Source organism: Arthrobacter sp. BPSS-3, from assembly GCF_044628475.1.
GTDB lineage: Bacteria > Actinomycetota > Actinomycetes > Actinomycetales > Micrococcaceae > Arthrobacter.
Genome location: NZ_JBIMMV010000002.1, coordinates 118926 through 176596, shown reverse-complemented (window position 1 = coordinate 176596; position 57671 = coordinate 118926). Strand labels below are relative to the sequence as shown.

Annotated in this window: 47 protein-coding genes and 2 tRNA genes (2 of these 49 cut by a window edge); 21 read left to right on the top strand and 28 right to left on the bottom strand. The window is 70.1% G+C overall.

What is annotated here, in order from left to right; all coding sequences use genetic code 11:
- The 3 genes from ACFVY3_RS03780 to ACFVY3_RS03770 all read left to right on the top strand — a co-directional run.
- Positions 1–163, top strand: partial view of a response regulator gene (locus ACFVY3_RS03780; protein ID WP_400158807.1) — the end only. Its footprint begins 566 nt before the window's first position; only the last 163 of its 729 coding nucleotides appear in the window; its start codon lies off the left edge, out of view; the stop codon is at positions 161–163.
- Between the two features lie 101 nt (positions 164–264).
- Positions 265–1041 carry an ABC transporter ATP-binding protein gene (locus ACFVY3_RS03775; RefSeq protein WP_400158806.1) on the top strand — a complete coding sequence of 259 codons (777 nt, stop codon included), beginning with the start codon at positions 265–267 and terminating at the stop codon, positions 1039–1041.
- A gap of 2 nt (positions 1042–1043) precedes the next feature.
- Entirely contained in the window at positions 1044–3539 is a 2496-nt protein-coding gene (locus ACFVY3_RS03770; RefSeq protein ID WP_400158805.1) for an FtsX-like permease family protein, read from the top strand.
- Between the two features lie 113 nt (positions 3540–3652).
- Here ACFVY3_RS03770 and metG read toward each other — a convergent pair whose 3' ends face one another.
- From metG to ACFVY3_RS03725, 9 genes are all read right to left on the bottom strand, one after another.
- The gene (gene metG / locus ACFVY3_RS03765) at positions 3653–5212 is read right to left on the bottom strand and encodes a methionine--tRNA ligase (RefSeq protein WP_400158804.1); all 1560 of its coding nucleotides are present in this window, start codon (positions 5210–5212) and stop codon (positions 3653–3655) included.
- Positions 5213–5221: 9 nt separating this feature from the next.
- Positions 5222–5992, bottom strand: coding sequence for an ABC transporter ATP-binding protein (locus tag ACFVY3_RS03760; protein ID WP_377970056.1), 771 nt, complete (start codon positions 5990–5992; stop codon positions 5222–5224).
- Complete coding sequence (locus ACFVY3_RS03755) at positions 5989–8778, bottom strand: FtsX-like permease family protein (protein ID WP_400158803.1); 2790 nt, start codon at positions 8776–8778, stop codon at positions 5989–5991. The genes ACFVY3_RS03760 and ACFVY3_RS03755 overlap by 4 nt, the downstream gene beginning before the upstream one ends.
- A 216-nt stretch (positions 8779–8994) precedes the next feature.
- Positions 8995–10590 (bottom strand): phosphoglycerate dehydrogenase, encoded by a 1596-nt coding sequence (serA, locus tag ACFVY3_RS03750; protein ID WP_400158802.1) that lies wholly within the window; start codon positions 10588–10590, stop codon positions 8995–8997.
- A gap of 138 nt (positions 10591–10728) precedes the next feature.
- Positions 10729–11754 (bottom strand): ketol-acid reductoisomerase, encoded by a 1026-nt coding sequence (gene ilvC / locus ACFVY3_RS03745; protein ID WP_364134890.1) that lies wholly within the window; start codon positions 11752–11754, stop codon positions 10729–10731.
- A 79-nt stretch (positions 11755–11833) separates the two neighbouring features.
- Positions 11834–12346, bottom strand: coding sequence for an acetolactate synthase small subunit (gene ilvN, locus ACFVY3_RS03740; RefSeq protein ID WP_290257479.1), 513 nt, complete (start codon positions 12344–12346; stop codon positions 11834–11836).
- A gap of 2 nt (positions 12347–12348) precedes the next feature.
- Positions 12349–14250 (bottom strand): acetolactate synthase large subunit, encoded by a 1902-nt coding sequence (locus tag ACFVY3_RS03735; RefSeq protein WP_364134887.1) that lies wholly within the window; start codon positions 14248–14250, stop codon positions 12349–12351.
- 338 nt (positions 14251–14588) lie between these two features.
- Positions 14589–16307: a dihydroxy-acid dehydratase gene (gene ilvD, locus ACFVY3_RS03730; RefSeq protein WP_377970047.1), complete on the bottom strand. Its 1719-nt coding sequence runs from the start codon at positions 16305–16307 to the stop codon at positions 14589–14591.
- A 99-nt stretch (positions 16308–16406) separates the two neighbouring features.
- Positions 16407–17375, bottom strand: a complete 969-nt coding sequence (locus ACFVY3_RS03725) for a LysR family transcriptional regulator (protein WP_377970045.1) — start codon at positions 17373–17375, stop codon at positions 16407–16409.
- A gap of 105 nt (positions 17376–17480) precedes the next feature.
- Between ACFVY3_RS03725 and ACFVY3_RS03720 the strand changes: the two genes are divergently transcribed.
- Both ACFVY3_RS03720 and ACFVY3_RS03715 read left to right on the top strand, forming a co-directional pair.
- Complete coding sequence (locus ACFVY3_RS03720; RefSeq protein WP_377970044.1) at positions 17481–18299, top strand: hypothetical protein; 819 nt, start codon at positions 17481–17483, stop codon at positions 18297–18299.
- A gap of 256 nt (positions 18300–18555) precedes the next feature.
- Positions 18556–18628: transfer RNA gene (locus tag ACFVY3_RS03715), tRNA-Lys, on the top strand.
- Positions 18629–18756: 128 nt separating this feature from the next.
- Here the strand turns inward: ACFVY3_RS03715 and ACFVY3_RS03710 are convergent.
- The 3 genes from ACFVY3_RS03710 to ACFVY3_RS03700 all read right to left on the bottom strand — a co-directional run bounded on the left by ACFVY3_RS03710 (position 18757) and on the right by ACFVY3_RS03700 (position 20075).
- On the bottom strand, positions 18757–19326 hold the full coding sequence (locus tag ACFVY3_RS03710) for a hypothetical protein (protein WP_400158801.1): 570 nt from the start codon (positions 19324–19326) through the stop codon (positions 18757–18759).
- A 19-nt stretch (positions 19327–19345) separates the two neighbouring features.
- Positions 19346–19480: a hypothetical protein gene (locus tag ACFVY3_RS03705; RefSeq protein ID WP_290257472.1), complete on the bottom strand. Its 135-nt coding sequence runs from the start codon at positions 19478–19480 to the stop codon at positions 19346–19348.
- 100 nt (positions 19481–19580) lie between these two features.
- On the bottom strand, positions 19581–20075 hold the full coding sequence (locus ACFVY3_RS03700) for a MarR family winged helix-turn-helix transcriptional regulator (RefSeq protein ID WP_290257470.1): 495 nt from the start codon (positions 20073–20075) through the stop codon (positions 19581–19583).
- A gap of 109 nt (positions 20076–20184) precedes the next feature.
- Between ACFVY3_RS03700 and bcp the strand changes: the two genes are divergently transcribed.
- The 6 genes from bcp (at position 20185) to ACFVY3_RS03670 (ending at position 28511) form a co-directional block, all read left to right on the top strand.
- Positions 20185–20658 carry a thioredoxin-dependent thiol peroxidase gene (bcp, locus tag ACFVY3_RS03695; protein WP_400158800.1) on the top strand — a complete coding sequence of 158 codons (474 nt, stop codon included), beginning with the start codon at positions 20185–20187 and terminating at the stop codon, positions 20656–20658.
- 54 nt (positions 20659–20712) lie between these two features.
- Positions 20713–20794, top strand: a tRNA-Leu gene (locus ACFVY3_RS03690).
- Positions 20795–20992: 198 nt separating this feature from the next.
- Positions 20993–21688, top strand: coding sequence for a fasciclin domain-containing protein (locus ACFVY3_RS03685; protein WP_377970038.1), 696 nt, complete (start codon positions 20993–20995; stop codon positions 21686–21688).
- A gap of 263 nt (positions 21689–21951) precedes the next feature.
- The gene (locus tag ACFVY3_RS03680; RefSeq protein WP_400158799.1) at positions 21952–23598 is read left to right on the top strand and encodes an ABC transporter substrate-binding protein; all 1647 of its coding nucleotides are present in this window, start codon (positions 21952–21954) and stop codon (positions 23596–23598) included.
- 78 nt (positions 23599–23676) lie between these two features.
- Positions 23677–25179, top strand: a complete 1503-nt coding sequence (locus tag ACFVY3_RS03675; RefSeq protein WP_364134866.1) for a malate:quinone oxidoreductase — start codon at positions 23677–23679, stop codon at positions 25177–25179.
- A gap of 80 nt (positions 25180–25259) precedes the next feature.
- Positions 25260–28511 carry an efflux RND transporter permease subunit gene (locus ACFVY3_RS03670; RefSeq protein WP_400158798.1) on the top strand — a complete coding sequence of 1084 codons (3252 nt, stop codon included), beginning with the start codon at positions 25260–25262 and terminating at the stop codon, positions 28509–28511.
- Here ACFVY3_RS03670 and ACFVY3_RS03665 read toward each other — a convergent pair whose 3' ends face one another.
- The gene (locus tag ACFVY3_RS03665; protein WP_400158797.1) at positions 28512–29969 is read right to left on the bottom strand and encodes an MFS transporter; all 1458 of its coding nucleotides are present in this window, start codon (positions 29967–29969) and stop codon (positions 28512–28514) included.
- A 197-nt stretch (positions 29970–30166) separates the two neighbouring features.
- Here ACFVY3_RS03665 and ACFVY3_RS03660 point away from each other — a divergent pair, with 197 nt between their 5' ends.
- Both ACFVY3_RS03660 and ACFVY3_RS03655 read left to right on the top strand, forming a co-directional pair.
- Positions 30167–31270 carry an LLM class flavin-dependent oxidoreductase gene (locus ACFVY3_RS03660; protein WP_400158796.1) on the top strand — a complete coding sequence of 368 codons (1104 nt, stop codon included), beginning with the start codon at positions 30167–30169 and terminating at the stop codon, positions 31268–31270.
- Complete coding sequence (locus ACFVY3_RS03655) at positions 31270–31776, top strand: MarR family winged helix-turn-helix transcriptional regulator (protein WP_364135773.1); 507 nt, start codon at positions 31270–31272, stop codon at positions 31774–31776. Before ACFVY3_RS03660 ends, ACFVY3_RS03655 begins: the two co-directional genes overlap by 1 nt.
- On the opposite strand, the gene ACFVY3_RS03650 is transcribed toward ACFVY3_RS03655, so the two are convergent.
- From ACFVY3_RS03650 to ACFVY3_RS03640, 3 genes are all read right to left on the bottom strand, one after another.
- Positions 31773–32579 (bottom strand): transglutaminase family protein, encoded by an 807-nt coding sequence (locus tag ACFVY3_RS03650; protein ID WP_400158795.1) that lies wholly within the window; start codon positions 32577–32579, stop codon positions 31773–31775. The genes ACFVY3_RS03655 and ACFVY3_RS03650 overlap by 4 nt on opposite strands.
- Before the next feature lie 79 nt (positions 32580–32658).
- Positions 32659–33498 carry a hypothetical protein gene (locus ACFVY3_RS03645; protein WP_400158794.1) on the bottom strand — a complete coding sequence of 280 codons (840 nt, stop codon included), beginning with the start codon at positions 33496–33498 and terminating at the stop codon, positions 32659–32661.
- A gap of 30 nt (positions 33499–33528) precedes the next feature.
- Positions 33529–34917, bottom strand: coding sequence for a M20/M25/M40 family metallo-hydrolase (locus tag ACFVY3_RS03640; protein ID WP_400158793.1), 1389 nt, complete (start codon positions 34915–34917; stop codon positions 33529–33531).
- Positions 34918–35099: 182 nt separating this feature from the next.
- Between ACFVY3_RS03640 and ACFVY3_RS03635 the strand changes: the two genes are divergently transcribed.
- Positions 35100–35717 (top strand): DUF1684 domain-containing protein, encoded by a 618-nt coding sequence (locus ACFVY3_RS03635; protein WP_377970776.1) that lies wholly within the window; start codon positions 35100–35102, stop codon positions 35715–35717.
- A gap of 4 nt (positions 35718–35721) precedes the next feature.
- A complete protein-coding gene (locus ACFVY3_RS03630) occupies positions 35722–36207 on the top strand; it encodes a GtrA family protein (protein WP_290257458.1) in 486 nt (161 codons plus the stop codon).
- Positions 36208–36232: 25 nt separating this feature from the next.
- Here the strand turns inward: ACFVY3_RS03630 and ACFVY3_RS03625 are convergent, their stop codons facing one another.
- From ACFVY3_RS03625 to ACFVY3_RS03600, 6 genes are all read right to left on the bottom strand, one after another.
- Positions 36233–37387, bottom strand: coding sequence for a cysteine desulfurase family protein (locus ACFVY3_RS03625; RefSeq protein ID WP_290257457.1), 1155 nt, complete (start codon positions 37385–37387; stop codon positions 36233–36235).
- A complete protein-coding gene (gene nadC, locus ACFVY3_RS03620) occupies positions 37384–38409 on the bottom strand; it encodes a carboxylating nicotinate-nucleotide diphosphorylase (RefSeq protein WP_400158792.1) in 1026 nt (341 codons plus the stop codon). The genes ACFVY3_RS03625 and nadC overlap by 4 nt, the downstream gene beginning before the upstream one ends.
- A complete protein-coding gene (gene nadB, locus ACFVY3_RS03615) occupies positions 38406–40115 on the bottom strand; it encodes an L-aspartate oxidase (RefSeq protein WP_400158791.1) in 1710 nt (569 codons plus the stop codon). The genes nadC and nadB overlap by 4 nt, the downstream gene beginning before the upstream one ends.
- A complete protein-coding gene (nadA, locus tag ACFVY3_RS03610; RefSeq protein WP_400158790.1) occupies positions 40112–41425 on the bottom strand; it encodes a quinolinate synthase NadA in 1314 nt (437 codons plus the stop codon). The genes nadB and nadA overlap by 4 nt, the downstream gene beginning before the upstream one ends.
- Positions 41422–42132 (bottom strand): NrtR DNA-binding winged helix domain-containing protein, encoded by a 711-nt coding sequence (locus ACFVY3_RS03605; protein WP_400159053.1) that lies wholly within the window; start codon positions 42130–42132, stop codon positions 41422–41424. Before ACFVY3_RS03605 ends, nadA begins: the two co-directional genes overlap by 4 nt.
- 147 nt (positions 42133–42279) lie before the next feature.
- On the bottom strand, positions 42280–42753 hold the full coding sequence (locus ACFVY3_RS03600; protein ID WP_290257452.1) for an Lrp/AsnC family transcriptional regulator: 474 nt from the start codon (positions 42751–42753) through the stop codon (positions 42280–42282).
- A 172-nt stretch (positions 42754–42925) separates the two neighbouring features.
- Between ACFVY3_RS03600 and ACFVY3_RS03595 the strand changes: the two genes are divergently transcribed.
- From ACFVY3_RS03595 to ACFVY3_RS03575, 5 genes are all read left to right on the top strand, one after another.
- A complete protein-coding gene (locus ACFVY3_RS03595; protein WP_400158789.1) occupies positions 42926–44305 on the top strand; it encodes an amino acid permease in 1380 nt (459 codons plus the stop codon).
- Positions 44306–44431: 126 nt separating this feature from the next.
- A complete protein-coding gene (locus ACFVY3_RS03590) occupies positions 44432–45481 on the top strand; it encodes a thiamine pyrophosphate-dependent enzyme (protein WP_400158788.1) in 1050 nt (349 codons plus the stop codon).
- The gene (locus tag ACFVY3_RS03585; protein ID WP_364134825.1) at positions 45474–46502 is read left to right on the top strand and encodes an alpha-ketoacid dehydrogenase subunit beta; all 1029 of its coding nucleotides are present in this window, start codon (positions 45474–45476) and stop codon (positions 46500–46502) included. The genes ACFVY3_RS03590 and ACFVY3_RS03585 overlap by 8 nt, the downstream gene beginning before the upstream one ends.
- Complete coding sequence (locus ACFVY3_RS03580; RefSeq protein ID WP_290257447.1) at positions 46495–46824, top strand: biotin/lipoyl-containing protein; 330 nt, start codon at positions 46495–46497, stop codon at positions 46822–46824. The genes ACFVY3_RS03585 and ACFVY3_RS03580 overlap by 8 nt, the downstream gene beginning before the upstream one ends.
- Before the next feature lie 4 nt (positions 46825–46828).
- Positions 46829–47656 (top strand): alpha/beta fold hydrolase, encoded by an 828-nt coding sequence (locus tag ACFVY3_RS03575; protein WP_364134822.1) that lies wholly within the window; start codon positions 46829–46831, stop codon positions 47654–47656.
- 13 nt (positions 47657–47669) lie between these two features.
- Here the strand turns inward: ACFVY3_RS03575 and ACFVY3_RS03570 are convergent, their stop codons facing one another.
- From ACFVY3_RS03570 to ACFVY3_RS03560, 3 genes are all read right to left on the bottom strand, one after another.
- Positions 47670–48185, bottom strand: coding sequence for a hypothetical protein (locus ACFVY3_RS03570; RefSeq protein WP_290257444.1), 516 nt, complete (start codon positions 48183–48185; stop codon positions 47670–47672).
- Positions 48182–49510, bottom strand: a complete 1329-nt coding sequence (locus ACFVY3_RS03565) for a WXG100 family type VII secretion target (RefSeq protein WP_400158787.1) — start codon at positions 49508–49510, stop codon at positions 48182–48184. The genes ACFVY3_RS03570 and ACFVY3_RS03565 overlap by 4 nt, the downstream gene beginning before the upstream one ends.
- A 243-nt stretch (positions 49511–49753) precedes the next feature.
- Positions 49754–51088, bottom strand: a complete 1335-nt coding sequence (locus ACFVY3_RS03560; protein WP_400158786.1) for an MFS transporter — start codon at positions 51086–51088, stop codon at positions 49754–49756.
- A gap of 337 nt (positions 51089–51425) precedes the next feature.
- Here ACFVY3_RS03560 and ACFVY3_RS03555 point away from each other — a divergent pair, with 337 nt between their 5' ends.
- Positions 51426–52139: an IclR family transcriptional regulator gene (locus ACFVY3_RS03555; RefSeq protein WP_290257440.1), complete on the top strand. Its 714-nt coding sequence runs from the start codon at positions 51426–51428 to the stop codon at positions 52137–52139.
- Between the two features lie 4 nt (positions 52140–52143).
- On the opposite strand, the gene ACFVY3_RS03550 is transcribed toward ACFVY3_RS03555, so the two are convergent.
- The 3 genes from ACFVY3_RS03550 to ACFVY3_RS03540 all read right to left on the bottom strand — a co-directional run.
- Positions 52144–53451, bottom strand: a complete 1308-nt coding sequence (locus ACFVY3_RS03550) for an MFS transporter (protein WP_400158785.1) — start codon at positions 53449–53451, stop codon at positions 52144–52146.
- A 135-nt stretch (positions 53452–53586) separates the two neighbouring features.
- Positions 53587–56646 (bottom strand): AAA family ATPase, encoded by a 3060-nt coding sequence (locus ACFVY3_RS03545; RefSeq protein WP_400158784.1) that lies wholly within the window; start codon positions 56644–56646, stop codon positions 53587–53589.
- Positions 56643–57671 carry the 3' portion of an exonuclease SbcCD subunit D gene (locus ACFVY3_RS03540; protein WP_400158783.1) on the bottom strand. It continues 144 nt past the right edge of the window, so 1029 of the gene's 1173 nt are visible here — the last part of the coding sequence; the start codon falls outside the window, past its right edge; it ends in the stop codon at positions 56643–56645. Before ACFVY3_RS03540 ends, ACFVY3_RS03545 begins: the two co-directional genes overlap by 4 nt.

Below are 57671 nucleotides of genomic sequence, written 5' to 3'. Positions count from 1 at the left end.
GGCACAAGGGCGTTCAAATCCGGAGATTGCGGCAGGCCTGTTCGTCTCCGAAGCGACCGTCAAAACCCACGTGGGCCATATCCTGGCCAAACTGGCGGCACGTGACCGGGTCCAGGCGGTGGTGATCGCCTACGAGACCGGTGTGGTCAGCCCCGGCGGCTAGTCCCCGTAGCGGCAATGTCAGACCTGGGTATGAGGCCGATACCGCCAGGACCAACCCGCCGGCCGATCCCCCGGCACTGCACCCCGCCATAGCGTGGAACCATGACAACTTCCGTGCAAGGCCACCCTGCTTCGAGCAGGGAAAACGCCTCTTCCTCCCCCGCCGTCCAGGCACTGTCCCTGACCAAGAACTACGGCCGCGGCGCCACCCGCGTCAGCGCACTGCGTGAGGTCAGCGTCACCTTCGACGCCGGCCGCTTCACCGCGATCATGGGCCCCTCCGGCTCAGGCAAGTCGACCCTGATGCACTGCCTCGCCGGCCTGGACACCGCGGACTCCGGCCAGATCCTGGTGGGTGGGACAGATATCACCGCCCTGAATGACAAGCAGCTCACCACGCTGCGCCGCGACCGGGTTGGATTCGTCTTCCAGTCCTTCAACCTGGTACCCACACTGACGGCCGAACAGAACATCACCCTTCCGCTGGCCTTGGCGAACAAGCCCATCGACAGCGGCTGGTTCGACACAGTGGTGTCCACGCTCGGCCTCAAGGACAGGCTCCGGCACCGGCCGCACGAACTCTCCGGCGGCCAGCAACAGCGGGTCGCCGTGGCCCGGGCACTCCTGACCCGGCCCGACGTGGTCTTCGGGGATGAACCCACGGGAAACCTTGATTCGACATCCGGCGGCGAAGTCCTGGCACTGCTGCGCCGAAGCAGCCGGGAAATGGACCAGACAATCATCATGGTTACGCACGATCCCGTGGCAGCCAGCTACGCCGACCGGGTGGTGCTGATGAGTGACGGAAACCTGGTGGGTGAGATCGCCGAACCCACTGCCGGGTCCGTCCTCTCCGCCCTCGGCAAGTTGGGAGGCTGAGCGTGCTGCGCGTTGCCCTCTCGCAATTCCAGTCCCACAGCCGGCGGTTCATCGCCGTCGGCCTGGCCGTCATGCTCTCGGTGGCCTTCCTGTCCACCACGCTGATGGTCGGCGCCAGCACCAAGGCATCGCTGGGCGCCAGCTTGGGTGAGGCCTACAGTAAGGCGGCACTCATCGCTACCCCGGACAAGGGAACCTTCAGCGACGGGGCCCTGGCCGCAGTCCGCACGGTACCCGGCGTCAGCGACGCCTACGGCCGCCTGCAGGCGTATACGAAGTTCACGGCCGGCGGGCAGGAAGTCTTCGCTCTGGCCCGCAACCTGGCGCCGGAGAGCCTGGAAACAGCCGCCGTTGACGTTGGTGCCCTGCCGTCGCAGGCCGACGGCGTCGCGGTGGACAGTGACACCGCGGGACGGTACGGGCTGCACGTCGGCGACACCCTGGTGCTCGGGGTCCCGGACGGTTCCACCACGTTGGCGATGACCGTCACCGGGATCCTCCGCGGCAGCCATGATCCGTTCTCCTCCGCGCTCCCGCAGCTGCTCACCGGGACTTCGGCGGTCAGTGCACTGGCGGCGGCCGGCCAGGCCCCCGGTTCCGGCCCGGGCGCGGCAGGCGGCTACGCCGGCATCCAGCTCTCACTGGAGCCGGGCACCGACGTTGCCGCAGCCAAGGCGGACACGCTTGCAGCGCTTGCCGGCAGCGGCGCCGAATCGCAGGTCAAAACAGCCGACGAGCAGGTCACGGCCCAAGTGGCTATGCTGACCGGTGGCCAGGACGAACTGACAGTGGTCCTGCTGGCATTCGCGGGGATCGCCCTGCTGGTTTCCGGCCTGGTGGTTTCCAACACCTTCGCGGTTCTGGTGGCCCAGCGCACCCGGGAACTCGCCCTGCTCCGGTGCCTGGGCGCAGCCCGCGCCCAGGTGCGCAATTCCGTCCTGGCCGAGGCCCTGGTGGTGGGCCTGCTGTCCTCCGCGGCGGGGGTGCTCGCCGCCGTCGGTCTGATGGCAGCCCTGATTGGCTGGGCGGGGACGCAGCCGGACATGGCCTTTGCCACCATGGCCGTGCCGGCGTCGTCCATTGTGGCGGGCCTGGCCGTGGGCACGGTCCTGACCGTGGCAGCCGCCATGGTCCCTGCCCGGGCGGCGACGGCGGTGGCCCCGCTCGCTGCCCTGCGTCCGGTCGATGATGCGGGCATCGGGAACCGGCGCGGCCGGGTGCGGCTGGTCCTGGGCCTTGCCGCCCTCGCCATGGGCGTTCCGTTGCTGGCCTTTGGCGCGGCCGGCGTGATGCTGGTGGTGGCGTTTGCCGGCGGCGTGTTGTCTTTCGTCGGCGTGCTGCTCTGCGCCACGCTTTTCGTGCCGTGGCTGGTGGGCCTGGCGGGACGGCTGGCGGCTCCCGCCGGCGTCCCCGGGAAGCTGGCTGCGCTCAATGCCGTCCGAAACCCCGCGAGGACGTCGGTGACTGCGGCCGCCCTGCTGATCGGGGTCACGCTGGTGGCCCTGATGATGACCGGGGCGGCCACCGCACGCCAGGCATTCGATGACGCTCTCGTGGAAACGTACCCGGTGGACATGGCTGTCACCGCGGACAACCTGACCGCCGCCCAGCGTGACGCAGTGGCGGGAATCGACGGCGTTGCGGCTGCGGCGCTGCTGCCGGCCGCGGGGCATGTGGGGCGGCAGGGCGCGGAGAACCCCGTCTACGCTGTGGACACAGCGGAGGCCGGCCTGGTGCTCCGCGACACCACCCTGGTCCTGGAGCCCGGGCGGATCTACCTGCCCGAGGGTTCCCGGGCGGGACGCGTCGACGTTACCGGGGCAACGGGAACGGTCACCTTGGAGGCTGTGGTCCTGCGGACCCGCAACATTCCGGCACTGGTCTCCGCCGAGACCGCGCAGCAGTCCGGCTTGTTGAGCGGGGGCGGTGCCGGCAGCGCCGTCTGGGTGCGCCTTGCGGACGCACCCGGCGGCGGGCAGCTGTCCGGGGACCGTATCAAGGACATCCAGGCAGCCGTTGCCTCGGCCACCGGAGTGTCCGCCGGGGCGGTCAGCGGTGCCGCGATAGAGCGGGTCACTTTCAACGAGGTTATCGACGTGCTGCTGCTGGTGGTCACGGGCCTGTTGGGCGTTGCGGTGCTGATCGCGCTGATCGGGGTAGCCAACACCCTGTCCCTGTCCGTCCTGGAACGGACCCGGGAGAACTCCCTGCTCAGGGCGCTTGGCCTGACCAAGAAGCAACTTCGGGCGATGCTCGCCGTGGAGGCCGCCCTGGTGTCCGGTGTCGCGGCCCTGCTCGGCTCTGTACTGGGGACCCTGTACGGGTGGCTGGGCGCCAGGTCGGCGCTCGGCAGCCTGGCCGCGGTCACGCCCGCGGTGCCGTGGCTGCAGCTACTGGGGGTGGTTGCGGCAGCCGTCGTCGCCGGCCTGCTCGCGTCGGTCATTCCTGCCCGGCGGGCGGCACGGCTCTCACCCGTCCAGGGGCTCGCCGCCGCGTAGGGGCGGCGCCCAAGCGGCCGGGCCGGTCCGTTGAGCCCCGCCCGGGCGTGAGACAAAAAAGGGCCAGGTGCCGCGGACAGCCGCGGCACTTGGCCCTTCGTGTTCGCCGCAGCTCACGCCTGGGCAGGTTCCTCGAATTTCGGGAAGACAGGCGTCGGAGCCGGCAGTGCCGTGCCGGACACGATGGGGGTGGCGATCGCCGTGAACTGCCGGGCCTCCCCCTCGGGCTGGCCGAGGCTGTCCAGGATGGCGCCGGCCGCCGTCGGCATCACCGGCTGGGCCAGGATGGCGACGTTGCGCAGCACCTCGAGGGTGACGTAGAGGACCGTGTTCATCCGTTCGACGTCGGTCTTCCGCAGCACCCACGGAGCCTGCTCGGCGAAGTAGGCATTGGTGTCACCCAGGACATTCCAGATGGCCTCCAGCGCGCGGCTGAATTCCTGCTTCTCGAACGCGGCGCGGGCGGTCTCCAGCAGGCCGCGGGCCTGTCCCAGCAGGGCGTTGTCCTCGGCGCTGAAGGCGGCCGGGACGGGGACCTTGCCCTCGCAGTTCTTGGCGACCATGGACAGGGACCGCTGGGCGAGGTTGCCGAAGTTGTTGGCCAGGTCCGCGTTCATGCGGCCGACGATCGCCTCGTGGTTGTAGTTGCCGTCGGCGCCGAACGGGACTTCCCGGAGGAAGAAGTACCGCACCTGGTCCAGGCCGTACTGAGCGACGAAGTCCGCCGGCGCCACCACATTGCCGAGCGACTTGGACATTTTGACGCCGTTGTTGTGCAGGAAGCCGTGAATCATGATGCGCTTGGGCAGCTCCAGCCCGGCGGACATCAGGAAGGCGGGCCAGTAGATGGCGTGGAACCGGGAGATGTCCTTGCCGATCACGTGCACGTCGGCCGGCCAGTACTTCCTGAAGGATTCGGAGTCGAGATCGGGGTAGCCGACGCCGGTGAGGTAGTTGGTGAGCGCGTCCACCCACACGTACATGACGTGCCCGTCGCTGCCCGGGACGGGGACGCCCCAGTCGAAGGTGGTCCGGCTGATGGAGAGGTCCTCCAGGCCGCGCTTGACGAAGCTGATGACCTCGTTGAAGCGGGACTGCGGCGCCCCGAACTCGGGGTGTGCCTCGTACAGGGCCAGCAGCTTGTCCTGGTAGGCCGAGAGCCGGAAGAAGTAGCTCTCCTCGGCGGTCCAGGTGACCGGCGTGTCCGTCTCCCGCGAGTAGCGGAGGCCGTCATCCTTGACCACGGTCTCGTCTTCGCCGTAGTAGGCCTCGTCGCGGACCGAATACCAGCCCTCGTAGTTGGACAGGTAAATGTCCCCGTTCGCTTCCATCTTCTTCCAGATGGCCTGCGACGCGGCGTAGTGGTCGGCGTCCGTGGTCCGGATGAAGCGGTCGTAGGAGATGCCCAAGGCAGCGTGCGCGGCCTGGTAGATTTCCGCGTTCCGGTCGACCAGTTCCTTGGGCGAAATGCCTTCCTTCTCGGCCGTCTGGGCGATCTTCATCCCGTGCTCGTCGGTCCCGGTGAGGAAGAAGACGTCGTAGCCGTCCAGCCGCTTGAACCGTGCCATCGCATCGGTGGCGATGTATTCGTAGGCGTGGCCGATGTGCGGTACGCCGTTCGGGTAGGTGATGGCGGTGGTGATGTAGAACGGGGGCTTTTCGGAAGACGTCACGGGTTAAACCTAAATCAGTTCGGTGAGGGTATCGCTCTGGCGGACAAGTTCGTGGTCATGTGAAGCGACCAGCACGGCGATGCCGTCCGAGGTGGTGTCCTTGAGGATGCTGATGATGCGGTTGGCCGAGGCCCGGTCCAGGCTGGCGGTCGGTTCGTCCACCACGAGCACGCGGGTGCCCAAGATCAGCGCACGGGCGATCGCCACGCGCTGGCGTTCACCGCCGGAGAGCTGGGCGGGGCGGTGGCGCATGCGCCGGCCCAGGCCCACCAGGTCCAAGAGGTCCTTGGCCATGTCGCGGCGCTGTTCGACCTCTCCGTCGGGGACGGCCGGCAGCAGGACGTTCTCCAGCGCGCTCATGCCGTCGATCAGGGCGCCGCCCTGGTCCACGTAGCCGATCAGCGCGCGGCGGCGGTCGGCGATCTCGTCGTCGCCCATGGTCTCCAGCGAGTCACCCTCCCAGAAGACCCGGCCCGACGTCGGCAGGGTCAGGCCCGCGCCGACGGTGAGGATGCTGGTCTTGCCGGAGCCGGAGCGGCCGGCGACGCAGTGCATCTCGCCGGCGTGCAGCGTCATGTTGAAGTCATCCACGACGTTGACGGCCTCGGCGCCGTTCTTGCCGCCGCCGTAGTGGATGGTGATGTTGCTCAGCTCCAGCGGCGTGGCGTGGTCCGTCGGCCGCACGATCGTGTTGGCGCGGGTCTTCTGCGCCGCCGCACGGCGGGTGCTGGTGGTCATCCGGTCGTGTGCTTCCCGGTCAAGGTTCAGCTCGTTGGTCATTGGACTACTTTCGTTGCAATCGGGATCCAGCAGAGGACCGCGACCAGGCCGGCGACGGCGGCCCAGAGTGCGGCGTAGGGGGCGAGGATGAGGCCCACGCCCAGGGCACCGAGGACGCCCAGGGGCAGGGCGATGGTTCCCACCATGGCATTTTCGAAGAAGCGGACCTGGCCCAGCATGTCCGGGTTCCAGCCCATCGCCTGCAGCGTGCCCAGGTACTGGCGCTTGGCGGCGAGCTCGAACCGGCCGGTGACCATGGTCAGCAGCAGGCCCACGGCAACCCCGGAGATGCCCAGGATGATGCTGGGCAGGGCGATGCTGGCGGCGGCCATGCCGCTGAGGGCGCTGGCGCCGGCAGCGCGCGGGATGTCGATCAGCAGGGCGGCGAGGCCGCCCACCGCGGCGCCGAAGACGCCGACGGCGATCGCCAGGGAGCCGGTGTTGAACTTGTTGGTGCTCAGCTGCCGGCTGGCGAAGGTCAGCGGGGAGTCGACCGGGATGAGCCGCTCGTCATGCTGCGGTTCCTGGTCGATCACCTCGCGGTGGCGCAGCTGCTGGGCCGCGAAGAAGGCCGCGGCGCAGTAGAGCACCAGGACCGAGGCGGAGACGATCGCGGTGGCCGGGTTCCAGCTGACCAGGCTCAGGATGATCCCGGCGGCGGCCAGCGCCGCGGCGCCGACGCCGAACTCGGCGAGCACCCAGGTGCGGATCCGGCGCTGGGTCCAGCCCATGGCGCGCAGGGTTCCGGCCTCGCGGCGGCGCTTGCGGACGTAGCTCACGGTGGAGGCGCCGGTCAGCAGGGCGGCCCCGCAGAGGGTCAGGAACAGCAAGGTGAGGTTGGTGCCCGAGAGCGAGCCGGACACGGCGTCGGCCGCGTTCTGCCGCACCCACGACTGCGTGACGGTGCCCAGCGGGGATTCCTTGCCGGCGTCGTCCTTGGAGTAGCCGGGCACGAAGATGCTGGCGTCCTCGCGGGCGGAGCCTGCCACCACGGTGGCCTCCAGGCCCATGTCCCGGATCTGGTTGGCGAGCTTCTCGACCTCGGGCTGCGCCTGCTTCCAGGTGCCGTCGACCTTGGCGCGGACCCGCACGGCGTCGATGACGGAGGCGTTCTTGTCGTAGCCGCGGGCGGCGGCCAGGCCATAGTAGTCGGTGATGGCGCCGGCGGACTGGCTAACCAGGCCCGTGGCGCTGAGCGAGGGCTTCAGGGCGGTGGGGGTGGTGTCCTTGCCGGAGCCGTCCTTGGTCAGGGTCATCGGCGTCGGGTCGTAGCCGCCCAGCGGGAGGCGGTTGACGTCGCCGGCGGCCTCCTGGACCTTGGCCGGATCAAAGGTGCCGTAGACCATAGGCAGCGGCGTGGCCGGCTTCTTGCCCGTCTGCAGGTTCTCCCGGTAGGAGCGCTCGTCCACCGGGGTGCGCTGGGTCTGGTCGACGGCGGCGCCGTTGGCGCCCTTCTCGGGGAGCCGGTTCACGGTGACCCATTCACCGGGGACGGCTGACTTTTCGACGGCGCCGTTGCCGGCGGTCTGGCCGTCCTTGTACTTGGGCGCGGTGGCGAAGTCGGTGCTCCAGATGGCGGGGTTGTAGAGGCCCTGGCCGAAGCCGCCGGTGTCCCCCATCAGCGAGCTGAGGTCCTTGGAGCCGGGCCAGGCCAGGTCGAAAGGGGCCTTCGAGACGAACGGAAGGTAGTCCTTGTCCAGCGACCGGGTCACGGTGCCGACGTCCTTGGTGACGTTGCCGGCGTTGTCGATTTCCTCGATCTTGACCGAGTACTTCAGGTCCAGGGAGGTGCCGGAGCGGACGATCAGCGGGATTGCCTGCGAGTCGGCGGTGAGCTGGCCGGCGTTCTTGGCCTGCTGGTACTGGGTCATCAGCGGCGCCCAGTACTTGAGCTTCACGCCCAGGAAGTCGGGGCCTTCCTTGAGCTGGTCCATGGTGATGCCGCTGGTGAAGAGGCTCTCGAAGTGGCGGCCGATCGCGCCGGCGTCGCGGGCGTCGGCGGGCGGGGCCTTCTCCAGGGGTGCCAGGAAGTCGCCGGCACCGCCCAGCAGGGCGCGCTCGGCGACGGGGTCGACGGCGACCACGGACTCGGTGACCTGCGGCGCCAGGGGCAGCGCCACGGAGAGGTTGAAGAGGGTGTGCTCGGAGCCGCCAGCCGGGGCCGGGAACTTGATGCCGGTCTCCCCCGCCGGACCCGCGATGCGGACGTTCTTGCCGCCGGCGACCTGTTCCTCGACCAGCTTGCCCTTGCCGAGGGTGCCCTCGGCGGTGGTCTTGAACAGCGTCTGCTCGCTGGAGCCGTTGGAGCTGACGGCACTGGCGGTCAGGCGGTACTTCTTCGGGGTGTCACTCAGGACGGACTGCGCGGCTGGCCACTTGGAGGGGTCCGTGGCGGTGGGGTCGCCGGCGGTGCCGGCCAGGCCGGCGTTGTAGCCCAGGTAGTCGGTGGCGTCGAGGCGGGGTGCTTCCAGGTTCTGCGAGACGCGCGAGACCAGGCTGATCGGCGCGGCGACGGAGGTGCCGGAGAGCTTCCGGATGGCGTCGAGCTGGTCGAAGCCGATGCCGCCCTGGCCGGTGGCGATGTCCGGCTGCATCAGTGCCCCGGACGAGCTGGCCTTGGCCTGGACCAGGATGTCGTAGAGGCCGCGCGAGTTCTGGTCGACGGTGCGGTTGAGCGCCGCCTGGGACTGTCCCTGCACGAGGACGGACAGGCACATGGCGACGATCAAAATGGACGCGGTCAGCAAAAGCACTCTGCTTCTGATGAACCTTTGGACGGCGTTCATTGGGCTCCTGAAAGCTGGATTGCGTGCACACGCCGCTGTTCGTGGTCCGCGGGTTCTCGGCGCGGATGAGAAGGCTTCCCCTGCCGGGCGTGCAAAAGTAAAGGCCGGTCTGCCGGCCACATCCTGGAATCGGACGTAGCTATTGTACGCAGACCGGCCGGTGGTTCCCGGACGCCTGCGGCGGACGCGCCGCCGCAGGCAAACCGGTAAGGGTGCTTAGTCCTCGAGGTCCACTTCGCGCACCATCTCGGCGCCGATGCCGGCCTTGATGGCGTCGAGGACCTGCTGGGGCACGGAGCTGTCGATGGTCAGCAGGGCGAGCACCTGGCCGCCCTCGGCCTGCCGGGCCACCTGCATGCCGGCGATGTTGATGTTGTTCATGCCGAGGATGTGGCCGATGGTGCCGATCACGCCGGGGCGGTCCGAGTAGGCGACCACCACGAGGTGCTCGCTGATCGGGATTTCGACCTCGAAGCCGTTGATGCCGACCAGCTTCTCGATCTGCTTGGGCCCGGTCAGGGTGCCGGCCACGGAGATCTGGCTGCCGTCGCTGAGCGCCCCGCGCAGGGTCAGGACGTTGCGGTAGGACTCGGTGTCCGGGGTGGTGATCAGCCGGACGTTGATGCCGCGCTGCTCGGCGATCACCGGGGCGTTGACGTAGGAGACCTGCTCGGTGACGACGTCGGCGAAGATGCCCTTGAGCGCGGCGAGTTCGAGGACCTTGACGTCCAGTTCGGAGATCTCGCCGGCGACCTCCACGTCGAACTGGGTCAGCGACGCGTGGGTCATGGCGGTGAAGATCCGGCCGAGCTTCTCGATCAGCGGGATGCCCGGGCGCACGTCGGGGGCGATCACGCCGCCGGCGACGTTCACGGCATCCGGGACCAGCTCGCCGGCCAGGGCCTGGCGGACGGACCGGGCCACCGAGACGCCGGCCTTCTCCTGGGCCTCGTCGGTGGAGGCGCCCAGGTGCGGGGTGACCACCACGTTGTCGAGCTTGAAGAAGGGCAGGTCGGTGCTTGGCTCCTTGACGAACACGTCGACACCGGCGCCGGCGATCTCGCCGGACTCCAGCGCGGTGTAGAGGGCTTCCTCATCCACCAAGCCGCCGCGGGCGACGTTGACGACGTGCGCGGTGGGCTTCATCTTCCGGAACGCGTCGGCGCCGAGCATGCCGACCGTTTCCGGCGTCTTGGGCATGTGGATGGTGATGAAGTCGGACTGGGCCAGCAGCTCGTCCAGGGTCACCAGCTGCACACCGAGCTGGGCGGCCCGGGCGGAGGTGATGTAGGGGTCATAGGCGAGGATCTTGGTGTCGAAGCCCTTCAGCCGGGCCGCGACCAGGGCGCCGATGCGGCCGAGGCCGATGATGCCGATCTTCTTCTCGAACAGTTCGGTACCGGTGTACTTGGAGCGCTTCCACTCGCCGTCCTTGAGCGCCGCGGAGGCCTGCGGGATGTGCCGGGCCAGGCTCAGGATGTGGCCGACGGTCAGTTCCGCGGCGGAGACGATGTTTGACGTCGGGGCGTTGACCACCATGACGCCGGCCTGGGTGGCGGCCTTGATGTCCACATTGTCGAGTCCGACGCCGGCGCGGGCGATGACCTTGAGGTTCTTTGCCGCGGCGATGGCCTCGGCGTCGACCTGGGTGGCCGAGCGGATCAGGATCGCGTCCACGTCGGCGATCGCCGAGAGCAGCTGGGAACGGTCGGCGCCGTCGGTCTGGCGGATCTCGAAGTCCGGGCCGAGGGCCTCGACTGTGGCGGGCGAAAGTTCCTCGGCGAGGAGTACGACAGGTTTGGTGCTTGTCACCGGTGACCTCTTTAGCTCTCTTGTATTCAGGTGGGGATTTTGGTGAATCGATGGTGCGGGTAAACAGATGGTGCAGGTAAACACAGGGAAAGCCGGACCCCCGTTGCGGGTGTCCGGCTCCCCCTGCCGGTCAGTTCCCTAGCGGGCGACTGATCCTTCGGTGTAGTCGTCTTCGTTCTTGATCCAGGAGAAGAGCTTGCGCAGTTCCCGGCCGGTGGCCTCGATCGGGTGGTCCTCACCCTTCTTGCGAAGTTCCTTGAACTCCGGTGCGCCGGCGTCTTGGTCATCGATGAACCGCTTGGCGAAGGTGCCGTCCTGGATGTCCTTGAGGACGGCCTTCATGTTCTCCTTCACCTCGGGGGTGATGACCCGCGGGCCGGAGACGTAGTCGCCGTACTCGGCGGTGTCGGAGACGCTCCAGCGCTGCTTGGCGATGCCGCCCTCGACCATCAGGTCGACGATCAGCTTGAGCTCGTGCAGCACCTCGAAGTAGGCGACCTCGGGCTTGTAGCCGGCCTCGGTCAGGGTCTCGAAGCCGTACATGATCAGCTGCGAGGCGCCGCCGCAGAGGACCGCCTGCTCGCCGAAGAGGTCGGTTTCGGTCTCTTCGGTGAAGGTGGTCTCGATGACGCCGGCGCGGGTGCCGCCGATGGCCTTGGCGTAGGACAGGGCCAGTTCCTTGGCCTTGCCGGACGGGTTCTGCTCGACGGCGATCAGGTCCGGCACGCCGCGGCCGGCCTCGAATTCGCGGCGGACGATGTGGCCCGGGCCCTTCGGGGCGACCAGGGCGACGTCGACATCGGCCGGCGGCTGGATGTAGCCGTAGCGGATGTTGAAGCCGTGGCCGAAGAACAGGGCGTCACCGGCCTGCAGGTTCGGGGCGATGTCCTCGGCGTAGACGTGGCGCTGGACCTGGTCCGGGGTGAGGACCATGATCAGGTCGGCCTCGGCGACGGCGTCGGCGACGTTGAGGACACGCAGGCCTTCCGCCTCGGCCTTCGCGCGGGACTTCGAGCCTTCCTTGAGTCCGACGCGGACGTCAACACCGGAATCGCGCAGGCTGAGGGCGTGGGCGTGGCCCTGGGATCCGTAACCGATCACGGCGACGGTGCGGCCCTGGATGATCGACAGGTCGGCGTCGTCGTCGTAAAACATTTCAGTCACTGGGGTGTCTCCTTATTAATGGATTCGTGGGGTGTTGTCTGTGAATTCGTGTGGCGCTGTGCTGCAGGTGCGGCGCGGCCTACGCGGAGCGCAGGGCCCGGTCGCTCATCGAGCGGGACCCGCGGCCGACGGCCAGGGTGCCGGACTGCACGATTTCGCGGATGCCAAAGGGCTCCAGCACCGAGAGCAGTGCCGTGAGCTTGTCGGGGTGGCCGGTGGCCTCGATGACGACCGACTCTGTGGAGACGTCGACCACCGATGCGCGGAAGAGGTCGGCTGCCTGGGTTACCTGCAGCCGGGTTGCGGCGTCCGCCCGTACCTTGACCAGGATGTGGTCGCGCTGTACGGAAGATTCTGGGGTGAGCTCGACGATCTTGATCACGTTGACCAGCTTATTCAGCTGCTTCGTGACCTGCTCGATCAGCTCGCCGTCGGCGTCGACGACGACGGTCATCCGGGAGATGCCGGCGACCTCGGTCGGGCCGACGGCCAGGGAGTTGATGTTGAAGGCGCGCCGGGCGAAGAGGCTGGCCACGCGGGTCAGCACGCCGGGCTTGTCCTCGACCAGGACGGAGAGTGTGTGGCGGGTCATGGTCAGTCCTCTTCTTCCCAGTCCGGGGTCATGTTCCGGGCGACCTGGATCTGGTCGTTGCTCACTCCGGCGGGCACCATCGGCCAGACCATGGAGTTGGGGCTGACGACGAAGTCGATCACCACGGGACGGTCGTTGATTTCCAGGGCCTTCTGGATGGTCGCGTCGATATCCTCGTCGCGTTCGCAGCGCAGGGCCGCGCAGCCGTAGGCGTCGGCGAGCTTGACGAAGTCCGGGATGCGGACGGTGTCGTGGCCGGTGTTGAGATCCGTGTTGGAGTAACGGCCCTCGTAGAACAGGGTCTGCCACTGGCGGACCATGCCCAGGGAGGAGTTGTTGATGACGGCGACCTTGATGGGGATGTTGTTGATCGCGCAGGTGGCCAGTTCCTGGTTGGTCATCTGGAAGCAGCCGTCGCCGTCGATCGCCCAGACCACGCGGTCCGGGTTGCCCACCTTGGCGCCCATCGCCGCGGGCACGGCGTAGCCCATGGTGCCGGCGCCGCCGGAGTTCAGCCAGGCGTGCGGGCGCTCGTACTTGATGAACTGCGAGGCCCACATCTGGTGCTGGCCCACGCCGGCCACGTAGACGCCTTCGGGGCCGGTCAGGGCACCGATCCGCTCGATGACCCGCTGCGGAGCGGTCAGGCCGTCCTCGGGTTCGGTCCAGCCGAGCGGGTAGGTCTCCTTGAGGTTGTTCAGGAAGGCCCACCAGTTGGCCAGGTCCGGGGTGCCGGAGGCCTCGAACTGCAGACGCAGGGCTTCGCTCAGTTCGGGGATGATCTCCTTGACCGAACCCACGATCGGCACGTCCGCGGTGCGGTTCTTGGAGATTTCCGCGGGGTCGATGTCCGCGTGGATCACCTTTGCATTGGGGGCAAAGGAGGAGAGGATGCCGGTGACCCGGTCATCGAAGCGGGCGCCGAGGGTGATCAGCAGGTCCGACTGCTGCAGCGCGGTGACGGCCGAGACCGTGCCGTGCATGCCGGGCATGCCGACGTGCTGCGGGTGGGAGTCGGGGAAAACGCCGCGGGCCATCAGGGTGGTGACCACGGGGGCGCCGGAAAGCTCGGCCAGTTCCCGCAGCTCCGCGGAGGCGTGGGCCTTGACCACACCGCCGCCGACGTACAGGACCGGCTTCTTGGCTGCCGCGATCAGGCGTGCCGCCTCCCGGACCTGCTTGCTGTGGCCGCGGAGCACCGGGCGGTAGCCGGGCAGGTCGATCTTCGGCGGCCAGGAGAAGGTCATCTCGGACTGCTGGGCGTCCTTGGCCACGTCCACTAGGACCGGGCCGGGGCGGCCGGTCGAGGCGAGGTGGAACGCCTCCGCCATCACGTGCGGAATGTCGTTGGCGTCGGTGACCAGGAACGAGTGCTTGGTGATCGGCATGGTGATGCCGACAATGTCGGCTTCCTGGAAGGCATCGGTGCCGATGACTCCGCTGGAGACCTGGCCGGTGATGGCCACCATCGGCACGGAGTCCATGTGGGCATCCATGATGGCGGTAACGAGGTTGGTGGCACCGGGGCCGGAGGTGGCGATGCAGACGCCCACCCGTCCGGTAACCATGGCATAGCCTTGCGCGGCGTGGCCGGCTCCCTGTTCGTGACGGACCAGGACGTGATTCATCCTGGAGGCCATCAAAGGGTCATAGGTGGGCAGGATCGCGCCACCGGGCAAACCGAAAATGTCCTCGACGCCGAGTTCTTCGAGTGCGCGGACGATTGCTTGCGAGCCGGTCATCACCGTCGGGGGTACGACGTTGTTCGGCCCAAGGACGGGAGAGGCAGCAGCATGCTCGACGACGGCGGTGTCGGCCGGTCGTTCGACGCGTTCCGGAGCTTTGTGCGCTCCAGCGGACTTCGTAGCCATCAGCGAGGGGCTGATCGGCGATCCTTTGCTCATCGGACTCTTCCTTAGGTGGATCTTCGGGTGGATCTACAGTGATCGTGTGGTGCTGGCGGTGCGGGTGGAGCGGAAATAAAAAAACCCCTCAGCCTGCCGGCTCTTCGAGGGGTTTGCGCGTGACGGTTCGTTACCAGTGGAGGCTATGAGGCCACGCGCTTGGTAAGGACGACGGATACACCTGCAGCAATGCCGGCGGTAACGATTGCGGTCATGCGTTCAGTTTTCCCTCTGAGCGAGACGGGTGTCAACGAGGCCGACGCCTGTCTCACTATTTGGACACCATTGTCCACCTGCTGAACGGGGTCGCGGCGTCGCGCCGCGGCCCAAAAGAGGTGCTAGCCGCAATAGGCGCCGGTGGAGGCGCTGTGGACGAGCTTGGCGTACTTGGCGAGCACGCCCTTGGTGTAGCGGGCCGGGAGCGGCTGCCAGCCTTCCTTGCGGGCTTCCAGCTCGGCGGGCTCGACCAGCAGGTCGAAGGAGCGGGCGGCGATGTCGACGCGGATCCGGTCGCCGTCCTTGACGAAGGCGATTGGGCCGCCGTCGACCGCTTCGGGCGCCACGTGGCCGATGCAGAGGCCGGTGGTGCCGCCGGAGAAGCGTCCGTCGGTCAGCAGCAGGACGTCCTTGCCGAGGCCGGCGCCCTTGATGGCGCCGGTGATGGCGAGCATCTCGCGCATGCCCGGGCCGCCCTTGGGGCCCTCGTAGCGGATGACGACGACGTCGCCGGCCTTGATCTCACCCTTGTCCAGCGCGTCCAGGGCGCCCTGCTCGCGTTCGAAGACGCGGGCGGTGCCCTCGAAGACGTCGGCGTCGAAGCCGGCGCTCTTGACGACGGCGCCTTCCGGGGCCATCGAGCCGTGCAGGATGGTGATGCCGCCGGTCTTGTGGATCGGGTTGTCCAGGGCGCGGAGGATCTTGCCGTCGACGTCCGGCGGGTTGATAGCGTCCAGGTTCTCCGCGACGGTCTTGCCGGTCACGGTGAGGCAGTCGCCGTGCAGCAGGCCGGCGTCGAGCAGCGCCTTCATGATCACGGGCACGCCCCCGATCCTGTCGACGTCGGTCATGACGTAGCGGCCGAAGGGCTTGAGGTCGCCCAGGTGCGGGATCTTGTCGCCGATGCGGTTGAAGTCGTCCAGGGTCAGCTCGACCTCGGCCTCGCGGGCGATCGCGAGCAGGTGCAGGACCGCGTTGGTGGAACCGCCGAAGGCCATAGTGACGGCGATGGCGTTCTCGAAGGCCTTCTTGGTCATGATGTCGCGGGCCGTGATGCCGAGGCGGAGCAGGTTCACCACGGCCTCGCCGGACTTGCGCGCGAAGTCGTCGCGGCGGCGGTCGGCCGAGGGCGGGGCGGCGGAACCGGGGAGGGACATGCCCAGGGCCTCGCCGATGCAGGCCATGGTGTTGGCGGTGTACATGCCGCCGCAGGCACCTTCGCCCGGGCAGATGGCCTTTTCGATGCGCGTCAGGTCCTCCATGCTCATCTTGCCGGCGGCGCAGGCGCCCACGGCTTCGAAGGCATCGATGAGGGTGACTTCCTTTTCCGAGCCGTCCTCTAGCTTGACCCAGCCGGGCATGATCGAGCCGGCGTAGAGGAAGACGCTGGCGAGGTCCAGGCGGGCCGCCGCCATCAGCATGCCGGGGAGGGACTTGTCGCAGCCGGCCAGCAGGACGGAGCCGTCGATCCGCTCGGCCTGCATGACGGTTTCGACGGAGTCGGCGATGACTTCGCGGGAGACCAGGGAGAAGTGCATGCCCTCGTGGCCCATGGAGATGCCGTCCGAGACGGAAATGGTGCCGAACTGCATCGGGAAGCCGCCGCCGGCGTGGACGCCTTCCTTGGCGCCCTGGGCCAGCCGGTTCAGGGAGAGGTTGCAGGGGGTGATTTCGTTCCACGAACTGGCGACGCCCACCTGCGGCTTGGCGAAGTCGTCGTCGCCCATGCCGACGGCGCGGAACATGCCGCGGGCCGGGGCTGCGTGGATGCCATCGGTGACGACGCGGCTGCGGGGCTTGATGTCCGGTGTGGCTGCTGCTGCTTCGGTGTCCTGGCTCATGGCTCAAAGTCTATGGGTCCGGCGAGGATGCCAACGAGCCGCCCGGCCGGATAAAGCGGCAATTCCGGAATATTTCCGCCCCCACGGCGGACTCACGTCCTAGACTGCGGAAGCCGCCGCATGACCCGCAGGTTTTCCGTGATCTCCGCCACGCAGTTCCGGCGCCAACGCCACCGCCCGCGCCTCGGCCTGCAGCAGGGCGATCACTTCCTGGATGGTGGTGCGTGCCGCGGCCTCGGGGCGGGCCAGCACCACGATGCTGCGGCTCGCCTTCACGCCCCGGAGGGGGCGCAGCACGAAGCCGCGGCCCTGGTTCTTCAGGGCCGTGTAGCGCGGCAGCAGGCTGAGCCCGTGCCCGGCACTGACCAGGGCCTCGAGGACGCGCAAATCCGGGTAGAGCTGGGCCCGCAGCGCCGGGGAGTCTGCCTGCATCTCGATCTGGCGCAGCACGGTATCGAAGGGGAAGCCGTCCGGCACGCCCATCCACGGGCAGCCGATGACGTCCTGGGCACTGAGGCTGGCCTTGGCCGCGAGCGGATGCCCCGCGGGAACCGCAACGTCCAGCGGCTCGTCGAGGAGCGGGACCACCTCCAGGCCCTGCCGGGCGAAGACCTCGGGGCCGTCCACGCTGTGCGCCAGGACGACGTCGTAGTCGGCGGCCAGGGCGGCGAAGCCGGCGACGCCGGGGTCCTCGAAATGGGCCTCGAAGCGCAGCCCGTCGATCTCGCGGACCCGATGCAGCAGGCCGGGCAGGAACATTTCCGCGGCGCTGGGGAAGAACGCCGCGCTCACCCGTGTCTGCCAGCCGCGGCGGTAGGTGTCGATGGTGGCCTCGGCCCGGGCCATGGCGGTAGACACTTCGGCCGCGGCGCCGGCCATCGCCAGGCCGGCCTCGGTCAGGCGGACGCCCCGCCCGGACTTCTCGACCAGCACCACCCCGAGTTCCTCCTGCAGCGTTTTCAGCTGCTGGGAGACGGCAGACGGGGTGACCTGCATGGCCTCCGCGGTGGCCCCGACGGTGCCGCGGTCCGCCAGTTCGCGGAGGATCCGCAGCCTCTTGAAGTCCATGAGCCGAGGCTACACGGGCCGTCCGGGCGTTGCTGGACACCCGCGAGGGCCGGACGTAACGTCAAGCACACGGCAACCCTGCCGCCCGACCCGAAGGATCCGGCCATGGATTGGATTATCTGGCTCATTGTCATCGTGCTGATCGTCGCGGTGGTGTGGACGCTCCTGAACCGCAACAGCCGACGGACCGGCGGCACCCAGGCTTCCGGCACGCAGTCCGCCGGTGCACCGGCCGCCGGCAGCACGCCGCGGGCAGCCGAGCGGGAGCCCGTTGCTCCGGCAGCCGCGGCGCCTGTCCCCGAGCCCGCGCCGGCCGCCAAGCCCGCACCGTCCGCCAAGCCCGCACCGTCCGCAGCACCGGCCGCCGCCTCAGAACCCACCGCCGCACCTGAGCCCGCTACCCAGACAGCCCCTGCTGAGGCTGCCCCCGCGGAAGCCCAAGCCGCGCCGGTGCACCACCCGGAGTACACCGGACCGCACGCGCCCACTCTCCCAGGGGCGGAGTCCGCGGCGGCCGAGGCCGCAGAAGCGGAGACCCTGCAGGCGGCGGCATCCTCCGCCGCGGTCGAGGGCTCGGCCAGCCACTCCGCTCCCCCGGCCCAGGAGCAGGTGCACGAATCGGCGACCGAACCCGCTCACGAACCGGCGCCTGCTCCCAGCCACGAGCCGATGCCGGAACCGATGCCCGAACCGGAGCCCGCCGGCCACCTTGCCGCCGAGCAGCCTTACGGCGTCGGCTCGGCCGCACCGGCCGCCGACGGCAGCGGCCCGGCCGACTTCACCGTCAAGGGTGACGCGGAAACCATGACCTACTTCGAGGAGACCAGCCAGGGCTACGAGGAGACCCGGGCCGGGGTGTGGTTCGAGTCGGCCGCGCACGCAGAGGCGGCCGGTTTCCGCCCGCCCCGCCGCGTCAGGCTCTGACGCTTCCGGACTGTGACTCACTTCACACTTTGCAACGCCGGCCCGCCGCCCCTCCCGGCATCCGTTCAGGGCAGGGCGGGCGGGCCCCCGAGGCCCGGAAATCCGCGGAATTGCGGGGTTGCCGCGCGTCGTCCCGCCCGCCTGGACAACCTCCCGGGCCCCGATTTCGCACTCCGGCAAATCTCGTGTAGAGTTTCATGTCGTTGCGGAGAACACCGCGGGAAATAAACAGCCCGGGGGAACGAAAACAACAGCTGCACCTCTAGCTCAACTGGCAGAGCAATTGACTCTTAATCAATGGGTTCCGGGTTCGAGTCCCGGGGGGTGCACACGAAAAGAAGCCGCTCCAACACCGATGAAAGTCGGAGTTGGAGCGGCTTTTTTGTGTCTGCGCGGATTTCGGGCGGCAAGGTGGATTACCCGAAGGCAGGGAGCCGCTGCGGCGAGGGGGTTCCGGTCAGCGCAGCCGGAGGCGGCGGGCGCGCAGTCCCAGGGCAGCTGATGCCGAGACCAGGACGCCGCCGCCGGCCAGCAGAGCAGCCCCCAGCCCCATGGTGCCCCGCTCCCCCGGTTCCGGCGCGTCCGTGGCGCCTCCGCCCGACGGAGCGTCCGCCGGGAGGGTAGGGGCGGCGGGCTGCGGCGGAACGGAAGCGGAGGGCGCCCGGGAAGGGGACGCAGGGCTCGTGGGTGTGGCAGGCGCCGTCGTTGCCGGCGGCACACCGGAGGCGGCCGGGGCGGCCCGGTCCGCCGGGGAAACCGGTGCCGGGGCCACGGGAGCGGGAACGGCCGGGGCTGGTGCAGGGGCCACGGGGGCTGTGGTGGGGGCAGGCGCCGGGCTAACGGTGGCCGTGGGCCTGGGACTGGACGGTGCCGTCGGCTGGCAGGGCCCGAGGGGCAACACGATCACGGGTGCGCAGGTCTCGGCCTTCGCCGGTGCCGCGGAGATCGTGAGGGCCAGGACCGTGGCGGCCAGAGTCGCGGCAACGGCTCCCGGGGAGGGGCGGCGCGCACAGCGGTGATCGGTCATGGCAACCTCCGGCGCGGGCTCAGCCGCGGACGCGGAGCGCCGGGTGGAAGAGCAGGGGCAGGACCAACTGGACGGGATCTGCGCCCACGGGCTCGTCGAGCAGCTCATTGATCGAGGTCTGCCCTTCCAGCTCCGGCGGGTGCGACGTGTCCATGGCACACAACCCTATGCGAGGTCGACCGGCACCCCGGGGCGTGACACGCAGTTCGCGCCGTGCTCCCGGGGGCAGGACGGTGCCGGCCGGAAAGGACAGGCTAGGAGAGGGTGCCTGCGTCCGCCGACACCTTGGGTGCAGGGGCGTCGACAATGTCCTTCGCGTCCTCGGTGGAGGAGATGCGGTTTGCAAGTTCACGCACCACGGCCTGCAGCTCGTGGCGAAGGGTATCCGGGTCGATGGACGCGGCGGCGAGCACGGAGCGTTCCATGTCCGCGGCGGCGACGACGGCCTCCCGGCCGCGGTCGGTCAGCGTCACCACGTGGCTGCGCCGGTCAGAGACGCTGCGCTCACGGGAGATGTGGCCGTGCGCCTCGAGGCGGCTGAGGGTCTTGCCCATCGTCTGAGCCTGGACACGCACCAGCTGTGCCAGCTGCGCCTGGGTCATGGGGCCATGGACGGAGAGCACTTCCATCGCGATGACCCCCGCGTGGGTAAGGCCGATTGCTCCCAGCTTTTCATTCCAGGAGTGCTCAACCAGGCGTGCTGCCGTGGACAAAAGGCGGCCAGTGGGCCAGCGATCCAAATCGGGCATAGTAAGCAGTATACCGAATCCCTGATTCGTCGTCGGTTTAGGCGCTCACTAAGCTGGGGTTCCGTCCGTCACATCCGCTCTCCGGAGCGTCCCAGAACAGGAGCCCACCGTGGCAGAACGACTCATCCCCGGCGACAGCGCGCCCGATTTCAGCCTCCAGGATTCCACCGGCCGCACCGTGGGCCTCAAGGACTTCAAGGGCCGCAGCACCGTCGTCTACTTCTACCCGGCGGCCGCGACCCCGGGCTGCACCAAGCAGGCCTGCGATTTCAGGGACTCCCTCGCTTCGCTCTCCGCCGCCGGCTACGACGTCGTCGGCATCTCCCCCGACCCCGTCGCCAAACTCGCCACGTTCGCCGAGAATGAGGGCCTGACCTTCCCCCTGCTGTCAGATCCGGACCACAAGGTCGCCGAGGCTTACGCCGCCTGGGGCGAGAAGAAAAACTACGGCAAGACCTACGACGGGCTGATCCGCTCCACCGTGGTGGTGGGACCGGACGGCAAGGTGGCCCTGGCCCAGTACAACGTCCGCGCCACGGGCCACGTGGCCAAACTGCGGCGGGACCTCAAGCTCGATCTGTAGAATGGTCCCTGGCGTCCGACGCCGGATCCCCGGATCCGCCGACGACGGCGCCGCGCGCGAGTGGTGAAATTGGCAGACACGCAGGATTTAGGTTCCTGTGCCTTCGGGCGTGGGGGTTCAAGTCCCCCCTTGCGCACCTTGGAAAACCCCGGTCTCTGGCCGGGGTTTTCCCGTTTTTAAAATATTTCTGCAATCCCACCCATCCCCCCGGCCCCATCGCCCGAATCTTCAGTGAGACACCAACCAAGGGTCGGTGCCCGCCAGTCGAACAACAGCAGCACCGGAACAACCCTCCGTTGCACGCATTACCTCGGCACAACTAAGGAGATTCACAATGCAGACCATCAAGCGCACCACGCTCGCCGTTTCCGGCATCGCCGCCGTCGCCATGCTGAGCCTGACCGCCTGCGGCGGATCCACCACCGGCTCCTCCAGCTCGTCGGCCCCGGCTGCGGCCCCGTCCGCGTCGAGCATGGCAGCCTCCCCCTCCATGAGCGCCTCGCCGTCGATGAGCGCCTCTGCCGGCGCCATGGACCCGGCCGCCGACCTGGTCGGCTCCGGCTGCGCCGCCTACGCCGCCCAGGTCCCCAGCGGTGCGGGCTCCGTGTCCGGCATGGCTCTCGACCCGGTAGCCACCGCGGCCTCCAACAACCCGATCCTCACCACGCTGACCGCCGCCGTCTCCGGCAAGCTCAACCCCAAGGTCAACCTGGTGGACACCCTGAACGGCAGCGAGTTCACCGTCTTCGCCCCGACCGATGACGCCTTCAAGAAGATCGACGCGGCCACGATCGACAAGCTCAAGACGGACGACGCCCTGCTGAGCAAGATCCTGACCTACCACGTTGTTCCGGGCAAGATCTCCCCGGACCAGATCGTGGGCACCCACAAGACGGTTGAGGGCGGCTCGGTCACCGTGACCGGCAGCAAGGACGCCCTGATGGTCGACGGCGCCAACGTCGTCTGCGGCGGTGTCAAGACCGCCAACGCCACCGTGTACATGGTCGACTCCGTGCTGATGCCGAAGTAACCACCACCAACCTCCCTTTCCGGGTCCGGCTTGACTCCCCGGACCCGACCGGAGAAAACGGAGGCCCGCACCATCGGTGCGGGCCTTCGCCGTGCCCGGGGCGTTCATGACGGCCGGGCCGGGGCCGCGCCGGAGTCTGCGGGAGTCTGCGGCACGGCACCGTCCACTAGAATGGGGCTCACTCCGCAGCCGGCGGCCCCATCGTTTCCCGAGGTGATTCTTCAGTGCCCAGCAGGACCGCGCCCATCAGAGGACCGCGCAGGATGCGCCGCCTCGTCGCAGGCCTGGGCGCGCTGCTGCTCCTGGCTCCCGTTGCTGCCTGCACGGGCGCGCCCGGGCCGGTGCCGTCGTCGTCGGCCGCCGCCGGCACCGGACCCACCGAAACCTTTACCTTCGGCACCGCGTCCCGCCCGCTGGGACTGGACCCGGCGCTGGTCTCAGACGTCGACTCGTACCGCATCACCCGGCAGATCCTCGAGGGCCTGGTGGGCGTTGACCAAAACAGCGGCAAGCCCACGCCGCTGCTGGCCACCGAGTGGAAGACCAGCGACGACGGCCGCACCTATACATTCAAGCTCCGCGACGGTGTGACCTTCCAGGACGGCACCCCCTTCGACGGTCCCGCGGTGTGCACGAACTTCAACCGCTGGTTCAACTTCTCCGAGGCGCTGCGGAAACAGGCCCCCGGGACCTCGTTCAAGGGCGTCTTCAAGGCCAACGCGGACCAGGCCTCGCTCTCCATCTACAAGGGCTGCACCCCGCTCGCGGGCGGCAACGTCGAGATCGACCTGACCCAGCCCTTCACCGGCTTCCTGCAGGCGCTGACCCTCCCCGCCTTCGCCATGTCCTCGCCGAAGGCCCTCGCGGCGCAGTCCGCGGACGTGCTGAACCAGACCCGGGACGGCCAGCCGGTCTCCGCCTACGCGCTCAAGCCGGTGGGAACCGGCCCGTACGTGTTCACGTCCTGGGACAACGACACCGTCACGCTTTCCAGCAACAAGAACTACTGGGGTGACAGGGGCCAGATCGCCACAATCAACTTCGTCACCTACGACCACCCGCAGACCCGGATGCAGGCGCTGCTGGACGGCAAGATCGACGCCTACGACTCCGTCACCGTGGGTAATTTCGACCAGCTGGTCAAGCGCGGCAAGCAGATCATCCAGCGCGACCCGTTCTCCGTCATGTACCTGGGCATGAACCAGGACATCCCCGCCCTGCAGGACCTCAAGGTGCGCCAGGCGATCGAGATGGCCCTGGACAAGGACACCCTGATCCGGAAGTTCTTCATCGACAACACGTCCTCGGCCTCCCAGTTCGTGCCGCCGAAGCTGAGCGGTTTCAACAACAACGCCCCGTCGCTGGGCCACGACCCGGCCAAGGCCAAGGAGCTGCTGGCCCAGTCCACGTACAAGGGCGAGGAGCTGAAGTTCTACTACCCGCTGAACGTCACCCGGCCGTACCTGCCGACGCCGGAGAAGGTCTACGCCGAGATCAGCCGAGAGCTGATCGCCGTCGGCCTGAACATCAAGCCCGTCCCGGTGGACTGGTCCGACGGCTACCTGCAAAAGGTCACCTCCCCCGGGGACCACGCCCTGCACCTGCTCGGCTGGAACGGTTCCTACGCGGACCCGGACAACTTCGTCGGCCCGCTCTTCGGCGAGAAGAACGGGGAGTTTGGCTACCAGGACCCGCAGGTGTTCTCGAAGATCGCCCGGGCCCGCGGCCTGCCGGACGGCAAGGACCGCACCGAGCAGTACCAGACCATCAACGCGCAGATCGCAGCGTCGGTGCCGGCCGTGCCGATCGCCTTCCCGATCTCCGCGCTGGCGCTCTCCGACCGGGTGGTGAAGTACCCGGCGTCGCCGGTGCTCAACGAAGTTTTCACGAAGGTGGTCCTCAAGTCTTGACGTGCCGGGCCAATTTCAGTTAGTGGGCGGTGCGGGGATATTCTGTGACAGCCAGAGCCGCTGCTACCGGAGACTGATGTGACTTTCATTTCCAAGACCCAACACGCCGACGTCGTCCTGATTGGCGGCGGCATCATGAGCGCCACGCTCGGTGCCTTCCTCAAGCAGCTCGAGCCGAACTGGACGATCTCGCTGTTCGAGCGGCTGGACCGCCCGGGCCTGGAAAGCTCCGATCCCTGGAACAACGCCGGTACCGGCCACGCCGCCCTCTGCGAACTGAACTACTCCCCCGCCGCCAAAGACGGCTCGGTGGATCCGTCCAAGGCGCTGCACATCAATGAGCAGTTCCAGCTCTCCCGCCAGTTCTGGTCCCACCTGGTCACCAACTCCCTGATCGGCTCCCCCAAGGGCTTCATCAACACCGTCCCGCACATGAGCTTCGTGGTGGGCGAGGAGAACACCAAGTTCCTGCGGACCCGTTACGAGGCGCTCAAGCCCAACCCGCTGTTCCGCTCCATGGAGTACTCCGAGGACCAGGCGCAGATCGCCAAGTGGGCGCCGCTGATCATCAAGGGCCGCGACCCGAAGCAGCGTGTGGCCGCGACCCGCGCCGCCGAAGGCACCGACGTCGACTTCGGCGCCCTGACGCGCGAGCTCACCGGCTACCTGGGCAACAACGGCGTGGAAATCAACTACGGCCACGACGTCACCGGCATCAGCCGCGCCGCCGACGGCGGCTGGGACCTGTCCCTGAAGCACCCGCGCTCCGGTGAGCGCGGCTCCATCCACGCCAAGTTCGTCTTCGTCGGCGCCGGCGGCGGGGCCCTGCACCTGCTGCAGGCCTCCGGCATCCCCGAGAGCAAGGGCTACGGCGGTTTCCCCGTCTCCGGCCAATTCTTCCGCTGCACCGACGAGTCCCTGGCCGCCCAGCACAGCGCCAAGGTCTACGGCCAGGCGTCCGTCGGTGCCCCGCCGATGTCCGTGCCGCACCTGGACACCCGCTACGTCAACGGCAAGCGCTCCCTGCTCTTCGGCCCGTACGCCGGCTTCTCCACCAACTTCCTGAAGAACGGCTCCTACCTGGACCTGCCGCTGTCCATCCGCCCCTCCAACATCATCCCGATGCTGGCCGTGGCCAAGGACAACATGGACCTCACGGCCTACCTGGTCAAGGAAGTCGCCAAGCGCCACGGCGCCAAGGTTGAGGCCCTGCGCGAGTACTACCCCGAGGCCAAGGACGGCGACTGGGAGCTCATCACCGCCGGCCAGCGCGTGCAGATCATCAAGAAGGACCCGAAGAAGGGCGGCGTGCTGCAGTTCGGCACCGAGGTCATCGCGGGCCGCGACGGCAGCATCGGCGCCCTGCTGGGTGCCTCCCCGGGTGCTTCCACCGCCGTGCCGATCATGATCGAACTGCTGCAGAAGGCCTTCCCGAAGGACTTCAAGGGCTGGCAGGGCAAGCTCAAGGAGATGATGCCGGGCTACGGCGTCAAGCTCAACGAGAACCCGGAGCTCGCCGCGCAGCTCGAGGCCGACACGGCCAAGGTCCTGCAGCTCGAAACGGTCCCGGCCTCCCGCTGAAACTCTGCCGGGTTGCGGCACGTTTAGTCCCTTGAGGCGTCCCGTCCGGTACGGCGTCCGTAGACCCCAGGAGTTCATGAATGTTCCGGCTGGCCAGGCTCTCGCTCGGAAACCGGGCGCTGATCGCGCTGATCACCGTCTTCGCCTCGGTCTTCGGGGTGATCACCATGACCTCACTGAAGCAGGAGCTCATCCCCTCGATCGAGTTCCCGCAGATCACGGTGATCACCTCTATGCCGGGCGCCTCGCCCGAGGTCGTGGACAAGCAAGTGAGCGGTCCGCTGGAGACCGCCCTGCGCGGCGTCGAGGGCCTGGAGTCGACGTCGTCCACCTCGCGCAACGGCGTTTCGCAGATCACCCTGGCGTTCACCTACGGCTCCAACCTGGACCGGGCCCGGAACCAGATCGACCGTGCCATCTCCAACGCCAAGCAGGCGCTGCCCAAGGATGTCCAGCCGCAGGCGATCGCCGGCAGCATCAGTGACTTCCCGATTGTGTACCTGGCGGTCTCCTCGGACAAGCCGCTCAGTGAGCTCAACACCGACCTCGCCCGGCTGAGCGTGCCCCGGCTGCAGAAGATCGACGGCGTCCGCGGCGCCGAGGTCACCGGTGGCGCCACCGAGCACATCCAGATCCAGCCGAAGCCCGAGGCGATGGCGGCCGCCGGCACCTCCATCCAGGCGATCAGCGACGCCCTGAAGAACAACGGCAGCCTGGTCCCGGCCGGCAGCATCCAGGACCAGGGCAAGACCCTCTCCCTGCAGATCGGCAGCCCGGTGGACTCCGTGGACGCCATCAAGGCCCTGCCGCTGGGCGGGGCGCGCAACGCCGCCACGATCGGCGGCGTCGCCGACGTCTCGATCGCCGAGGACGCCCGCACCTCCATCACCCGCACCAACGGCAAGGAGACCCTGGCGGTCTCCGTCACCAAGAAGCCCGAAGGCGACACCGTGGGCATCTCACACGCGGTCAAGGACGCCATCCCGCAGCTCGAGGCGGAACTGGGGTCCAACGCAAAGTTCACCCCTGTCTTCGACCAGGCGCCGTTCATCGAGAAGTCCATCAAGGACCTCACCACCGAGGGCCTGCTGGGCCTGGGCTTCGCCGTCGGCATCATCCTCTTGTTCCTGCTCTCGGTCCGCTCCACCCTGGTCACGGCCGTCTCGATTCCGCTCTCGCTCCTGATCACGTTCATCGGGCTGAAGGCCACCGGCTACTCGCTGAACATCCTGACCCTGGGCGCGCTGACCATCGCGATCGGCCGCGTGGTGGACGACTCGATCGTGGTGATCGAGAACATCAAGCGGCACCTCAGCTATGGCGAGGCGAAGATCACCGCGATCCTCACCTCGATCCGCGAGGTGGCCGGGGCGATCACGGCCTCGACGCTGACCACGGTGGCGGTGTTCCTGCCGATCGCGTTCGTGGCGGGCCTGGCCGGGGAGCTGTTCCGTCCCTTCGCGCTGACGGTCACGATCGCGCTGATCTCCTCGCTGCTGGTCTCCCTGACGATCGTGCCGGTACTGGCCTACTGGTTCCTGCGCAACCCCCGATCCCGAGACACAAGAGCACGGGACACAACAGCACGTGACGACGCCGTCGGGAACACCGACGCCGCCGAGGCGGCCGCGAAGGCGCACGACGCCGAGCGGCGCAGCCTGCTGCAGCGCGGCTACCTCCCGGTGCTCACCAAGACCCAGCGCCACCCCGTCATCACGCTCATCGCCTCCGTCCTGGTCCTGGGCGGCACCGTCGCCATGACCCCGCTGCTGGCCACCGACCTGCTGGGCAGCTCCGGCCAGAACAGCCTGACCGTGAGCCAGGCACTGCCCGCAGGCACCAGCCTGGACCAGGGCAACGCGGCCGCCGTCAAGGTCGAGGACGTGCTCCGCGGCATCGACGGGATCAAGAACGTCCAGGTCACCACGGGCAACGCCCAGACCGGTTTCTCCGCCCTGCAGTCCACCGGCGCCGCCAACTCCACCTTCACCGTGGTCACCGACGAAAAGGCGGACCAGAAGAAGCTGCAGGACACCGTTCGGACCCGGCTGGCCGCAATTTCCGACGCCGGCAAGATCACCGTCGGCTCCCAGCAGGGCGGCTTCGGGACGACGTCGACCGTGGACATCACGCTCAAGGCCGCCGGTTCTGCCGACCTTAAGGCCGCCAGCGACACGATGGTCAAGGCCATGGACGGCGTCCCCGGCTCCTCGGAGGTCAGCACCAACCTCGCCGCCAGCCAGCCCGTGGTCCAGGTCAAGGTGGACCGCGCCAAGGCCACCGCGGCCGGCCTGAACGAACAGCAGGTCGGCGCCGTCCTCGCCTCCACCATCAGCCCGATCCCGGCCGGCACGGTCCGGATCGGCACCAACGACTACCCGGTCCGGATCGGCGAGGGAACGAAGTTCAGCAGCATCGGCGCGGTCCGCGACCTGCAGCTGCCGACCGCGCGCGGACCCGTGCCGCTGTCCTCCATCGCCTCCGTGGAGCAGGCCGACGTGCCGGTCTCCATCACCGCCAGCAACGGGCAGCGGACCGCGCGCGTCTCCGTGACCCCCTCCGGCGGGAACCTCGGGGCCGTCAGCACCGAGGTGCAGGCCCGGCTGAAGACGGTCCAGCTGCCGCCGGGCGTCACCGCGGAAATCGGCGGCGCCACGACCCAGCAGGCCGAGTCCTTCGGACAGCTGGGCCTGGCCCTGCTGGCGGCGATCGCAATCGTGTACGTGATCATGGTGGCCACCTTCAAGTCGCTGGTGCAGCCGCTGATCCTCCTGGTGTCGATCCCGTTCGCGGCGACCGGTGCCATTGCCCTGCTGCTGATCACCAAGGTCCCGCTGGGCCTGCCGTCACTGATCGGCATGCTGATGCTGGTGGGCATTGTGGTGACCAACGCGATCGTGCTGATCGACCTGATTAACCAGTACCGTCAGCCACGCAACGGCGAACCCGGCATGAACGTCGCCGATGCCATCACCCACGGCGCCCGACAGCGTCTGCGCCCCATCCTGATGACGGCCCTGGCCACGGTCTTCGCCCTGACCCCGATGGCCCTCGGCCTGACCGGCGGCGGCGGGTTCATCTCCCAGCCGCTCGCCGTCGTCGTGATCGGCGGCCTGATCTCCTCCACCGCCCTGACCCTGATCCTGGTCCCCGTGCTGTACCGGCTGGTCGAGGGCCGGCGGGAGCGGAAGGCCCTGGAGCGCGTCGGGGGTGCCCCGGCGCGGGGACGCCACGCCCGGCCCGCGGCTCCCGCTGGCCGGAACGGGGACGTTGCAGAGGATGCAACCGCGACTGCCGATGACCCGGACGAGGCCCCGGCGCTCCGCAACTAGTCAGGTGCGGGCGCCGGCGGGGCCGACGGCAGCCTCCGGGGCCGGGTCCGAGAACGCCAGCCGGGGCACCAGGGCCAGGGCTGCCGCCGCGGCCAGGCCGGTGACGCCGCAGATCGCCCAGACCAGCAGGTAGCCGGCCAGCGGGGCCGCGGTCTGCCCCGCGTCGGCACCTCCGACCCCGGCGTCGGCCGCGGCGTGGCTGAGCAGGGCGATGCCGAACACCGCCGAGGCGAACGCTCCGCCGATGGTCTTGGTGGTGTTAGTCAGCCCGGTGGCCATGGCGGTCCGGTTCAACGGGGCCGCAGCCGCCGCGGCCGAGGGCAGCGCGGCCACCAGCGCGCCGGAGCCGACGCCGGCGATGGCCATATTCACGAGCGTCTCGGCCAGGCTGGAGTGCAGCGGCAGGAACAGCAGGTAGCCGATGCCCACCAGCGCCGCGGCCCCCACGAGGGTTAGGCGCGGGGTCAGCCGCCGGGTCACCAGCGGATACAGCAGGGCCCCGGCGAGCAGCGCCAGCACGTACACCCCGATGATGATCGAGACCTGGCCGGAGCGCAGCCCCAGCCCGTAGCCGTAGGTGCCAGGATCGGTTCGGGCGAAGGTGGACAGCGGGGCCTGGGCGCCGAGCACCGAGACGCCGAAGAGTCCAGCCGTGAGCTGCACTGGCCACATCGCCGGGGACCGGAGCATCCGGATGTCCACCAGCGGGTCCTCTTTGCGCAGCTCCACCCGCACGAACGGGACGAACACCGCGACGCCGGCGGCCAGCACCGCCCACACCCACCAGGCACCGGGACCGTTCAGCCGGACCAGAGTCAGGCCGGAGGTGACGAGCAGCAGGCCGACGGCGAGCAGCGCCAGGCCCTGGGTGTCCACCCGGCCCGCGGCGCGCCCGGCGGACTCCGGGACCCCGAAGCGGATCACGAACCAGCAGGCGGTGACGGCGAGCGCCGGCACGGTCAGCACCAGCGGCAGCTGACCGGCCAACGCCTCGGCGAGCGCACCGGAGGCGAGGGCGCCGGCGATCACGCCGAACTCCAGCGCCCCCACCAGCACGCCGGCCGCCCGGCGGGTGAGGGCGGCGCCGTCGGGCCGTCCGTGCACCCGGCTGAAGACCAGGGCGATCTCCAGCGGCAGCCAGACCACGTAGAACCCCTGCAGCGACCAGGCGGCGAGGAAGGTCCAGAAGTCCGGCGCGAAGGCCACTGCCCAGGACGCGGCGGCGGTGAGCGCGGTGGAAACCAGCAGGATCCGCCGGTGCCCGTAGAGGTCGCCCAGCTTCGCCAGCACCGGGACGGCGAGGGCGCTGACGGTCAGCTGCGCTGCCTCGAACCAGTTGACGTCCGCGTCGTGGATGCCGAGGTGGCGGGCGATGTCCGTGAGGATGGGCGTGTAGTACCCCTGCAGGATGCCGCTGGTGAGTTCCACCAGGCAGAGGAACGCGATGATCCGGCGCATGCGGGCCTTCCGTACGGGCTGGACCCGGGGCGGCCAGCAGATTGATTGCATCCTAGGTCCCGGTATGGCCGGCGGCGGCGAAGGTCCGGGAATACCTGCGCGTGGCGGCTGTTATACCGGTCGATAGATGCAAATGCATGTAAATCGGTTACACTGAGAGCAGGACCCCGGAAGCCTCCGGAACGGAAAGGATCATCATGCAGATCGGCGTATTCAGCGTCAGCGACATCACCACCGACCCCACCACGGGCCGGACCCCCACCGAGCACGAGCGCATCAAGGCCTCGGTGGCGATCGCCAAGAAGGTCGAGGAGATCGGCATGGATGTCTACGCCATCGGCGAGCACCACAACCGGCCGTTCTTCTCCTCCTCCCCCACCACCACGCTGGCCTACATCGCGGCGCAGACGGAGCGGATCATCCTCTCCACCGCCACCACTCTGATCACCACGAACGACCCGGTGAAGATCGCCGAGGACTTCGCGATGCTCCAGCACCTGGCCGACGGCCGCGTGGACCTGGTGCTGGGCCGCGGCAACACGGCCCCGGTCTACCCCTGGTTCGGCAAGAACATCCAGGACGGCATCGAACTCGCGATCGAGAACTACTCCCTCCTGCGCAAGCTCTGGGACGAGGACACGGTCAACTGGTCCGGCAAGCACCGCACCCCGCTGCAGAACTTCACCTCCACGCCGCGCCCGCTCGACGGCGTCGCCCCCTTCGTCTGGCACGGCTCCATCCGCACCCCGCAGATCGCCGAGGTCGCCGCGTACTACGGTGACGGCTTCTTCGCCAACAACATCTTCTGGCCCAAGGAGCACTACCAGCAGTTGATCGGCCTGTACCGGGAACGCTACGAGCACTACGGCCACGGCGCGGCGGACCAGGCGATCGTGGGCCTCGGCGGCCAATTCTTCATGCGGAAGAATTCCCAGGACGCGGTCAAGGAGTTCCGTCCCTACTTCGACAACGCCCCGGTCTACGGCCATGGCCCCTCCCTCGAGGACTTCACCTCGCAGACCCCGCTGACGGTCGGCAGCCCGCAGGAAGTCATCGAGAAGACCCTGACGTTCCGCGAGTACTTCGGCGACTACCAGCGCCAGCTCTTCCTGATCGACCACGCCGGCCTGCCGCTGAAGACCGTCCTGGAGCAGCTGGACCTGTTCGGTGAGGAGGTGCTGCCGGTGCTGCGCAAGGAATATGCAGAGAAGACCCCGGCCCACGTCCCGGCGCCGCCCACCCACGCCGGCCGCGTCGCCGCGCAGCTGGCGTCCCACCAGGCCGCCCCGCAGGAGGCATGATGGCCGCGGGGGCGCCCGGCTCGGGGACCGGCACCGGCACAGCTACCGGCACCTCCCCGGCGCCGACAGTCCGGCTGGCGGCCCAGGCCTGGGAGTCGCTGTTCCGGGCGCAGGTAGCCGTCATGCGGCGCCTGCAGGGCGGCCCGGCGTTCCGCGACCTGGCCGTCAATGAGTACGACGTGCTGTTCACCCTCTCGGGCTGCCCCACGGGCTGGCTGCGGCAGAACGAACTGAACGACCACGTGCTGCTGAGCCAGTCCAGCCTGAGCCGCCTGGTGGAGCGGCTGGAGAAGCGGGGGCTGGTGGAACGGCGGCCGGCCCCCGACGACGGCCGCGGCGTCCTGGTCCGGCTCACCGACGCCGGCCGGGACCTGCAGAAGCAGATCGGCCGCGAGCACGTGCGGGACATTGCCGCCCTGGTGGGCCCGGCCCTGACCGCCGAGGAGCAACAGGAGCTGCTGCGGCTGACGGACAAGCTGCGGGCCTCGGTGCAGGCCCGAACCTAGCGGATGGTCACCAGCGCGGCCGGGTCCTCCTCGGGCAGGTCCCCGGCCACCGTGGCGGTGACCTTGAGTTCCCTCAGGGACAGGCTGCCGCCCACGGTGGAGAGGAAGGCCGTGTCCGAGGAGTCCCGGCCGGCGGTGATCCGGAGCATGCTCTCCCGCGGCGCCAGGCCGGTCGGGTCGATCACGTGCCACGCGCCGTCCATGTGGGCCTCCGCGACGGCGTGGAAGTCCATGGGGCTCAGCCCGGGGGCGTAGACCGCCGCAAGCCGGGCCGGGACGTTTTTGGAGCGCAGCAGGGCGATGGCCAGGTGGGCGAAGTCGCGGCAGACGCCGCGCCGGTGCAGCAGGGTCTCGACGGCGCCGTCGGTACCGCGCGAGGAGCCGCTGACGTAGCGCAGCTCGTTGAAGACCCAGTCGCGGACGGCGTGCAGCAGTTCCGGACCCTGCAGGCCGCCGAACTCGGCGTAGGCCGTCGGCAGCAGCCGGTCCGATTCGGCGTAGCGGCTGGGCCGCACGTAGCGGATCAGTTCCATCAGCCCCGGCTCCTCGGGGTCCGCGGCGCCGGTGACGGTGGCGTTGTACTCCACCAGCACCTCGGTGGGCTCGGCGAACTCCATGTAGTGGAACCGCCCGCCGTGGTGGTCGGCGAGCTCGGTCAGGGGAACCTCGGCGCCGTCGGCGGTAACGGAGAGTTCCTCGTCAAAGCCGGTATAGCCGGGGTTGCGCGCCACAGCCACGGCCATGGCGACCTTGGTGCCGGCCACGGTCTTGAAGGCCATGCGGGCGGACACGATGCGTTCCATAATTCTCCGGGGGTGCGGGCGGGGCGCGTGCGCCTGCCGCCGGGGGTTCCCTGGCTGCCGTGGGGCCGGCGCGGCAGGGCTACTGTGTGATCCTCAGCGACATTAGCATCCGCTGGACATTGGCGAACTCGGACCCCTCGTTGACGTAGGCGTCGGCCTGGGCCAGCGTGTCGAACGCTTTGGCCGGGGCCACCCGCTGGTCCGGGGCGAAGGCCGTGAGCTCGCCCAGGTCGCCGAAGGAGATGTCGCCCTTGCCCTCGGGCCCTCGGACCACGTTCTGCAGGGCGCAGGCCTTGCCCCCGGTACCGCCGACGATGTTGGTGATGCCGTAGGAGCCGAAATACTTGTAGCCCTGGATCACGCGGTAGACCACGTGCGGGTCGATCATTCCGTCGCCGGAGGCGTGCGGCAGGTCCACCGGCACGCTGCTGACCACGATGTAGGGCTTGGCTGCCTCGGGCGCGCAGGAGGCAGGCGTCCGCGGCGCCAGTCCCGTCTGCAGGGTGGCGAGGTAGCGGCCGGCGGCGTCCTTGACCTCGACCTTGACCGCGCCGGGGAGGCTGCCCTGGGCCGGGGTCTGCGACTGGGCGATCCACTCCTGCGGCAGCTCGAAGCTGACCGATTTGGCCGGATCGGTGTAGGTCTTCCAGGCCGCCGCCGTGGCGCCGGGCGAGGCGGTGGCAGTCCCGGAGGCCGTTGACGTTGAGCCCGGTGGCGCGGTTCCCGGCGATCCGGAGCCCGACGGCGTTGCGCCGCCGGAGGGTTGCGACGTCGCCGTCCCGCCGGCGTCGGCCGTCCATTGCGGTGCGGCGGGGCCGCCGGAGCACCCCGCGAGCGCGCCGGTGCCCAGCACCAGCGCCGCGACCAGCCCAACAGGCACCCCAACCCGTACCCCGGTCCGCAGCCTCATCCGCATCATGCTGCCAGCGTAGTGCGGTCCCGGCGACGCTCAGAGCTTCCGGAGCAGCGTTTCGTAGAAGCGGACGCCGCGGCCCAGGGCCTTGAGGGAGATCTTCTCGTCGACGGCGTGGATGGAGGCCCGGTCCGCCCGGTCCATGGCGAACGGCGCGAACCGGTACACCGCGTCGCAGATGCCGGTGAAGCGGCGGGAGTCGGTGCCGCCCATCATGATGTACGGGGTGACGATCGCCTCCGGGTAGGCCATGCCGATGCACTCCGTCAGCAGCTCCCACGCGGGGCCGTGGGTCGCGGAAACCGGGGAGGGTTCGTTGCCCTCCACCACCCGCAGCTCCACCTTCGGGTCGCGGATGATCCGGCGGAGGCGCTCCACCGTGCCCGCCACGGTCTCGCCGACGGCCACGCGGATGTTGGCGTTGGCGGCGGCGGTGGCGGCCAGGACGTTGGCGCCGGCGCTGCCGCGCAGCGTGGTGATGGCGACGGTGGTCCGGGTCATGGCGTTGGTCTCGCCGCCGAGCCGGCCGAACAGCCAGGTCAGGGGCGTGCGCAGGCGCTCCACGTGGGCGAACGCCAGCCGCAGCGGGAGGGGCGCGTGCGGGCCGAAGCGGCGCAGCATCTCGGCGGTGACGTCGGGCAGGTGCTGCGGGAACGGGTGGTTTTCGATCCGGGTGATGGCCCGGGCCAGCCGGGCGGTGGCGCCCATCCGGGGCGGCGTGGAGGCGTGGCCGCCGGGATCCCGGGTGAGCAGTTCGACGTCCAGGATCCCCTTTTCGGCCACCCCGACGACGGCGGCCGGGCGGTTAACGCCCGGGAATGCGCCACCGGCGACGGCGCCGCCCTCGTCCAGCACCAGTGCGGGCCGGACACCCCGTTCGGCCAGCAGCGCCGCGGCGGCGGCGGCGCTGTCCCCGGCGGTTTCCTCGTTGTCGCCGAAGGAGAAGTAGACGTCCCGGGCGGGCGCGAACCCCTCGGCCAGCAGCGCCTCCGCGGCGGAAAGGATCACCGCGAGCTGCCCCTTGTCGTCCAGGGTGCCGCGGCCCCAGAGGTGCGTGCCGTCGTTGTGGCCCGAGAACGGCGGGTGGGTCCAGGCCGCCTCGTCCCCGGCGGGGACGACGTCGTAGTGGGCCATCAGCACCGCCGGCCCCGCCAGGCCGCCGGCCGTACCGGTTGTTGCGGGGGCCGTGTTGTCGGTGGGGCTGCTGGTGCGGGGGACGCCGGCCCAGCGGAACAGCAGGGCGCGGCCGTTGACCCGTTCCACGTCCATGGCCGCGTACACCCCCGGGAACAGCCCGGGCAGCGCAGCCAGGAACGCCTCGAATTCGGCCTCGTCGGTCCCGCCCCGGGCACGGGAGGAGACGGTCCGGAAGCTGACCAGCGTGGCGAGGGCATCCGCGGCGGCGGCTGTGTCGGTGCAGTGCATGCGCGCCAGTCTAGGCACGGCCGGCCCCGGACCGCCGGAGGCGTCACCGCGCGCGGTGACCGCGGCGCAAACAGGGTTAGGCTGGAGGGATGTCGGAACAGGATCTTGAGGGTACGGATAAGGACGTCCAGTCGGATGCGGCTGCCGGGACGGAGGCCGACGGCGGGGACGACGTCCTGCAGATGTCCGCGCTCGACATCGCCGACTGGCGGCTCCGGACCTTCGACCTCTACGCCACCGTCCGGAAAATCGCCGCGGACAGCCCCGCCGAGGCGCACGCCTACTGGCGCCACACCCGCGACCGGATGTTCGGTACCCACCCCGCCTCGCCCCTGACCCGGGCCGCGAAGGCCGAATTCTCCGGCCTTAAGACTGCCGACTACGACCCGATCTACCGCTTCCACGTCCCGATCACCCCGGAAGGGGCGGGACGTGAGATGAACGTCGAGACCGGCACCGACGGCGTCGTCCGCTTTGTCCGGCTCGGCACCTTCGACCTGCCCGAGATCGGCCAGCTGGCCGTCTGGAAGCACCAGGGCTACGGCGGCGGCATCTTCGTGCCGTTCCGCGACGCCACCGCGGGACAGCCCGGCGGCAGCTACGGGGCCGGACGCTACCTGATCGACACGATCAAGGGCGCGTTCCACGGGGTGACCGGATCCGGTCCGGACGCCAGCTTCGTCCTGGACTTCAACTTCGCGTACAACCCGTCCTGCGCCTACAACGAGGCCTGGGCCTGCCCGCTGCCCGGCCCGTCCAACCGGCTGGCGGTCGAGCTGCCGGCCGGGGAGCTCTACTAGCCGGATGGAACCCCAACTCCAGGCCGACCCGCCCGGGGCCCCCGCTCCCCCGGTCACCCGCGCGCCCCGGCGCCGCGGGCTGCTGCGGTACCCGGTGGTGCGGCAGCTGCTGCGGTTCACCGGCGTCGGCGTGGTGTGCACGGTGACGTCTCTGGCGCTCTTCGCGCTGCTGCGGCCGTGGATCGGACCGCAGCCGGCCAACGCCGCGGCGCTGATCCTGACCTCCCTGATGAACACGGCACTGAACCGGCGGCTGACGTTCAAGATCACGGACACCCACCGGATGCGCCGCGACCACCTCAACGGCCTGATCGTGATCCTGGTGGCGCTGCTCATCACCGGCGGGAGCCTGGGCATCCTGCACTGGGTCAAGCCGGACGCCACCGTGGCCGAGGAGCTCTGGACCACCACGCTCTCCGGCTTCCTCGCCACCGCCGTGCGGTTCACCATGCTGCGGCACTGGATCTTCCGGCGGGCCCGGCACCGCTAAGGCCCTTCGCCAATAAAGCCCGGCGTTACGCCCCGAGGGACCGCACGCTGCCGACCGCCCCGCGGACCGCGGCGGCCGCCTGGTCCAGCTCGGCGGCGGTGATGCCGGCGTCGAAACTGAACCGGACCGCCGTCTGCGCCACCGCTGCGGGGATCCCCATCGCCACCAGCACCGGGGACGGCTCATCGGACCCGGCGGCGCAGGCCGAGCCGCTGGAACACACCACGCCCCGGCGCTCCAGCTCCAGCAGCACCGACTCGCCGCTGGTCCCGGGGAAGCAGAACGACGCCACGGAGGGCAGCCGCTCGGCCGGGTGCCCGGTCAGGACCGCACCCGGCACGTTGGCGAGGACCGCGGCGATGAACCCGTCCCGCATCGCCGCCACCCGGGCGGCACGCCCGGCCTGGTCCTGCGCCGCGAGCGTCAGCGCCGTCGCCAGCGCCACCGCGGCGGCCACGTTCCCGGTCCCCGAGCGGCGGCCGCGTTCCTGGCCGCCGCCGTGGACCAGCGGCTCCAGCCTGGTCCGGCCGCGCACCACCAGGGCACCGCAGCCCTTGGGCGCGCCGAGCTTGTGCCCGGACACCGAGAGCGCGGCCACGCCCAGCGCCGCCGCGTCCAGCGGCAGCCAGCCGGCGGCCTGCACCGCGTCGGTGTGCAGCGGGACGCCCGCGTCGGCGGCCACGCCGGCCAGCCGGGCCACGGGCTGGACGGTTCCCACCTCGTTGTTGGCGTACATGACGCTGGCGACGGCGGTCTCCGGGCGCAGCGCCGCGGCGACGGCATCCTCCGTGACCTGTCCGTAGCGGTCCACCGGGATCACGTCCACCGCGAAGCCGTGCACGCGTTCGAGGTAGCGGGCGGATTCGGTCACGGCGGGATGTTCGACGGCGCTGATGGCTACCCTGTCCAGCCGGGGATCCGCAGCACGGCGGGCCAGCGCGATGCCCTTGACTGCCAGGTTGTCCGCCTCCGTGCCGCCCGAGGTGAACACGATTTCCCCGGGGCGGCAGCCCAGGACCCGGGCCGCGGCCACCCGGGCGTCCGCGAGGGCCGCCGCGGCCGCCTCCCCCAGCGAGTGGTGGCTGGAGGGGTTGCCGAACTCCCCGGTCAGGTGGGGCCACATGGCCGCCAGCACCTCCCGGCGGACCGGGGTCGTGGCGGCCGCGTCGAGGAAGATCACGGCGTCCCCTGGGCTCCCGGGTCGGGCTGCGTGGGGGTGCCGGAGCCGGCGTCGGTGTCCAGGTCAGTGTCCAGATCGGTGCCCGGTTCAAAGTCCAGTTCAATATCCAGCCCCAGGTCCAGGGCGGCGACGCTGTGGGTGAGGGCACCGATGGAGATCACGTCCACGCCCGTGGCCGCGATCGAGGCGACGGTGCCCAGGTTGACGTTGCCGCTGGCCTCCACCCGGGCGCGCCCGGCCACCAGGTCGACTCCGTCGGCCAGCTCCATCAGGGAGAAGTTGTCCAGCATGATGGTGTCCACCCCGGCGGCAAGCACCGGTTCGATCTGCTCCATGGTGTCCACCTCCACCTCGAAGTGGGTGGTGTGGCCCAGCCGGGCCCTGGCCTCCCGCAGCACGGCGGTCAGCCTGGCCGGGTCTCCCCCGGTGAGCACGGCCAGGTGGTTGTCCTTGGCCAGGACGGCGTCCGAGAGCCCCGCCCGGTGGTTGCTGCCGCCCCCGCACCGCACGGCGTAGCGTTCCAGCACGCGCAGTCCCGGCGTGGTCTTGCGGGTGTCGGTGATGCGGGCCCGGGTGCCGGCCACGAGGGCGACGTACTCGGCGGTTTTCGTGGCAATCGCACTCATCCGCTGCACCAGGTTCAGGGCCACCCGTTCGGCCAGCAGCACGCCGCGGGCGTCCCCGGTGACCCGGGCCAGGGGCGTGCCCGCGTCGAAGCGCTCCCCGTCCGCCAGCAGCAGGCTCACGACGGCGTCCGCGTCGGCGAGTTTCATGGCCGCCGCGAAGACCTGGCCGCCGCTGAAGACCCCGGGCACGCGGGCGGCCAGCACCGCCGTCGCGCGGGTCCCGGCGGGGATGAGCGTCTGGGAGGTGATGTCCCCGTAAGGGGCGTCCTCCGCGAGCGCGGCGCACAGGACGGCTTCGACGGCGGCCGCCGGCAGGGTCCCGGCCACGGCTGCGGGAGTGACGGCGGGGCTCGCGGCCGGGCGGGTGCTGCGGGCGGCCGGGGCGGGTGCTGTCATGACGTGATCCTTTGCTTGGAACGGGTGGCGTGCCGCGGGCCGTGGGCGGGCTGCGGGAGGTGGAGGGACCGGGGCTCCGGGGTGTGCGGGACGGCCGCCGCGGCCTCCGGCTCCGCCCGGAAGTGGGCGCCCACCGAGCCGGTGCGCCGCCGGGCCGCCTCGACGAGGAGGGTGGCGGCCAGCAGCAGGTTGCGGTCCTCGTGCCCGGCCTGGTCCGCGCTTTCCGATACGGTCTCCGGCCGGAGCTCGGACGCCCAGGCGGCGAGCCGGGCCGCCGCGGCGTCCAGCCCGGCTCCCGTCCGCGAGACCCCGGCGGTCCGGGTCATCAGCCTGCCCAGGGCGTCCCGGGAAAACGCCCCGGGACGGGGATCCGGTGCCGCGTCACTGTGGGCGGCCGTCCGGGCGGTTCCCTGCACAGAGGCGGGCGCCGCGTGGGCTCCGAGGAAGTCCTCAACGGCCCGGCGCCCAAACACCAGCCCCTCCAGCAGGGAGTTGCTGGCGAGCCGGTTGGCCCCGTGCACCCCGGTGCAGGCGACCTCTCCGGCGGCGTAGAGCCCGGCGACGGAGGTGCGCCCGGCGAGGTCGGTGGCGACGCCGCCCATCCAGTAGTGCGCCGCCGGCGAGACGGGCACGGTCTCTGCCGTCCAGTCGTAGCCGGCCGCGCGCGTGCCTGCGGTGATGGTGGGAAACCGTCGTGCCAGGTAGCCGGCGCCGCGGGCGGCCTCGATCCCCCGCGCGTCGAGGTGGACGGCGGTTCCGGGGTCGGCGCCTGTGGCGGCGAGGTGCAGGGCGATGCTGCGGGAGACGACGTCGCGCGGTGCCAATTCGGCGTCGGGGTGGTAGTCCGGCAGGAAGCGGCGGCCGGCGGCGTCGCGGAGCACGGCGCCCTCGCCGCGTACGGCCTCGGAGACGAGCAGGGCGGGCGGGCCGTCGGGGGTGTCGGCGGTGGCCAGGGTGGTGGGGTGGAACTGGTAGAACTCCAGGTCCCGGACGGCGGCACCGGCGCGCCAGGCCAGGGCCAGCCCGTCGGCGGTGGCGACCCGCGGGTTGGTGGTGCGGGAGAACATCCGGCCCGCCCCGCCGGTGGCCAGCAGCACGGCGTCGGCGTCCAGGCGGTGCCGCCGCCCGCCGGCGAGGTAGGCGACGCCGGTAACCGCAGGTGGGAGCTGGTCCCCGGCGTCCTGGCCAACGGCATCCGGGCCGGTGAGCAGCGCGGTGGCGAAGGCCCCGGTGAGGACCCTCAGCCGGCCGCGGTCGGCCTGTTCCAGCACGGCGGCACCGAGGGCGCTGGAGATGCGGGCGCCCGTGGCGTCGCCGCCGGCGTGCAGGATCCGGGCGGCGGAGTGGGCCGCCTCGAGGCCCAGCGCGGGGCCGCCGGTGGCCGCGGCGTCGAACTCCACGCCGAAGCGGCGCAGCCCCGCGATGTCCCGGACCGCCTCGGTGCAAAGCACCCGGACGGCCTCCGGGTCGCTCAGTCCGGCGCCGGCGGCGAGGGTGTCAGCGATGTGGGCGGAAACCGAGTCCCCGGTGGCCGCTTCCCCGGGGCCCAGGACGGCGGAGATCCCGCCCTGGGCGTAGCCGGTATTGCCGTCCCCGAGCGTCCCCTTGGTCAGCAGCACCGCCTCGACGCCGGGTACCTCGGCCGCGAGCAGCGCGGCGTAGAGCCCGGCGATGCCGCTGCCGATAATGACCAGGCGCCTGGTCACGGCCGCGCCGCCAGCATGCGTTCCAGTGCCACCCGGGCCGGGGCGGCGACGTCGTCGGCCACGGTGATGCGGTTGACCACCTCGCCGCGGACCAGGGACTCGAGCACCCAGGCAAGGTAGCCGGGGTGGATGCGGTACATCGTGGAGCAGGGGCAGATCACCGGGTCCAGGCAGAAGATCGTGTGCTGCGGGTACTCCGCGGCCAGCCGGTTGACCAGGTTGATCTCGGTGCCAACGGCGAAGACCGTGGGCTCGGTGGCGGCCGCGATGGCCTTCCGGATGAAGTCGGTGGAGCCGGCGGCGTCCGCGGCGTCGACCACCGGCATCGGGCACTCCGGGTGCACGATCACCTGAACGTTCGGGTACTCGGCCCGCGCCTTCTCGATCTGCGCGACGGTGAAGCGCTTGTGCACGGAACAGAAGCCGTGCCAGAGGATCACGCGGGAGTCCTGCAGCGTCTGCTCTTCGTTGCCGCCGAGGTCCTTGCGCGGATTCCACATCGGCATCTGCTCCAGCGGCACGCCCATGGCCTTGGCGGTGTTGCGGCCCAGGTGCTGGTCGGGGAAGAACAGCACCCGCTGGCCGCGCTCGAACGCCCATTCCAGTACCGTGGCGGCGTTCGAGGAGGTGCAGACGATGCCGCCGTGCTCGCCGCAGAAGCCCTTGAGTGCGGCCGAGGAGTTCATGTAGGTGACCGGGATGACGGGGACCCGGCCGCCGGCGTCCGGTTCGGTGCCGAAGAGTTCCTCCAGCTGATCCCAGCACTCGGTGACCGAGTCGATGTCCGCCATGTCCGCCATCGAGCAGCCCGCGGCGAGGTTGGGCAGGATCACGGCCTGCTCCGGGGCGGAGAGGATGTCCGCGGTTTCGGCCATGAAGTGCACGCCGCAGAAGACGATTGCCTCCGCCTCGGGCCGGGTCAGCGCCGCGTTGGCCAGCTGGAAGGAGTCGCCCACGAAATCGGCGTATTCGACCACCTCGTCACGCTGGTAGAAGTGGCCCAGGATCACGGCCCGGTCCCCCAGCGTGGCCTTGGCGGCGCGGATCCGGGCGTCGAGTTCGGCGTCGGTGGCCCGCTTGTACTCCTCCGGCAGCTGCCCCTGCCGCGGGGTCGACGGCGGGGCCACGTCGGTTGCCGAAGCGCCCGGACCGTACGCCGGGACGCCGGCCAGCGCCTCGGCGAGGTCGAAGTCCCAGGGTCCGCTGGCCAGCGCCGGACTGCAGGTGGACCCCGCGGCCGGACTGCCTGATGCCTGGCCTGTGGCCGCCTCCCGGGTGATCAGCTGGATCGCCGTGTTGACGCTGCTCATGTTGTGCTCCTGTGGTCGGGATCGAGGCCGGGGCGGCCGGTGTAACGGTAGAGGCGGGGCGGGCGGTGTTTGCCGCCCTGGAGGTATTCGTCGGTTTCTTCTATTTCCGGGGCCGCCTTGATCTGGCGGCGGAAATTCGCGGGATCCAGTTCGCGGTCCAGGACGGCCTCGTAGACCTCGCGCAACTGGGCGAGGGTGAAGTACTCGCCGAGGAAGTGGTAGGCGATGGGGCCGTATTCGAGCTTGTTGCGCAGCCGCCACAGCGCGTAGTCGACGATCGCGTTGTGGTCGAAGGCCAGCTGGCCGGGCCGGTCCGCCCTCACCCAGCGGACGTTCTCCGACTCGTCGGCGAGCGCCGCCTCGGTGGGGCGCACCAGCGCCCAGTAGACGATCGAGACCACGCGCTGGGTGGGTGAGCGGTGCAGGCCGCCGAAGGCGTAGAGCTGTTCGAGGTAGCTGGGCGCCAGGCCGGTGGTCTCGCGCAGGTTCCGGGACGCGGCGTCCTGCAAGGATTCGTCGTGGCTGAGCGGGCCGCCCGGGAGCGCCCACAGGCCCCTGTACGGTTCGCGGATCCGCCGCACCAGCGGGATCCAGAGGGTGGGCCGGCCCGAGGACTCGCTTGGCCGGAGGGCGAAGATCACCGTGGAAATGGCCAACGACGGCGGCGCGAGGCGGCGCTCGCTGACATTGGCCGGTGAGGTGTACATGGTGGTCTGCCCCCGCGGTTCGGGGTCCGGGGCCGGTGGCGGGCGCCGGCCGGACGGCTCCGGCCCGACTGCCGGAGTAGTTATAGTCATATTGACTAGAACTGATTCTACGCCGACGCCGCCGGAGCACCAAATAGTGACGGGTCGCTACTGCGGGCGGGCCGCAGCCTCCAGCAGCGGCAGCGTCCGCCCTTCGAAGTGGGTGTTGAGCACGATCACCGACGAGGAGCGCAGCACGGTCCGCGTGGCGATCATGGCATCCAGGACCCGCTGCAGGTCCGGGTTGGAGCGGGCGGCGATCCGGGCCATCAGGTCCGAACCGCCGGAGACGGTGTGGATCTCGATCAGTTCCGGGATCTGCGCCAGCGCCTCGACGACGGCGTCGTGGCCCAGGTCCTGATTGATGGTCAGCGAGCAGAACGCCACCACGGGGTAGCCGAACCGGGCGGGGTCCGGCTGTGGCACCCAGGAGCCGATCACCCCGGACTCCTGCATGCGGTCCAGCCGGGACTGCACGGTCGCCCGGGCCACCTTCAGCACGCGGGAGGCCTCCAGCACCGAGGAGCGCGGGGAGTCGGTGAAGAATCGGACAATTTTGGCATCGAGCGCGTCGACGGTCATGGCGGATTCCTCGATTTCGGGCGAATCAGAAGTACAAACAGCAGAATAACGGCCGGTTTGGAAAGCAAACTGCCACAATAATCTCACGCCGGTGGTTCTTCGGCGCCGCGGACGGGCGGTAAATTCAAATGGTCCCAAAAGGACATCCCACCACGCAGAGAAGGTCCGCCAGATGACAACGAAGTCCGCCGCGACGGAACCCGGCCGCGAGCTCGGCCACACCATGCTGCCCCGGCAGCTGACCATGATGGGCCTCGGCAGTGCGATCGGCGCCGGGCTGTTCCTCGGCTCCGGGGCGGGCGTCCAGGCCGCCGGCCCCGCCGTCCTGCTCTCCTACCTGGTGGCCGGGACGCTAATCATCATCGTGATGTGGGCCCTCGGCGAGATGGCCGCGGCGAATCCCGTCAGCGGGGCGTTCTCCGTCTACGCCCAGCGCGCCCTCGGCAACACCGCCGGCGCCACCGTCGGCTGGCTCTGGTGGCTGCAGCTGGTGGTGGTGATCGCCGCCGAGGCCCTCGGCGCGGCGGGTCTGCTCTTCACCGTCTGGCCGGTAGTGCCGGTCTGGGCCCTGTCGCTGATCTTCATGGCGGTGTTCACCGCCATCAACCTCGCCGGCGTGAAGAACTTCGGCGAGTTCGAGTTCTGGTTCGCCATCCTCAAGGTCGCCGCGATCGTCATCTTCCTGATCATCGGTGCCGCCCTGATCCTCGGGCTGCTGCCGGACGTGCCGGGCCCCGGGCTGTCGGTTATCACCGCCGACTTCGCGCCCGCGGGCCTGGGCGGCATCGCCACGGCCCTGTTCGTGGTGATCTTTGCCTTCGGCGGCACCGAGATCGTCAGCGTCGCCGCCGCCGAGACCAGGGATCCGGAGCGCAGCGTGCGCCACGCGATCCGGACCGTGGTCTGGCGCATCCTGGTCTTTTACATCGGCTCGGTCTTCGTGATCGCCGCGGTCCTGCCCTCGACGTCGGAGGCGCTGAAGTCCCCCTTCGCCGGGGTCCTGGACGCCGCCCGGATTCCCGGGGCGGGCGCCGCGATCACCCTGGTGGCCGTCGTCGCCCTCCTGTCGGCGCTGAACGCGAACCTCTACGGCGCGTCCCGGATGGCCTTCTCGCTCTCCCAGCGCGGGGAGGCGCCGCGGGTACTGTCCCGGCTGAACGCAGCCCGCGTCCCGGTGGTGGCGGTGGCGGTCTCGGTGGCCTTCGGCTTCGTGGCCGCCGTACTGGAGCTGCTCTTCCCGGACCGGATCCTGCCGGCGCTCTTCCAGCTGGTGGGATCGACCTGCCTGGTGGTCTGGGGCTCGGCCCTGGTCTCGCAGCTGGTGCTGCGCCGCCGGGCCGACCGGGCCGGGACAGCGCTGCCGCTGCGGATGAAGGGGTTCCCGGTGCTGACGATTGTCGGCCTGGTGCTACTGGCGCTGATCTTCGCCGTCGGGTTCAGCAGCCCGGAGAGCAGCAAGCAGCTGGTCAGCACCCTGATCCTGGTGGCCGCCATCGCCGCGGCCTGTTGGGCCGGGGCCCGGTTCGGCAGGACCCGCCGGACAGACGGCTGACCCGACCGGGGCGCAGCTATACAAGCTGCTACCCATGGATGCGTAGACGCCGGCAGCTTTTGGCAGATTGGCCAGCGTGTTGTGGGCTGATTGCCCAACGCCTAGCCCGTGACTAGGGTCACAGCCATGGATACACTCCCGCTTGCGGTGTCCGGCGACGACGCCGCACCGCTCACCCCCGACCAGCTGCGCGAGCTGTACACGCTGATGGCGTCCGTCCGGCACTTGGACACCTCCGCCATCGCGTGGCAGCGCCAGGGCATCATTCCCGGCTACGCGCCCGAACTCGGCCAGGAAGCGGCCCAGGTGGGCAGCGCCTACGCCGTGGACACCAGCCGCGATTTCGTCTTCCCCACCTACCGGGAGATGGGCGTGGCCCGGACCATGGGCGTGGACATGGTGGGCTACATGTCCACCCATAAGGCCACCTGGCACGGCGGCCTCTACAACCCGCTGGAATCCCGGCTCGCCCCGATCCAAGCCGTCGTGGCCGGCTCTGTCCTGCACGCCGTCGGCTGGGCCCACGGCCAGACCCTGGAGAACACCGGCGGCGGAACCACCGGCGTGGCCCTTACCTACTTCGGCGACGGCGCCTCCTCCCAGGGCGACGTGCACGAGGCCCTGAACTTCGCCGCCGTCATGAAGGCCCCCGTGGTCTTCTTCGTACAGAACAACGGCTGGGCCATCTCCGTGCCCACCGAACGCCAGGTGGCCGGCGGCTCCGTCGCCGCCCGGGCGGCCGGCTACGGCATGCCGGCGCTGCAGGTGGACGGCAACGACGTCGTCGCCGTCGTTGAGGCGACCCGCCGCGCCTTCGCCCACGCCCGCGCCGGGCACGGCCCGGTGCTGATCGAAGCCATGACCTACCGGCGCGGACCGCACTCGACCTCGGACGATCCGGGACGCTACCGCTCGCTCGATGAGGAGCGCGACGGCGCCGGCGCGGACCCGCTGGAGCGACTGAAGCAGCGGTTGCTGGCCGAGGGGATCGCCGACGAGGCGTTCTTCGCGGAGGCCCTCGCCGCCGCCAAGGCCGAGGAGGAAGCCATCCGCACCGGCATCCAGGCGCTCGGGTCCCGGCCCGGTGCGGAAATGTTTGACCTGGTCTTCCAGGAACCCACCCCGGCCCTGCAGGCGCAGGCGGTCAACTGGCGCGAGGAGTCCGAACATGTCTAGCCCGACCCTGGAAAGCGGCACCGCCACCACCGCGGCCGCCACGGTCACGATGTCCATGCAGCAGGCCCTGAACCGGGCGCTGGACGAGGTGCTGGCCGAGAACCCGAAGGCGGTGATCTTCGGCGAGGACTGCGGCCGGCTGGGCGGGGTCTTCCGGATCACCGACGGGCTGCAGGCCAGGCACGGCGCGCAGCGGGTCTTCGACACCCCGTTGGCCGAGTCGGGCATCCTCGGGATGTCGGTGGGCCTGGCCATGGCCGGCTTCCACCCCATCCCCGAGGTCCAGTTCGACGGCTTCGCCTACCCGGCAATCAACCAGATCGTCTGCCAGATCGCCCGGATGAATTACCGCAGCCGCGGCACGCTGCCGATGCCGATCACCCTCCGCGTGCCCAGCTTCGGCGGCATCCGCGCACCCGAACACCACGGCGAGAGCCTGGAGGCGCTTTTCGCCCACGTGCCCGGGCTCAAGGTGGTCTCGCCGTCGAACCCGCACGAGGCCTACCACCTGCTCAAGCACGCCGCCACCCGGCCGGACCCGGTGATCTTCATGGAACCGAAGTCCCGCTACTGGCAGAAGGGCGAGGTGGATACCGCCAATCCCGGCTCGCCGGAGGGCGCCAAGGTGATGCGCGAGGGCCGGCACCTGACCCTGGTGGCCTGGGGCGCGATGGTGGCCCGCTGCCTGCAGGTGGCCGAGCTCGCCGCCGAGGACGGGATCGAGATCGAGGTCCTGGACCTGCGCTGGCTCAAGCCGATCGACGCCGCCGCGCTGGCCGCCTCGGTGGGCAAGACGCGCCGCGCCGTCGTGGTGCACGAGGCGCCGCTGACCTCCGGCCTGGGCGCCGAGGTGGCCCAGCTGATCACGCAGGCCTGCTTCGACACCCTCAAGGCGCCGGTAGAACGCGTCACCGGCTTCGACGTCCCGTACCCCTCCGGGGACCTGGAGGACGAATACATCCCGAACATTGACCGGATCCTCTTCGGCATCCAGCGAGTATTGGAGTACAAACGTGGCTGAACTTTCCTTCCCCCTGCCGGACCTGGGCGAGGGCCTGATCGAGGCGACCGTGCTGGAATGGCTCGTCGCCCCCGGCGACCAGGTGGAACGCAACCAGCCCCTGGTGGAGGTTGAAACCACCAAGTCCGCGGTCGAATTGCCCAGCCCCCAGGCGGGTAAGGTAGTGCGTATTCACGGCGGACCAGGTGAGAAGATCAACGTCGGCGAGCCGCTGATCGTGTTCGAGGTGCCGGATGACACCGCCGGCATCGTGGGCACGGTCCCGAAGGAAGAGGCACCGAAGCGCCGGGTCCGCCTGAGCGCCGTACTTGATGAGGACTGAGGCCATGAGCGGCAGGCACACCGGGGAACAGCACCAGCACACGGTCGAGGGCACCGACCCCCAGCTGTACGTCAACGTGGTCGACCCGCAGGACGACGCCGGCCTCCGCCCTGTGCTGCTGCTGCACGGCTTCTCCTCCTCCTCCAAGCTGAACTGGGAGGACACGGGCTGGATCACCGCCCTCACGCAGGCCGGCCGCCGTGTGATCGCCGTCGACCTTCCCGGCCACGGCCGCAGCGGCGCACCGGAGGACCGGGATTCCTACTCCCCCAGCCGGATCCGCGCCGACCTGCTCCAGATCGCGTTCGACGCCGGCGCGCGGCCCCTGCGCGACGGCGACCCGGCGTCCGGCCTGGACGTGATCGGCTACTCGCTGGGGTCCCGGCTGGCCTGGGAATTCGGCGCCACCCAGCACGAGCTGGTGCACCGCCTGGTCCTGGGCGGCCCCAACGTGGCGGACCCCCTGGCCGCGTTCGACCTGCCCGCCGCGCAGCGTTACCTGGCGGACGGAACCCCGATCGCCGACGACTCCACCGCGGGGCTGCTGAAGATGGCCCAGCTGCTGCCGAGCAACAACATCTTCGCGCTGCTGTCCCTGATCGAGGCGATCAAGGACGAACCCTTCGACCCGGCCGAGGCGGTCCCGCCGATGCCGATGCTGCTGGTGGCCGGTGAGAAGGACGAGCGGGCGGCGTCCATGCCCGAACTGGCCGCGCTGGGCAGCAAGGCCGGGGCCCTGGTGGAGCAACTGGTCCTGCCGGGCCGCAACCACACCAACGCCGTGACCAGCCGGGCCTTCAAACAGGGGGCCATCGAGTTCCTCGGCGTCTAGGCCCTGGCCCCGCTCAGTAGTCGGTCCCGGGGTCGGGCTTGCCCTCCATCTGGAAGCACGCCGACGAGGAGAGTGTGTAGAGCGCGTTCCGCTGCGGGTTGAATTCGATCGAATGCCGGAACCCCTCCCGGCTGACGATCACGAGTTCGGGGATCCCGTTGACGCTGGTCTTTTCCTCCACTGTCCAGCCTTCCTTGCCGGACCACGCGGCCTTGATCTGCTGCAGCAGCCCGGCGCCGTCCGCCTCCGGGGTGAGGACCAGATCCATCGTTCCCGGCCAGTAGTAGCTGTTGGCGTCACATTCGAAAAGGGCGCGGGAGGTTTCCGTCTGGGTCGTCGTCGCGATCTCCGCGGGGGGGACGACCGCCATCAGTTCCTGCTGCTGGCTGCGGGTTGACTGCTTCGCGGTGGTGAGGTCCATGCTGGGGCTCCCTGGATCGGCGGCGGGTGCACAGGCGGCGAGGATGGCAGCCAGGCAGGTAAGGGTCACGGCGGTGGACAGCCGGCGGGCGACCGTGGCGGGGCTCATCGCCGGCCGCCGAAAATGAGTTTGGCGACGTCCTCGCGGGCAGCCCGGTTCCGCGCGTCCTGGGCGTTGGCAATCAGGCTGTGGTTGTCGATCTTGGCCATCGGATCCGTGGTGATCTTCACCGGGCCGAGGACGATGTTCCGCGCCGGGTCATCGTAGATGTGCTTGGTGAAGGCCGGATCGGCCAGCGGGTACTTATCCCCCACCAGGCCGAGGCCCTGGGCGGTGGCCAGCGCGTCGAAATCGTAGGCGAAGTGATCATAGGCGGTGCCGGGATCGGCCTTCCATCCCTCCGGCATCCAGGCTCCGGACAACGAAATCTGCCGGTCGTAGTGGGTACCGTACATTTCGGAGGATGCCACGGCGGCCTCGCCCCAGCTGTGGGACACCGCGACGGTGCGGGCGCCGGAGGGGTTCTGGTCCGCCAGGCCCGACTCAAAGGCGGCCAGTTTCCGTCCGGCCGCCTCGCCGAAGGCCTTGTCCGCCGACTGCCGGAAGGTCCCGTCCTGCGGGAACTCGCTGTTCTTGTAGACGAAGGCCGCCGTCCGGCCGGTGGGATCGGACTGCTGCAGGTACGCGGCCATCTTCTGGGCGCTGCCGGCGTAGAAGTCGCCGGCCGTCGCGAACGTGCCGGGCACATAGGTCAGGACCGTTGTGGTGCTGCCGTCATAGTCGCCGATCATCTGAATGAGGTTACCTTTCGAGGGGTCGTACGCCGCCAGGCGGATGTTCCCCTTGACCGTGTTCCTCAGGTATTGAGCCTCCTCCGTCGAACCCCTTCCCTCCCGCTCCAGCTCCGCCAGGCGCGTGCCGGCGGCGACGCGGTTCGCCTCGATCCTGGTGTCGACCGGCAGGCCGTCCGTGTTGCCGGCCGCGTAGGGGTAGAGCCGGAGGAAGTCGGCCCGTCCGGCCGCGTCCAGGCCGGCCCACCACCTGCCGACCTGGCGCGGCGTTTGTGCCGAGAGCGCAGCGGGCGTGAGCAGCACCGACGGCGGCGCGCCGGCCGGGTTGGTCGACGGCGTGGACCCGCCGGAGGGAGCCGGGGCCCCGGCTGCGGCACTGGCGTTCTCCTGCTGGTCGGCGTGGGCGGTGAGTTCGCGCTGCATCTGCTCCAGCCCCGCCACCGCCCGGGCCAGGGACTGCGCGTGGACGCGGTCCCATTCCGACCGAAAGGCCCCGGCGTCGTGCCCCTGCCAATAGGCGGACCCGGCGATCTCCGCGCCAAGGCGGCGCTGCAGGGCACCCAGGCTGCCCGCCCCGCTGCCTGCGCGCGCGGCCATTCTGCGCAGCTGCGCCACGTCCGCGCCGTAAAAGGTCCCGGCCACTCAATCCCCCATTAGTCCACACATCGCATACGCGTCGGGCCGCGTCCGGCAGCCCACCGCGTCAGCCTACCGGGATTTTTCCATTTGATGGATGGATAGTGCTCCCCATCGGTCCGGCGCGGCAGCCGCCGTCGTGCGTCCGGGCCGCCAACAGCGGCGCGGGGCCACATGCTGCCCGCCCGGCGGTACCGGATGAGCGCACGTGACCCCGCGCGGTGCGGTGCTGCCTGCCGGCAGCCGCGCCTAGTGGTGGCTGCTGACGCCCAGCGGGCGTCCCTGGGTTTCCTTGGCCAGCACGACGCCGACGGCGGAGATGACGCAGAGGATCATGATGTAGATACCGATCGAGCCGGTCCACTTGGTGCCCTGCAGCAGTGCCTCGGCGATGGTGGCCGCAAAGGCGCCGCCCAGGATCGCGCCGAAGGCGTAGCCGATGGAGATGCCCGAGTAGCGGACGTTGGCCGGGAACATTTCGGCGTACATCGCGGACATCGGACCGTAGGAGAGGCCCAGGCCCACGGTGAGGACGAACAGGGCGATGCCGTAAAGCATGATGTCCTTGGTGTCGATCAGCGCGAACATCGGGATCATCCAGGCGAACACGATCGCGTAGCCGATCAGGAAGGTCTTGACCCGGCCGATCTTGTCCGAGAGCCAGCCGCCGACCAGGGTGAAGATGAGCCAGCCGAAGGACGCCAGCGTGGTGGCCAGCAGGATCTGCGGGGTGGGCATCTTCAGGGTCTTGGTGGCGTAGGAGATGAAGAAGGCGATCAGCAGGTAGCCGGCGGCGTTGTTGCCGATGAAGATCAGCGTCGAGTAGAGGACGGCCTTCTTGTGCTTGCGGACCAGCTCGCCCAGCGGCGCCTTGCTTTCCTCCTTGCGCTCCTGCATCTCCTTGAAGACCGGACTCTCGGCCACGGCACGGCGGATCAGGTAGCCGACGACGATCAGCACGATCGAGAGCAGGAACGGCACCCGCCAGCCCCAGCTGGCGAAGTCTTCCTTGGACATGCCGGTGTTGAGGAAGTAGAGCAGTCCGGTGGCGAGGATCATGCCGACCGGGACACCGATCTGCGGATAGGCGCCGAAGAGTCCGCGGCGGCCGACCGGGGCGTGTTCGACGGCCATCAGGGCTGCGCCGCCCCATTCGCCGCCGGCGGAGAAGCCCTGGATGACGCGCAGCAGGATCAGCAGGACCGGGGCCCAGAAACCGATCTGTGCGTAGGTGGGCAGCACGCCGATCAGGGCGGTGGCTGCGCCCATCATCACCAGGGTGAAGACGAGCATGGCCTTGCGGCCGAGACGGTCGCCGAGGTGGCCGGCGATGATCGCGCCGAGGGGACGGAACAGGAAGCTGATGCCGATCAACGCGAACGAGAGGATCTGGGCCAGGCCCGGATTGGAGGCGTTGAGCGGGGCGAGGAAGAGCGGGGACAGCAGCGTTGCTGTCAGTTGGGCGAAGATGAAGAAGTCGTACCACTCGATGGTGGTACCGACCAGCGTCCCGGCGAGGACCTTGCGTTCCTCATGTTTAGTGCTGGGGCCCGCCGCTGAATCGACGGTTGAAGTTGCGGTCATTGGAACTCCGTTGCTGGGGCAGAGGTACTGCCAGTGGGTGCTAAGTGTTGCTGTGCCTACCGATTTACTGATCGAACGGTCAGTTAGTATCGTGAGCCTACTACAAAAGTTGTGATAAGGCACACATTTTCGGTTGATGACGAACCGATGTCGGTTCGGTGTGCTGTTCTATATTTGAACTTGCTGTTCATATATGGAACACTGCTGTCACACGCTACTTCACTGTGACCCCGCGCACAAGGGGCGCCCGTCCGGCACGCCGTTACGGTCCCCTGCCGCCGTCGCGGCAGGAGCGGGCCGTGCGAACTTAGGAGCCGTGCAAATTTAGGATGGGCACATGACCCCCAACGCCGGCGTCCAGGCGCCCCCGTCCCAGACCCTCTCCCGCGGCATCCGCGCGCTGGAGATCCTCGCGGACGCCCCGGAACCCATGACCATCGCGGAACTGGCCGTTGCCATGGGAGTCCACCGCTCGGTGGCCTACCGGATCCTGCGGACCCTTGAGGACCACTCCCTGCTGGTCCGCGACGACGCCGGACGGGTCCAGCCCGGGCCGGGGCTGGCCGTCCTGGCGCGCGGGGTGTCCCGCAACCTGCAGACGGCGGCCCTGCCGGAACTGACCCAGCTGGCCAACGCCCTGGCCATGAGTGCCTTCCTGGCGGTCTGGGACCGGGAGGACTGCGTCACGCTGGTCACCGTCGATCCGCGCCACGCCGGCCCCGCCGTCGTCCAGCACCCGGGATCGCGGCACCCGATCAACGCCGGCGCCCCCGGGATCGCCATCCAGTCCGCCTACACGGAGGACGAATGGCGCGCCCTGGCACCGGCAGTCCCGTACCGGGCCGAGGCCGCCACGGCCCGCCGGCTTGGCTACGCCGCCAGCCACGACGAGGTCATCCCGGGTGTTTCGTCCTTGGCCGTCCCGGTGCGCGTGCCCGGCGGCCGGCCCGCTGCGCTGGCCGTGGTGTACCTCAGGGCCGCGCAGGATCCCGCCGAGGTGGCCGCGGCCCTCACCGCCGGTGCCGCCCGGATCGAGGCCCAGCTCGGCTGAGCCCCTAGGGCCGCCGACGAAGGACGACGGCGGCAGCGGCTCCCAGCAGGAACAGGGCACCGGCCGCGCAGACCGGCACGATGAACGCCGTGCAGTAGCCGGCGGTCTGCGCCAGCTGGCCGGCCACGGAGGAGCCGATGGCCGTGCCGGCGACAATTCCGCTGGCCAGCGCGGTCATCACGGTCCCAAGCCGTCCCGCCGGCGCCACCAGGCCGCCAATGCCGAACACGGTGACCATCAGCGGCCCCACCGGCAGGCCGAGGACCAGCAGCACCGCGATCATCGGCGGCAAGGAATCGGGCAGCAACAGCAGCGGCGCGAGGGCCGTCATCAGCCCCGCGCACGCCAGCCACCGGGTGCGGAGCCCGATCCGCCGCGGCCAGTACGCAACGGACAGGGCGGCCGCGGCGGAGCTCAGGCCCATCACCGCGTAGAGCAGGCCGGCCAGCTCGGAGCCGGCGAACCCGGCGGAGAACGAACTCAGCGACGTCTGGGTGGCGCCGAAGAAGGTCCCCATGCAGACCATGGCCAGTACGGGCACTGCAATCGCGACGGCGGCCCGGAGCCGGGCGGCGGTGGAGGACGGCGCCGCGGCGGCGGGGATCCCGGGCTCCTGCGTCCGGCGGGTGCGGGGCACGGCGAGGTGCGTGGGGTGGACGGCGAAGGCGGGCACCAGGGCCAGGGTCAGGACCGCGGCGATGGCCAGGGGCAGCCACGGGCTGAGCAGGCTGGCGATGATGCCCACGAGCGCGGGGCCAAGCACGAAGGTGATCTCGTCGGCGGTGCTCTCGTAGGACAGTGCCGTGTCGAGGTCCCCGGGCCGGCCGGAGGTCAGGGCCATCCAGCGGACCCGGGCGAGCGGTCCCACCTGCGGGCAGCTGGCGCCGGCGATCAGGGCGGCGGCCAGGACCGGCGCGGCGGCGGCGAGGTCACGGGCGTCGGGCACCAGGTAGGCGGCGAGGATCAGGGCGGTCACGGCGGCGGCGTTCAGCAGGGCGGCGACGATCAGGACGCGCCGCTGGCCAAGCCGGTCCGCGAGCGCGCCGAAGACGGGGGCGCCGGCCGCGGACCCGATCCCGACGGCGCCTGCCGCGGCACCGCCGACGGCGTAAGAGCCGGTGACCGCGGTGACGAGGGTGAGCGCCCCGACGGTGAGCATCGCCAGGGGCAGTCGGGCGGCAAGGCCCAGGGGGATGAAGCTGCGCCCGGCGAGGACGGGGAGCCGGGCGAACCGGCCGCCGCGCTCCTGGTTCTGGGCCGGGGCGGAGACATCCGGGGACGCGTGAGGCGTCGATGAGGCTGAGGGGTTCATGGTTTCCGGGTTCGCTAAGAGGTGCGCATCGTCCCCCCTCCCGATGCGCGCGACCCGGTGACCGTCCCAGTATATCGGGCGGCACGTGCCGTGGCCTCCCCCGGGACGGCGTTCGGGGGCAGCTCCCGGCCGGGCCTAAGCGGGCACCTCGTCGGAGATGTGCAGGGTGGAACCGTTCCGGCCCTTCACCACCTGCAGCTGGGTGGTGATCCGCTGCTTCATCTCGGCGACGTGGCTGACCAGGCCCACCACCCGGCCGCCGTCCCGGAGACCCTCGAGGGCATCCATGACCTGTTCCAGGGACTGCTCGTCCAGGCTGCCGAAGCCCTCGTCCACGAAGAGCGTCTCGATGTCCACGCCGCCTGATTCCATCTGCACCACGTCGGCCAGTCCGAGGGCGAGCGACAGCGACGCCATGAAGGATTCGCCGCCGGAGAGGGTGGCGGTATCCCGCCGCTGGCCAGTCCAGAGGTCCACGACTTCCAGACCGAGGCCGGACTTCTGCCCGCGGGAGGCCTTCGCGTCGGTGTGCTGGAGCGTGTACCGGCCGTCGCTCATGCCGATCAGCCGCTCGGAGGCCGCGTCGGCCACCTGCTCCAGCCGGGCGGCCAGAACGTAGCTGTTCAGGCTCATGCGGTAGCTGTTGTCGCCGCCGCCTCGGGCAGCCTCGGCCACAGCGGTCAGCAGCGCCGCCCGCTCCCGCGGTTCCCGGCCGGCTTCGGCCAGTTCGCTGTAGCGGGAACGGAGACCGGCCAGGGTCCGTGCCGAGGAGGCGGCCAGGCCGGCGGACACCCCGGCTTCCCGGGCCGCGTCCAGCGCCGCGACGGACTCGGACCTGAGCTGTTCGAGGGCACCGGCGGGGACCGGTCCCTGGTCGGCGAGTTCCGCGGCGGCCAGGACCAGGTCCTCCCCCGCGAACAGTTCCTCGAGGCGCGCGGTTTCGTCCCGTCCGGCACGGACCGCGGCTTCCAGGTTGGCGGCTTCGCGGGCGGACAGCAGCATCTCCCGTGCGGCGTTGGCGGAGTCGAAGCCGGCGGCGGGCAGGGCCTGCTCCAGCCGCTCCCGGGCCTCCGCTGTCCGGGCTTGTGCCTGCGCCAGGCTGACGGCGGCCGCGTCGGCGTCTTCGAGGAGGGCAACGGCCGAGTCCACGGCGGCGATGCGGCCGGCCAGTCCGGGGTGCCCGCTTCGGAGGCCCAGCAGGGTGGCGTCGAGCTCGGCGGCCTGGGTGTCCACCTCGACCACGGCGGCACGGGTCCGGGCCAGCTCGGCGGCGGAATCCTCCCCCGCGTCCTCGAGGGCGGAGATCTCCTCGTCCAGCCCCTCGCAGCGGTTCCGGGCGGCTTCGAGGTCTGCGGCAGCCTTCGTGGCCTCCGCGGCCCGTTCCCGGGCGCGCCCGGCATCGCTCAGCGCGTCCTCGAGGGCCGCGTCCCCGCCCTGGGCGGCGAGGACGGCCAGGTGTTGGCGGGCGTCGGCGAGTTCGCGGTCGAGGTCCTCGAGCACCGCTTCGGCCGCCTCGGCGGCGGCCTGGGCTGCCTGCTCGGCGTCGGCTATGGTCAGCGCGGAGGCCGCCAGCGGTGCCGGCGCGGGGTGGTCGGGGCTGCCGCAGACAGCGCAGGGCTCCCCCGGGTGCAGCTGTGCGGCCAGTTCGGCGGCGGCGTTGGCCAGGCGCTCCTCGCGGAGGTCCAGCCAGGCCTGGCGGCGGTCCTGGTGGGTGTCGCGGGCCACGCGGCGCCGCTCGGCCAGCCGGTCGCAGTCCTCCGCGGCCGCGGCGTGCCGCTTCACGACGGCCACGAGTTCGTCGGCCGCGTCGGCTTCCTTGACCCGAAGCTGGAGGTCGGCCGCCGCCTCTTCGAGCGGGGCCAAGGCATGCCGGAGCCCGAGGGCGTCCGCCCGGAGCGCTTCCAGCCGCGCCGCGGTGGCCGTACCGGTGTCGGTGAGCCGTTCGACGTCCCGGTGCAGGCCCGCGGAGCGCGTGCGCAGGGCGGCGAGCCGTTCTTCGTCCGGCATCCGTTCGGCCAGGACGGCCCGGAGGCTGCGCAGTCGGGTGACGCCGGAGCGGAGCGCGGCGGGGTCGGGCCCGCCCTGGTGCGGGGCCAGGTCGGGCAGCGCCGCCAGTTCGGGATCGGTGGCAGCTGCGGCGTGCAGGACGGTGGCCGCAGCCTGGGCAGCTTCCCCGGCACGGTCCTCGGCGGCGGTGGCGCCGTCGAGGGTGTCGAGGTGTCCGCCCAGGACTTCCGCCTTACGGTGCCGGGCAAGCCGCTCTTCGGCGGTGCGCAGGTCCGGGGCAGCCGCCTCGGCCAGCTCCCGCCGCTGCCGGGCGGCCGTGAGGCGGGCCTGGCGGGCGGCCCGGGCCGCGAGAGATTCCGCACGGGCGGACAGGTCGGCGGCGGCGGCGTCGGCGTCCCCGGCGGCGGCGCGGCGGGCAGCGCCGGCCGCTTCCGCCTCGCGGCCGTACCAGTCCAGCAGCGCGGCGGGGTCGTCCTGCGAAACGTCTTCCGAACCGCCGTCGGGGTCGATCCCCAGCCCGGCGGCTTCGGTGCCGGCCCGGGCGACGAGCAGCGCCAGCTCGCCGTTGAGGGTCTCTACCTCGGCCCGGGCGGCTGCCGCCTTCCGGCCGAGCTCCTGTTCGACGGCCTCAAACCGCTGGGTCCCGAACAGGCTCTGCAGGAGGGCCAGGCGGTCCGCGGCCTTGGACCGCAGGAACGCGGCGAAGTCCCCCTGCGGAAGCATGACCACCCGGGTGAACTGGTCCCGGTCCATGCCCAAGAGGGCCGTGATCTCGGCCCCGGCCTCGTCGTTGCGGCCCGACTTTTCCACCCAGGTGCCGTCCACCCGCTCCCGGAGCAGGGTGTTCGCCTTTTGCTCGGTGAAGCCGTTCTTGCCCCGGGCGCTGGGCTTGTTCCAGGCCGGGGTGCGGGAGACCTCGAAGTGCCGCCCCTTGGCCGAGAATTCGCAGGTGACCCGCGGTTCGGCTCCCGCCTCGGCGTGGTCGCTCCGGAGCCGCTTGCCCTCCTGCCGGGCCCCGGGAACGGAGCCGTAGAGGGCGAAGCAGATGGCGTCGAGGACGCTGGTTTTACCGGCACCGGTGGCACCGTTGAGCAGGAACAGACCATGGGCGCTGAGCCGGTCGAAGTCGATTTCTTCCGTGCCGGCGAAGGGGCCGAACGCGGAGATTTCCAGGCGGTGGATCCTCATCGGGATACCCCTTCCAGCCGGACCGCTTCGAGTGCCTCGGCAAGGACGGCCGCCTCGGCCTCGGCCGCGCTCCGGCCGCGGACGTGTTCCAGGAAGCCGCAGCAGACGGAGAGGTCGTCGACGGCGGAGGCGAGCCGGCTGCTGTAGCTGGTCTTGGGCGCGTCCTTGGCACCCTCGGGGTCGAAGCCGAGCACGAGGGTATCCGGGAAGCGGGCGCGCAGCCGTTCCATGGCCTGGGCGGGGCGTTGGGCGTCCGTCAGCGTCACCTGGCAGTACGCCGCCTCGGCCCACACCAGCCCGTCGTCGGCGAGCAGCTCCTCGAGCGTCCCGCGGAGCACCGCCAGTTCTCGCGGGGCTTCCCAGTGCACCTCCGTGACGCTGTCCACACCGTCGGCCGTGATGTCCACCAGCCAGCCGCCCTTGCGGTGACGGGCCTCGGAGAAGGAGTAGGCCAGGGGCGATCCGGAGTAGCGGACCGCCGGGGACAGTTCCTGCCGGCCGTGCAGGTGGCCGAGTGCCACGTAGGAGAACCCGTCGAACAGATCCAGCGGCACCGCACCGACGCCGCCGATGCTCAGGTCGCGCTCACTGTCGGAGCTGATCCCGCCGCTGGCGAAGGTGTGGGCCAGCACAACGGAGTGGACCGTGCGCCCGGCGGACCGGGCGGCGAGGTCGGCGCGGACCAGGGTCGTGGCGGCACGGGTGACCTCGAAGTGGCTGGCCGTGTCCACGCCGAGGGCGCCGGCGATCAGCCGGGGTTCCAGCCAGGGGATGCCGTAGATCGCAAGCTGCGGGCCGGCGTCGTCGCCGTTGAGGGGCAGCAGCAGGGGCGTGGCGAGGTCGTCGAGCCTGGTCCGCAGGTGCACGCCGCCGCGTTCCAGCAGCCGGGAAGCGAAGCCGAGCCGGATGGCGGAGTCGTGGTTGCCGCTGGTCAGCACCACCGCGGCGCCGGCGTCGGTCAGCCGCACCAGGGCGTCGTCCAGGAGACCGACGACGTCGACGCCGGGCAGCGCACGGTCGTACAC

Coding starts and splice junctions, on each gene's coding strand:
- ACFVY3_RS03590 (WP_400158788.1), top strand. CDS start 44,432: ATGGATACACTCCCGCTTGCGGTGTCCGGCGACGACGCCGCACCGCTC.
- ACFVY3_RS03700 (WP_290257470.1), bottom strand. CDS start 20,075: ATGCCCGATTTGGATCGCTGGCCCACTGGCCGCCTTTTGTCCACGGCA.
- nadC (WP_400158792.1), bottom strand. CDS start 38,409: ATGACAGCACCCGCCCCGGCCGCCCGCAGCACCCGCCCGGCCGCGAGC.
- ACFVY3_RS03720 (WP_377970044.1), top strand. CDS start 17,481: ATGGATTGGATTATCTGGCTCATTGTCATCGTGCTGATCGTCGCGGTG.
- ACFVY3_RS03655 (WP_364135773.1), top strand. CDS start 31,270: ATGGCCGCGGGGGCGCCCGGCTCGGGGACCGGCACCGGCACAGCTACC.
- ACFVY3_RS03645 (WP_400158794.1), bottom strand. CDS start 33,498: ATGATGCGGATGAGGCTGCGGACCGGGGTACGGGTTGGGGTGCCTGTT.
- ACFVY3_RS03670 (WP_400158798.1), top strand. CDS start 25,260: ATGTTCCGGCTGGCCAGGCTCTCGCTCGGAAACCGGGCGCTGATCGCG.
- ACFVY3_RS03570 (WP_290257444.1), bottom strand. CDS start 48,185: ATGAGCCCCGCCACGGTCGCCCGCCGGCTGTCCACCGCCGTGACCCTT.
- ACFVY3_RS03555 (WP_290257440.1), top strand. CDS start 51,426: ATGACCCCCAACGCCGGCGTCCAGGCGCCCCCGTCCCAGACCCTCTCC.
- ACFVY3_RS03725 (WP_377970045.1), bottom strand. CDS start 17,375: ATGGACTTCAAGAGGCTGCGGATCCTCCGCGAACTGGCGGACCGCGGC.
- ACFVY3_RS03735 (WP_364134887.1), bottom strand. CDS start 14,250: ATGAGCAAAGGATCGCCGATCAGCCCCTCGCTGATGGCTACGAAGTCC.
- ACFVY3_RS03760 (WP_377970056.1), bottom strand. CDS start 5,992: ATGACCAACGAGCTGAACCTTGACCGGGAAGCACACGACCGGATGACC.
- ACFVY3_RS03595 (WP_400158789.1), top strand. CDS start 42,926: ATGACAACGAAGTCCGCCGCGACGGAACCCGGCCGCGAGCTCGGCCAC.
- ACFVY3_RS03660 (WP_400158796.1), top strand. CDS start 30,167: ATGCAGATCGGCGTATTCAGCGTCAGCGACATCACCACCGACCCCACC.
- ilvN (WP_290257479.1), bottom strand. CDS start 12,346: ATGACCCGCCACACACTCTCCGTCCTGGTCGAGGACAAGCCCGGCGTG.
- ACFVY3_RS03635 (WP_377970776.1), top strand. CDS start 35,100: ATGTCCGCGCTCGACATCGCCGACTGGCGGCTCCGGACCTTCGACCTC.
- ACFVY3_RS03630 (WP_290257458.1), top strand. CDS start 35,722: ATGGAACCCCAACTCCAGGCCGACCCGCCCGGGGCCCCCGCTCCCCCG.
- ACFVY3_RS03710 (WP_400158801.1), bottom strand. CDS start 19,326: ATGACCGATCACCGCTGTGCGCGCCGCCCCTCCCCGGGAGCCGTTGCC.
- ilvD (WP_377970047.1), bottom strand. CDS start 16,307: ATGAGCCAGGACACCGAAGCAGCAGCAGCCACACCGGACATCAAGCCC.
- ACFVY3_RS03585 (WP_364134825.1), top strand. CDS start 45,474: ATGTCTAGCCCGACCCTGGAAAGCGGCACCGCCACCACCGCGGCCGCC.
- nadA (WP_400158790.1), bottom strand. CDS start 41,425: ATGAGCAGCGTCAACACGGCGATCCAGCTGATCACCCGGGAGGCGGCC.
- ACFVY3_RS03755 (WP_400158803.1), bottom strand. CDS start 8,778: ATGAACGCCGTCCAAAGGTTCATCAGAAGCAGAGTGCTTTTGCTGACC.
- ACFVY3_RS03605 (WP_400159053.1), bottom strand. CDS start 42,132: ATGTACACCTCACCGGCCAATGTCAGCGAGCGCCGCCTCGCGCCGCCG.
- ACFVY3_RS03665 (WP_400158797.1), bottom strand. CDS start 29,969: ATGCGCCGGATCATCGCGTTCCTCTGCCTGGTGGAACTCACCAGCGGC.
- ACFVY3_RS03685 (WP_377970038.1), top strand. CDS start 20,993: ATGCAGACCATCAAGCGCACCACGCTCGCCGTTTCCGGCATCGCCGCC.
- ACFVY3_RS03545 (WP_400158784.1), bottom strand. CDS start 56,646: ATGAGGATCCACCGCCTGGAAATCTCCGCGTTCGGCCCCTTCGCCGGC.
- ACFVY3_RS03705 (WP_290257472.1), bottom strand. CDS start 19,480: ATGGACACGTCGCACCCGCCGGAGCTGGAAGGGCAGACCTCGATCAAT.
- ACFVY3_RS03550 (WP_400158785.1), bottom strand. CDS start 53,451: ATGAACCCCTCAGCCTCATCGACGCCTCACGCGTCCCCGGATGTCTCC.
- ACFVY3_RS03560 (WP_400158786.1), bottom strand. CDS start 51,088: ATGACCGCAACTTCAACCGTCGATTCAGCGGCGGGCCCCAGCACTAAA.
- ACFVY3_RS03650 (WP_400158795.1), bottom strand. CDS start 32,579: ATGGAACGCATCGTGTCCGCCCGCATGGCCTTCAAGACCGTGGCCGGC.
- ACFVY3_RS03600 (WP_290257452.1), bottom strand. CDS start 42,753: ATGACCGTCGACGCGCTCGATGCCAAAATTGTCCGATTCTTCACCGAC.
- ACFVY3_RS03640 (WP_400158793.1), bottom strand. CDS start 34,917: ATGCACTGCACCGACACAGCCGCCGCCGCGGATGCCCTCGCCACGCTG.
- ACFVY3_RS03680 (WP_400158799.1), top strand. CDS start 21,952: ATGCGCCGCCTCGTCGCAGGCCTGGGCGCGCTGCTGCTCCTGGCTCCC.
- ACFVY3_RS03575 (WP_364134822.1), top strand. CDS start 46,829: ATGAGCGGCAGGCACACCGGGGAACAGCACCAGCACACGGTCGAGGGC.
- ACFVY3_RS03775 (WP_400158806.1), top strand. CDS start 265: ATGACAACTTCCGTGCAAGGCCACCCTGCTTCGAGCAGGGAAAACGCC.